39 protein-coding genes and 1 tRNA gene (2 of these 40 running past the window's edge) are annotated in these 57,671 nt (G+C 60.6%); 7 read left to right on the top strand and 33 right to left on the bottom strand.

Annotation, left to right across the window (positions count from 1 at the left end):
• On the top strand, positions 1–1,220 hold the 3' portion of the coding sequence (locus BM400_RS08080; RefSeq protein WP_089838306.1) for a phosphoenolpyruvate carboxykinase (GTP). The gene continues 610 nt to the left of window position 1, outside the view; only the last 1,220 of its 1,830 coding nucleotides appear in the window; the start codon falls outside the window, past its left edge; it ends in the stop codon at positions 1,218–1,220.
• Between the two features lie 551 nt (positions 1,221–1,771).
• The gene (locus BM400_RS08075; RefSeq protein WP_089838304.1) at positions 1,772–2,965 is read left to right on the top strand and encodes an MFS transporter; all 1,194 of its coding nucleotides are present in this window, start codon (positions 1,772–1,774) and stop codon (positions 2,963–2,965) included.
• Between the two features lie 204 nt (positions 2,966–3,169).
• Here the strand turns inward: BM400_RS08075 and BM400_RS08070 are convergent, their stop codons facing one another.
• The 3 genes from BM400_RS08070 to BM400_RS08060 are packed head-to-tail and all read right to left on the bottom strand — an operon-like array spanning position 3,170 to position 7,696.
• The gene (locus tag BM400_RS08070) at positions 3,170–4,312 is read right to left on the bottom strand and encodes an MFS transporter (protein WP_141223848.1); all 1,143 of its coding nucleotides are present in this window, start codon (positions 4,310–4,312) and stop codon (positions 3,170–3,172) included.
• The gene (locus BM400_RS08065) at positions 4,299–6,662 is read right to left on the bottom strand and encodes a glycoside hydrolase family 31 protein (protein ID WP_089838300.1); all 2,364 of its coding nucleotides are present in this window, start codon (positions 6,660–6,662) and stop codon (positions 4,299–4,301) included. Before BM400_RS08065 ends, BM400_RS08070 begins: the two co-directional genes overlap by 14 nt.
• Positions 6,659–7,696: a LacI family DNA-binding transcriptional regulator gene (locus BM400_RS08060; protein WP_089838298.1), complete on the bottom strand. Its 1,038-nt coding sequence runs from the start codon at positions 7,694–7,696 to the stop codon at positions 6,659–6,661. Before BM400_RS08060 ends, BM400_RS08065 begins: the two co-directional genes overlap by 4 nt.
• A gap of 254 nt (positions 7,697–7,950) precedes the next feature.
• On the opposite strand from BM400_RS08060, the gene BM400_RS08055 reads away from it, so the two are divergent.
• Positions 7,951–11,220, top strand: a complete 3,270-nt coding sequence (locus BM400_RS08055; protein WP_089838296.1) for a TonB-dependent receptor — start codon at positions 7,951–7,953, stop codon at positions 11,218–11,220.
• Positions 11,221–11,686: 466 nt separating this feature from the next.
• Here BM400_RS08055 and BM400_RS08050 read toward each other — a convergent pair whose 3' ends face one another.
• Positions 11,687–12,952 carry a hypothetical protein gene (locus BM400_RS08050; RefSeq protein WP_141223847.1) on the bottom strand — a complete coding sequence of 422 codons (1,266 nt, stop codon included), beginning with the start codon at positions 12,950–12,952 and terminating at the stop codon, positions 11,687–11,689.
• Positions 12,953–13,264: 312 nt separating this feature from the next.
• On the opposite strand from BM400_RS08050, the gene BM400_RS08045 reads away from it, so the two are divergent.
• The 3 genes from BM400_RS08045 to BM400_RS08035 all read left to right on the top strand — a co-directional run bounded on the left by BM400_RS08045 (position 13,265) and on the right by BM400_RS08035 (position 19,227).
• Positions 13,265–16,828, top strand: coding sequence for a TonB-dependent receptor (locus tag BM400_RS08045; RefSeq protein ID WP_089838292.1), 3,564 nt, complete (start codon positions 13,265–13,267; stop codon positions 16,826–16,828).
• A gap of 148 nt (positions 16,829–16,976) precedes the next feature.
• Positions 16,977–18,140: an alginate lyase family protein gene (locus BM400_RS08040; protein ID WP_089838291.1), complete on the top strand. Its 1,164-nt coding sequence runs from the start codon at positions 16,977–16,979 to the stop codon at positions 18,138–18,140.
• 46 nt (positions 18,141–18,186) lie between these two features.
• Positions 18,187–19,227 carry an alginate lyase family protein gene (locus tag BM400_RS08035; RefSeq protein ID WP_089838289.1) on the top strand — a complete coding sequence of 347 codons (1,041 nt, stop codon included), beginning with the start codon at positions 18,187–18,189 and terminating at the stop codon, positions 19,225–19,227.
• 81 nt (positions 19,228–19,308) lie between these two features.
• Here the strand turns inward: BM400_RS08035 and BM400_RS08030 are convergent, their stop codons facing one another.
• From BM400_RS08030 to BM400_RS07970, 14 genes are all read right to left on the bottom strand, one after another.
• Positions 19,309–20,187, bottom strand: coding sequence for a sugar phosphate isomerase/epimerase family protein (locus BM400_RS08030; protein ID WP_141223846.1), 879 nt, complete (start codon positions 20,185–20,187; stop codon positions 19,309–19,311).
• Positions 20,188–20,379: 192 nt separating this feature from the next.
• Entirely contained in the window at positions 20,380–21,954 is a 1,575-nt protein-coding gene (locus BM400_RS08025) for a GMC oxidoreductase (protein WP_089838284.1), read from the bottom strand.
• A gap of 11 nt (positions 21,955–21,965) precedes the next feature.
• Positions 21,966–22,661, bottom strand: coding sequence for a gluconate 2-dehydrogenase subunit 3 family protein (locus tag BM400_RS08020; RefSeq protein WP_175528925.1), 696 nt, complete (start codon positions 22,659–22,661; stop codon positions 21,966–21,968).
• 87 nt (positions 22,662–22,748) lie between these two features.
• A complete protein-coding gene (locus tag BM400_RS08015; RefSeq protein WP_089838280.1) occupies positions 22,749–24,401 on the bottom strand; it encodes a sialate O-acetylesterase in 1,653 nt (550 codons plus the stop codon).
• Between the two features lie 167 nt (positions 24,402–24,568).
• A complete protein-coding gene (locus BM400_RS08010) occupies positions 24,569–26,839 on the bottom strand; it encodes a GH92 family glycosyl hydrolase (RefSeq protein WP_089838278.1) in 2,271 nt (756 codons plus the stop codon).
• Between the two features lie 30 nt (positions 26,840–26,869).
• Positions 26,870–28,000 carry a phosphatidylinositol-specific phospholipase C1-like protein gene (locus BM400_RS08005; protein WP_089838276.1) on the bottom strand — a complete coding sequence of 377 codons (1,131 nt, stop codon included), beginning with the start codon at positions 27,998–28,000 and terminating at the stop codon, positions 26,870–26,872.
• Between the two features lie 2 nt (positions 28,001–28,002).
• The gene (locus tag BM400_RS08000; RefSeq protein ID WP_217644091.1) at positions 28,003–28,950 is read right to left on the bottom strand and encodes a metallophosphoesterase family protein; all 948 of its coding nucleotides are present in this window, start codon (positions 28,948–28,950) and stop codon (positions 28,003–28,005) included.
• Between the two features lie 76 nt (positions 28,951–29,026).
• Entirely contained in the window at positions 29,027–32,452 is a 3,426-nt protein-coding gene (locus BM400_RS07995) for a TonB-dependent receptor (RefSeq protein WP_245781749.1), read from the bottom strand.
• Positions 32,453–32,933: 481 nt separating this feature from the next.
• Positions 32,934–33,941, bottom strand: a complete 1,008-nt coding sequence (locus BM400_RS07990) for a LacI family DNA-binding transcriptional regulator (protein ID WP_089841615.1) — start codon at positions 33,939–33,941, stop codon at positions 32,934–32,936.
• A 156-nt stretch (positions 33,942–34,097) separates the two neighbouring features.
• A complete protein-coding gene (locus tag BM400_RS07985) occupies positions 34,098–35,387 on the bottom strand; it encodes a GRP family sugar transporter (RefSeq protein ID WP_089838274.1) in 1,290 nt (429 codons plus the stop codon).
• Between the two features lie 159 nt (positions 35,388–35,546).
• Positions 35,547–35,651, bottom strand: coding sequence for a translocated intimin receptor Tir (locus tag BM400_RS22275; protein WP_217644090.1), 105 nt, complete (start codon positions 35,649–35,651; stop codon positions 35,547–35,549).
• Positions 35,652–35,713: 62 nt separating this feature from the next.
• Positions 35,714–38,194 (bottom strand): sensor histidine kinase, encoded by a 2,481-nt coding sequence (locus tag BM400_RS07980; protein WP_089838272.1) that lies wholly within the window; start codon positions 38,192–38,194, stop codon positions 35,714–35,716.
• A 105-nt stretch (positions 38,195–38,299) separates the two neighbouring features.
• Positions 38,300–39,754: an L-arabinose isomerase gene (gene araA / locus BM400_RS07975; protein WP_089838270.1), complete on the bottom strand. Its 1,455-nt coding sequence runs from the start codon at positions 39,752–39,754 to the stop codon at positions 38,300–38,302.
• Positions 39,755–39,890: 136 nt separating this feature from the next.
• Positions 39,891–41,213, bottom strand: a complete 1,323-nt coding sequence (locus tag BM400_RS07970; protein WP_175528924.1) for a hypothetical protein — start codon at positions 41,211–41,213, stop codon at positions 39,891–39,893.
• A 436-nt stretch (positions 41,214–41,649) separates the two neighbouring features.
• Here BM400_RS07970 and BM400_RS07965 point away from each other — a divergent pair, with 436 nt between their 5' ends.
• Positions 41,650–42,726 carry a LacI family DNA-binding transcriptional regulator gene (locus tag BM400_RS07965; RefSeq protein ID WP_089838266.1) on the top strand — a complete coding sequence of 359 codons (1,077 nt, stop codon included), beginning with the start codon at positions 41,650–41,652 and terminating at the stop codon, positions 42,724–42,726.
• 83 nt (positions 42,727–42,809) lie between these two features.
• Here BM400_RS07965 and BM400_RS07960 read toward each other — a convergent pair whose 3' ends face one another.
• From BM400_RS07960 to BM400_RS07890, 15 genes are all read right to left on the bottom strand, one after another.
• A complete protein-coding gene (locus tag BM400_RS07960; protein ID WP_089838264.1) occupies positions 42,810–44,921 on the bottom strand; it encodes a VWA domain-containing protein in 2,112 nt (703 codons plus the stop codon).
• Entirely contained in the window at positions 44,921–47,926 is a 3,006-nt protein-coding gene (locus BM400_RS07955) for a TonB-dependent receptor (protein WP_089841613.1), read from the bottom strand. Before BM400_RS07955 ends, BM400_RS07960 begins: the two co-directional genes overlap by 1 nt.
• Positions 47,927–47,951: 25 nt before the next feature.
• Positions 47,952–48,812 (bottom strand): TIGR03435 family protein, encoded by an 861-nt coding sequence (locus BM400_RS07950; RefSeq protein ID WP_089838262.1) that lies wholly within the window; start codon positions 48,810–48,812, stop codon positions 47,952–47,954.
• 95 nt (positions 48,813–48,907) lie between these two features.
• Positions 48,908–50,050, bottom strand: a complete 1,143-nt coding sequence (locus tag BM400_RS07945; RefSeq protein WP_089838260.1) for a TIGR03435 family protein — start codon at positions 50,048–50,050, stop codon at positions 48,908–48,910.
• A 272-nt stretch (positions 50,051–50,322) separates the two neighbouring features.
• Positions 50,323–50,724, bottom strand: coding sequence for a hypothetical protein (locus BM400_RS07940; RefSeq protein WP_089838258.1), 402 nt, complete (start codon positions 50,722–50,724; stop codon positions 50,323–50,325).
• A 48-nt stretch (positions 50,725–50,772) separates the two neighbouring features.
• Positions 50,773–51,144 (bottom strand): hypothetical protein, encoded by a 372-nt coding sequence (locus BM400_RS07935; protein ID WP_089838256.1) that lies wholly within the window; start codon positions 51,142–51,144, stop codon positions 50,773–50,775.
• A 241-nt stretch (positions 51,145–51,385) separates the two neighbouring features.
• Positions 51,386–51,859 (bottom strand): 50S ribosomal protein L9, encoded by a 474-nt coding sequence (rplI, locus tag BM400_RS07930; protein ID WP_089838255.1) that lies wholly within the window; start codon positions 51,857–51,859, stop codon positions 51,386–51,388.
• Between the two features lie 79 nt (positions 51,860–51,938).
• Positions 51,939–52,328 (bottom strand): 30S ribosomal protein S18, encoded by a 390-nt coding sequence (rpsR, locus tag BM400_RS22915; protein WP_089838252.1) that lies wholly within the window; start codon positions 52,326–52,328, stop codon positions 51,939–51,941.
• Between the two features lie 148 nt (positions 52,329–52,476).
• The gene (rpsF, locus tag BM400_RS07920; protein ID WP_089838250.1) at positions 52,477–52,947 is read right to left on the bottom strand and encodes a 30S ribosomal protein S6; all 471 of its coding nucleotides are present in this window, start codon (positions 52,945–52,947) and stop codon (positions 52,477–52,479) included.
• A gap of 84 nt (positions 52,948–53,031) precedes the next feature.
• Positions 53,032–53,658: an aminoacyl-tRNA hydrolase gene (gene pth, locus BM400_RS07915; RefSeq protein WP_089838247.1), complete on the bottom strand. Its 627-nt coding sequence runs from the start codon at positions 53,656–53,658 to the stop codon at positions 53,032–53,034.
• An 11-nt stretch (positions 53,659–53,669) separates the two neighbouring features.
• Positions 53,670–54,341: a 50S ribosomal protein L25 gene (locus tag BM400_RS07910; protein ID WP_089838244.1), complete on the bottom strand. Its 672-nt coding sequence runs from the start codon at positions 54,339–54,341 to the stop codon at positions 53,670–53,672.
• 88 nt (positions 54,342–54,429) lie between these two features.
• Positions 54,430–55,680 (bottom strand): ribose-phosphate diphosphokinase, encoded by a 1,251-nt coding sequence (locus BM400_RS07905; protein WP_425432389.1) that lies wholly within the window; start codon positions 55,678–55,680, stop codon positions 54,430–54,432.
• A gap of 230 nt (positions 55,681–55,910) precedes the next feature.
• Positions 55,911–55,984 (bottom strand) — tRNA-Gln (locus BM400_RS07900).
• A gap of 32 nt (positions 55,985–56,016) precedes the next feature.
• On the bottom strand, positions 56,017–57,093 hold the full coding sequence (locus BM400_RS07895) for a 4-(cytidine 5'-diphospho)-2-C-methyl-D-erythritol kinase (protein ID WP_089838239.1): 1,077 nt from the start codon (positions 57,091–57,093) through the stop codon (positions 56,017–56,019).
• Positions 57,094–57,350: 257 nt separating this feature from the next.
• Positions 57,351–57,671, bottom strand: the end of a protein-coding gene (locus BM400_RS07890; protein ID WP_245781748.1) for an energy transducer TonB. 627 nt of this gene lie beyond the right edge of the window; the window shows 321 of its 948 coding nt (coding positions 628–948); its start codon lies off the right edge, out of view — the gene reads right to left on this strand; its stop codon occupies positions 57,351–57,353.

The raw sequence follows: 57,671 nt of genomic DNA, 5'->3' as shown, positions 1-57,671 counted from the left end.
ACATCGTCCACTTCCCGGAGACGCGTGAGATCTGGAGCTACGGATCCGGCTACGGCGGCAACGCGCTCCTGGGCAAGAAGTGCTTCGCCCTCCGCATCGCCTCCAACATCGCTCGCGACGAGGGCTGGATGGCAGAGCACATGCTCATCGTCGGCGTCGAATCCCCCACGCACGAAAAGACCTACGTCGCCGCCGCCTTCCCCTCCGCATGCGGCAAGACCAACTTCGCCATGATGATTCCGCCCGCCGGCTTCGAGGGCTGGAAGGTCTGGACCGTCGGCGACGACATCGCCTGGATCAAGCCCGACGCTACCGGCCAGCTTCGCGCCATCAACCCAGAGGCAGGCTTCTTCGGAGTCGCCCCCGGAACCTCCGCCAAGACCAACCCCAACGCCATGGCGACACTCGCCAAGAACACCATCTTCACCAACGTGGCTCTCACCCCGGAGGGAGGCGTCTGGTGGGAGGGCATGACCGACACCCCGCCTGCGCTCTGCCTCGACTGGCGCGGCGAAACCTGGACCCCCGAGATTGGCAAGATCACCGGACGCCCCGCCGCCCATCCCAACGGACGCTTCACCGCTCCCGCCAGCCAGTGCCCCACCATGGACGAGGCCTGGGAGGCACCCGACGGCGTGCCCATCTCGGCCTTCATCTTCGGCGGACGCCGCCCCACCACCATGCCCCTCGTCTACCAGGCCTTCAACTGGTCGTCCGGCGTCTACATCGGCGCCACCATGGGCTCGGAGACCACCGCCGCCGCCGGCGGAGCGCTCGGCAAGGTGCGCCGCGACCCCATGGCCATGCTTCCCTTCTGCGGATATCACATGGGCGACTACTTCCGTCACTGGCTCCGCATGCAGCGCGACCTCACCGCCACCCCCCGCGTCTTCCACGTCAACTGGTTCCGCAAGGACGCCGAGGGCAAGTTCCTCTGGCCCGGCTACTCCGAGAACATGCGTGTGCTGAAGTGGATCGTCGATCGCGTCCGCGGCCGCGCCCTCGGCAAGGAGACGCCCATCGGCTGGACCCCGCACTTCGACGACATCAACTGGAAGGGCCTCGAATTCCCCCGCGCCACCTTCGAGACGCTCCAGACCGTCGACCGTGCGCAGTGGAAGCAGGAGGTCATGGGCCATGAAGAGCTCTTCCTCGCCCTCCACGATCACCTCCCCGCAGAGATGATCTACGAGCGCGAACTGCTCATCTGCCGCCTCTAAACCCACAGGCATGACGACGCCTCCAGAAGGAAACGGCGTCATGCCTGCTTAAAGGGCACGGCCGTGACGGTTCCAAAGCGCCCCGAAACCGTCACGGCCCCTGTCCATTACCTTCGGGAAGAACCTGCAAAGGACGCATCGCAGCCAAATCCGCTCTCCCAGGAACCCGCTAAACCCAATAAAACAATCAATTTCGCTCCTTTTGAATACGCCAAAATCCGTTTTGGGAACGCCGGATTCTTTCCCCGGCAGGGGTTGACTTGGTGTAGGTGGGAGCGTAGAGTCATGTTCAGGGCTAGGCTCCCTTCGGGTTGAGCCAGTCTTAACGAAGTCCACCCACTTCGTTGCTTTACCGGAATACCCACGCATCAGCCCCCACCGCGCTGCGTGGGTTTCCTTTTTAAGCCGGCATTTCCTCGGCTTTCTCCGGCCCTCTTCCTAGCCACCCGTCAAACGATATATGGTTATCGCGACGAGCCACTCTCGCCTTCCAGTTGACCGAACAGGTCCCCGGAACGCCTGTGCCGGTCGAAGCACCTCAAGGACGGACGATGAACTTTTCGATGCAAGCGCGTTTGAGCGCCATGATGTTTCTGGAGTACTTAATCTGGGGGGCCTGGTACGTAACGCTCAGCACATGGCTCAGCCGTGGACTCCATCTCTCCGGCCAGCAGATCGGCTGGGCCGCCGGCACCACCGCACTTGGAGCCATCTTCGCCCCGTTCTTCGTCGGCCTCGTCGCCGATAAGCTCTTCGCCACCCAGAAGATTCTCGCCGCGCTCCATCTCGGCGGATCCATCCTCCTCTACGCTGCCTCACGCCAGGTCGACTTCGCGCCCCTCTACGGCCTCCTCATCCTCTATTGCTTCTGCTTCATGCCGACCCTCGCACTCACCAACTCGCTCGCCTTCCGCCAGATGACCGACCCCAAGAAGGAGTTCGGCCCCATCCGCGTCCTCGGCACCGCTGGCTGGATCGTCGCCGGCGTCACCATCGGCTCGCTCAAGCTCGAAGCCACGGCCATCCCCATGCAGATCGCCGGCGCCGCCTCCGCGCTCATGGCTCTCTACTGCCTCACCCTGCCCAGCACGCCGCCTCTCGGTGCCGGAGGCAAGCTCTCCTTCTCCAGCATCTTCCCCAAGGAAGCCTGGCTCATCTTCACCGAGAAGTCGACCGCCGTCTTCGCCCTTGCCTCCCTGCTCATCTGCATCCCGCTGCAGTTCTACTACGCCTTCACCAACCTCTTCCTCAATGAAAAAGGCGTCGTCAACGCGGCGGGCAAGATGGCCTTCGGCCAGGGCTCCGAGCTCTTCTTCATGATCCTCATCCCCTTCTTCTTCCGCCGTCTCGGCGTCAAGTACATGCTCGGCGTCGGCATGGCGGCATGGGTCGTGCGTTACCTCTGCTTCGCCTACGGAGCCCCCACCGGCGCGATGCCTCTCTTTTGGACCGGCATCCTGCTCCACGGTGTCTGCTACGACTTCTTCTTCGTCACCGGCCAGATCTACATCGACCGCAAGGCCGCTCCCGCCCTCCGCGCCGCAGCGCAGGGCACCATCACCCTCATCACCTATGGCCTGGGCATGTTCATCGGATCCTGGGTCTCCGGCCGCGTCGTCGACGCCTACGCCACGAGTGGCGGCCATAACTGGAACGCCATCTGGATCTTCGCCGCGTCCCTCTCCGGAGCAGTCCTGCTCCTCTTCCTGGCCGTCTTCTCCGACAAGGAAGCCGAAACCGCCTAGTCGACATCCACCGGATCGTCGTTGCCTTTTGCAGTTGCCGTTGCCTCTTGCAGTTGCGGTTGCGGTTGCGGTTGCCCCTTTGGTTGTCATCCCGAAGGGGATCTGCTTCTTCGTTTGCTTTTGTTCATGAGCCTTGTCCGGGCTAAGCCCGGACAAGGGCAACCACATCAAAGTCACCCAGGATCATCAAGCACCAACGCAACACTACCCAGCCCCACCCTCCATCCTCTTCAACTGCAACGAAACCACCGGCACCAGCGCCAGCATCGCGATCCCCGCCGCGGTGGGCACCAGCATCCCCACCCGCAGCGACCCCGCCCGTGCGGAAACCGCCCCGGTGATCAAAGGAAACACCGTCCCACCCAACCCCGCCATCACGAAGATCATGTTCCCCGCGATACGAGGCAGCACGGCAGCCATCAGCAACGGATAGACAGGCCCCACTCCAAACCCGATCAGGCCCGCGGCAACCAACAGCATCGCCGGCCCACCGCTCAGAGCCAGCACACAGCATCCCGCAGCGGCAATCGCGACATCCGCACGCAGAAGCGTCCGCTCATGCAGTTTTGTAACTGCTTTTGTTGCATGAAGGGCACGGCCGGCCAGCAGGCCCAGCCAGAACACCGAAGCCGCCGCGACAGGGGCTTCGAAGCCCTGGCGCAGCCGTTCGGCATACGTCGCGATCCACGCCCCCGTAGAACTCTCGAGGCCGATCGCCAGCAGCGTCAGCAAAGCAACTGTAACCGGCAGCCGCATGCCACCCGCACGCAGCGTCTTTCCCCGCGATTCGATGATGGGCATCTTGCCCACCTCGACCAGGACAGTCCAAACCAGAAACACAACGAAGACCACCCCAAGCCCGGTCAGCAGCGTCCGCGCGCCACGGAACCGCAGCGCCGCATTGGCCAGCGACGGACAGGCGAACGCGCCCAGGGCCCAGATGAGGTTCAGCCGGTTCATCTCCCGCACCCTGCTCTTCGTGCATCGCGCGGAGCGCAACAGGCTGATCGAAGTCATCGCGATCCCCAGCCCAAGCCCATAGAAAAACGCAACCGGAAACACCATCCAGCCCGCCGCAAACGCCAGCCCCACACACGCCGGAGCCGTGATTGCCAGCCCTCGAGCCACCGACGAAGCCGGCCTGCCACGGCTCACCAGCGCACCCACCGACGACCCAAGAAAGATCATCAGGAACAGAAATCCGGCACGCCCATCCGTCAGTTGCCACCGCACCGCCAGCGCCGGCAGGGTCGCGCCCAGCAGAGCTGTGGCGAAACCCGTCATGGCGAACGCCGCATACAGCACCACGCTCGAGGCGCGCGGCCAGCCTCCATCAGCGTCTCTCACGGATAACCCTGATCTCCGCCGCCGAGCCCGCAGGCAGCTCCGCCCCCGTACGCGCCAGAGCCTTCTTCGCCTCCGACCAGTGCAGATGCGTCAACTGCGACGCCCCCTGCTCATAGGCATACGTTGTGCCATCGTCGCGATAAAGCGTAAAGTCCGCATCCGCTCCCGGATACACCTCCAGCACCGCAATCGTCTGCTCTTCGTTCGTACTCTCCACAGGGCTTCCCAGAGGAAGGATCGATCCCGCCCGCACAAAGACCGGCAGCGTATCGATCGGAGCATCGACCGCAATCGTCTGCCCACCGCTGTACTTCTTCTTCGTCCAGAAGTTGTACCAGTCCGCACCCGCGGGCAGATACACCTCCCGCGTCGTCATGCCCTGCTCCACCACCGGAGCAACCAGCAGCGCGGGCCCAAACATATACTCATCGCCAATATCCGCCACCTTCGGATCCGCGCCAAAGTCCATGAACAGCCCACGCATAAACGGAGCGCCCGTCCTATGGCTCATGTACCCAAGCGAATACAAATACGGCATCAACTGATAACGCAGCCGCAGATACTTCTCCAGGATCGGCTCAGCCTGCTTGCCATACGACCAAACCTCGTTCTGTGTGCGGCTTCCATGCGAGCGGAAGTTCGGCTGAAACGCACCATACTCGAACCACCGCGTATACAGCTCCGGATAGTCTTCGTAGTGCCCGATCACATCCCGCGCATCCGACCCATCCAACAGCGCCGGACGGTCCGGCGTATGCTGCTCCGGCAGATACTGCCACCCACCGATATCCGTACTCCAGTACGGCATCCCCGACGCAACGAAATTGATCCCCGTCGGCACCTGCCTCTTCAACGTATCCCAGTTCCCATTGATGTCCGACGACCAGAAGATCGTCCCGTTATGCTGCGCCCCAAGATAAGAGTCCCTAGCCAGAATCAGCGCACGCGTCTTCAGATCCTTGCGAAACCCGTTATAAATCGAAGCCGTATGAAACAGCGGATACACATTGAAGAACTGCGTCCCGGGCCCCACATGAAAGTAGCTTCCATTCGGCGGCAGATCCGGCTCCGTCTCATCCGCCCAGAACGAGTCGAAACCCTTCGCCACGTAGTTGTCCCTGATCACATCCCAGTACCACTTCGCCGCATCCGGGTTGGTCGTATCGATGTCCGCGCCCGCCCGGTCATACGGCAGCCCATTGGTCGGCGTGCCGTCCGCAAGCTGCTCGAACCACCCATTCTTCTTCACCGTCGCATAGTAGCGATCCTCCGGAATGAACCGCGGCCACACGCTGATCATCGTATGGAAGTTCATCGCATGCAGCTTCGCGTTCATTCCCGCCGGATCGGGCCACTTCGCCGGATCCATATCCATCTCACCCATCTTCGTATAGTGGAACCAGTCGATCACCAACACATCCGCAGGCAGATGCCGGTCGCGATACCCCTGCGCCACCGCCATCAACTCCTCCTGCGTCGAGTACCGCTGCTTGCACTGGATATACCCATACGCCGACTTCGGCAGCATCGGCGTGTCGCCCGTCAGCAGCCTGTATCCCTCGTAGATCTCGTCATAGGTCTTGCCAGCGATCACAAAGAAACTAACCCTCTGCCCAACATCGGACGTCCACCGCGTCACATCGTTGAACCCAAACGCCACCGTCGTCTTCGAAGGATTGTCCCACAACAACCCATACCCTTTATTTGTAACGACAAAAGGCACACATACACTCTGCCCTGCCGGAGCGTCGTAGTCATGCGCACACCGCACCACATGCCCGCGACGATCCAGGTATCCTTCCTGATTCTGTCCCAGTCCATACGTATGCTCATCCTTCGGCGAAACAAACGTAGCGCCCACCTGGTAGAACGGAGCGTCGCCCGCCCGCCGGTCGTTCAACACACCCGCATTCCCATCCTTGTGGTTCGGCACCGACATCTGCCACCCAGCCATCTTCACCAGCGTCGCGCCCTCAGGCGTCTTGATCGAAAGCCCCACACCCGGCGTCGACCCATTGAAGAACTTCGCGATATCCGCCCGCGTTCCCGTCGGCGGCTGCCCTCCGCTCTGCGGAGACACCGTCACCACCATCCGCGCCGACCGCAGCACATCCCCGCCAGCGCCGCTCTCCCGCGTCCATCCCTCCGCCAGCGGCTTGGCCGTAATCCCATATCCAGGCGCCCCAACGGCATCGGCACGCAACAGACTCAGCGTCACCCGCACCACATTCGGAGCATACGGCTCGACCATCACCGTCGCTTCCCTGCGCTCCAGAATCATGCTCTGCCCAAACGCAACCGGCACGATCGCCGCCAACAAGAGCACTCGACACACACGCATCACAATCATCCACTCACCTCGCGCGTAGACTCCCGCGCCATCAACTCCGGATCGAAATGAATCGCATCCGCATATTCTTCGTTCGGGTTCTGAATCCGTTTGATCAACAACTGCGCCGCGATCTCGCCCATCTGTCGCAGCGGCTGACGCACCGTAGTCAGACTCGGCAGATGATACGCCGCCACGGCAATGTCGTCGAAACCCACCACCGAGATGTCGCCCGGGCACGAGAGCCCCGCATCCGCAATCGCCCGGATCGCCCCCAGCGCAGCCGTATCGTTGAAGCAGAATAACGCCGTGAAATCCCGCCGGCGGCTCAACAAATCCCGCGTCGGCCCGTACCCCAGCTCCGGCAACCAGGAGTTCGCTTCAAGATAAATACACAGCTCCGGATCCACCTCGATCCCAATCTCCTGCGCGCGTCCCATCGTGCTCTCCCATCTGGACTGCGAATCCGACACATGCCTCTGCCCTCGCATGAACGCGATGCGCCTGTGCCCCAGATCGTACAAATGCTTTAACGCCAGCATCGCCGACCGGTCGTGGTTCAGCAGAATGTTCGTCACACCCTGCATCTTCTTATGCCCGGAGATCGATACCACCGGCACATTCACCGCCTGGTGCAGCTCCGTATTCACCAGCAGAAGCCCATCGACGAAACGATTCAGCAACAACTTTGGATACTCATCGATCAGGTCCGGCTGCCACTGGTGGCTCACCACAAAATGCAGATACCCCGCCTGCAGCAACGAACTCTCCACCGCGTTCATGAGAATCGTGAAGTACCCTTCGCTCAACTCCGGCACAATCACGCCGATCGTAAACGTCTGCCGCGTTCGCAGCGATCGAGCCAGGCTGTTCGGCCTGTAGTTCAGCTCCTTCGCCGCCTCCAGCACCCGCGCCCGCGTAGCCTTCGCAATCGTCCGCACATGCGGCGCATTGTTCACCACCAGCGAAACCGTTGCAGGCGACAGCTTCAGATACTCCGCAAGCTGCTTCAGGCTGATCGGCGCGGAGTACGGCTTTCGCAAAGGCTCATCCATAACAGCATCCTTTGTATCACTGCCGTCTCCCACGGGTTAGCGGTAACTAAGGCTGGATTACTGATATCCCAGGAACGATTTTTATGACTGAAATTTCACATTTAAGTTGACGCCACCATGGCTGACCGATAGCTTTAGACCAATCACCCGTTTCTCATCTTTACCAGTCGTCTACCCTACCCGCGCCCAGTGGGTCGACGGCTATTTGCGTCTTGAAAACACCCGAGATTTGAAGCCCAGGAGCCTCAAGCTATATGACCCTTTTCCGGAAACGCTATCTCGCCCTAGCCTTCGCTCTCCTCTTCTCCGTGCACGCCTTTGCGCAGACATTCCGCGGCACCCTCTCCGGAACAGTCGTCGACGCTCAGGGTGCCGTTGTCGCCGGGGCTTCTGTCCAGCTCAGTAATCCGGCCAGCAGTCTCGCACTCAACGCCGTCTCCGGCAAGAGCGGCGACTTCAACTTCCCGGAACTCCCGGTCGGCACCTACAACCTCAGCGTGACCGCTCCCGGCTTTGAAACCAACAAGCTCAACAACATCGACATCGCCGTCTCCGTCGTTCGCAATATCAAGATCGAGCTCCGCGTCGGTTCGCAGGCTGAGGTCGTCGAAGTCAAAGCAAACGGCGTCCAGACTGACACCACATCCGCCGCGCTCATCACCGTCATCGACTCCAAGTCCGTGCAGGAGATGCCGATGAACGGACGTAACTTCACCCAGATGATCAAGTTCACGCCGGGCGTCAACATCTCCAGCTCCGTCAACGGATCCCGCACCGCCAGCATCAACTACCAGGTAGACGGCGTCGACAACGTCGATGCCTACCTCGGCATCGTGGCCTCCAATCAGGGCGGCATCCAGTCCGTCGCCGGCGGCCTCATCCCCATCGAAGCCATCGACCAGTTCTCCATGCAGTCCGGCGGCGAAGCCGATCAGGGCCGCAACGCCGGCGCCAACTCCAACATGGTGCTCAAGTCCGGGACCAACTCCATCCACGGCGACGTCTTCTACTTCGATCGCAACGAGTTCTTCGCGTCCATCTCGCCCGTAGCCGCCATCGGCTCGCGGAAGCCCCTCATCCGCAACCACCAGGGTGGTTTCACCCTCGGCGGCCCCATCTGGAAAGATCACACCTTTCTCTTCCTCGCCGGTGAAATTCAGGTGGCCAAGGCCAACGTCGCCCTCACCGACACCGTTCTCTCCGACGCATGGCTCGCCCAGGCAAAGTCCTTCATGACCGACCCAGTCGTCTCCGCCGGAGCACCCGTTGCGGTCAACCCCGTCAGCCAGGGCCTCTACAACGTTCTCTTCCCGGCCGACTCCAAGACCGGGCCCGCAACCACGAACAACTACTTCGCCAACGGCCCCTCCAACTACAACAGCTTCAACGGCGTCATCAAGCTCGATCACAAGTTCTCGGATAAGTACTCCATCTCCATTCACTACATCGGCACCACCGGCAAGCAGACCGCGCCCACCGGATCCGACTACGCCGAGTACTTCCAGACCGCGCCCATGCACATCCACAACGCATCGATCGTGCAGACCTCGGTCTTCACCCCCAACCTGCTCAACATCATCACCTTCGGCACCAACTACTTCAAGCAGACCTTCAACGACGCCAACCAGAACTTCAATCCCGCAGCCACGGCCGGCCTCAACCTCGGCCTCACCGGCATCATCGCCGCCGGCGCGCCCACCATCACCGTCAACGGCTTCGACATCACCGGCGCCACGCAGCCCTCGGGACGCACCGACGTCACCGGCCACGTCACCGACAACCTCCACTGGACGCTCGGCCGCCACGCCCTCAAGTTCGGTGGCGAGTTCCGCCGCGCCAACGTCGATCTCATCTACTTCTCCAACGCGCGCGGTTCCTTCACCTTCGACGGAACCCGCGGCCCCTGGGACACCGCGGCCGGAGCCCTCACCCCCGCTGCCACCGCGTACTGCAAGAATGCCGGCCTCGCCGCCACCTGCAGCCAGCTGAGCTACATCGCCGACTTCCTCGCCGGCACTCCCACCAATGCCAACGGTGCCAAGCTCCTCCAGGGCAACGCCGAACGCATCTTCCTGCTCGACACCGAAGACATGTGGGCGCAGGACGACTTCAAGGCCACCTCCAAACTCACCCTCAACCTCGGTGTACGCTACACCATCCCGGGCGTGGTGCATGATGCCGCGAACGATCTCTACAGCTTCGTCCCCGGCTCCACGCCAAGCTTCAAGCTCCCGCTCTACAACAACTACTATGGCTCCTTCGGACCGCGCTTCGGCTTTGCCTACTCGCCGTTTGAGAACAACACCACCGTCATCCGTGGTTCCTATGGGCTCTTCTACGACGTCCCCGGCATGAGCTCCATGGTCTCCGGAACCACCACCAACGGTGGCGACTCCTACACCCAGAACAACCCCGCCGGCCCCAACGCCGCCGTCACCTACATCGCCTCCAACGTCACCTTCCAGACCGGCATCAACCCCTTCATCGGAGCCAACCCGCCGCAACTCGGGGCCTTCGGTGTTACCCCCAACATCAAGACCCCCTACGCCGAGACCTACAGCCTCGGAGTGGAACAGCAGATCTCCCGCTCCACCCTGCTCACGGTCGGGTACGTCGGCACCGCTGGTCATCGCCTCCTGGGCCTGATCGATCTCAACCAGCCCGTCGCCAACGGCACCTCCACCGCCAGCGCCCGTCCTTATCCGCAGCTCACCTTCCCCGGCCAGTCCATCACCACCGGCAAGTCGCTGGCCGGCATCAACCAGCTTGGCAACATCTCCGACTCCAACTTCAACTCGTTGCAGGTCGTCGTCAAGCAGGCTCCCTGGCACGGTATCGTCACGACCTTCAACTACACCTGGGCCCACTCCCTCGATGATGGCTCCTCCACCACCACCCCGATGAACAGCTACAACGTCCATCAGGACTATGGCAACAGCACCTTCGATACCCGCAACACCGTCACCGGCTTCGCCTACTACGATGTGCCGCAGCTCTTCCACGCATTCCCGCGCATCAGCAAGGGATGGCAGGCCAACGCGCTCTACACCTTCTCCGGCGGCACGCCCATCAGCCCTCTTGTCTCGACCGACAACAGCGCCACCAAGCAGCTCAAGGACCGTCCCAACTACTCCGGCGTCAGCCCTCTGGCTGGCCGTACGGTGATCACTGCTTCGAACGGCACCCGCCAGTATCAGTACCTCACCAACGCCAACGCATCCTTCGCAGTTCCAACCCCCGGCACCTACGGAAACCTCAAGCGCGACAACTTCTACGGCCCCGGCTTCGGCGCCGTCGACTTCTCGCTCTTCAAGCACACGCCCATCACCGAGCGGGTCATGAGCGAGTTCCGCGTCGAGTGCTTCAACATCGCCAACCAGGCCAACCTCGCCAACCCGTCCGTCTCGAACATCAACTCGAGCACCTTCGGTCGCATCACCAACACCCGCAACGGTGCCGGCGCTCCCGGCCTCGGATACGGCGAACCCCGCAACGTGCAGTTCGCCCTGAAGCTGCAGTTCTAACCCACCCCTCACCAAAGGCCCCCTGGTCCCGGCTTCACCGGCGATCGGGGGGCCTTTCTCTTTGACTCAACCGCCAAAATTCCCGAAGCCAAATGCCGGTACCTTCCATCGCCATCCCAATGGCCACGATATCCATCCATAAACCCACGTTTTACAGTCCAAAAGTGTCATGGTGAAACATGGGGAAATCCGCTCCACCACCGCATAAACCCCATAGAAGACCATACATACCGCCCAACGCATGAACTCTGCCCCGAACTAGCAGGCGTGCCCTTCCACCAGGTGCGGATAAGGATGAACTATCGCATTCAGCTTGGCCGAAGGCGTCTTCATCACCTCCAGAAAAGCCGTCTGGAAGCTCGCCAGAATGAGGCTTAACGCAGGTAAAACGGCGTTTGACTCAGAAAAGTTGGAAGGCTTTTCCGGTGTTGTGCCCCCACCCGGGCACCGTGTCCACCGTAAATCTCTACCAGACGTAAACATTCTGGATGGAAGGCTCACCCGTTCGCCCGCCGATCACACTGGCCTTCAGCACCACCTCGATGTTTCCATTTGCCAGCTTGTTGCCGCCGATCTTCTGCTGCAGCATCCGCATCGACTCCTCGCTGGTAGCAAACTGCGTCGCGGCTTCGGTGCCATTACGACCCAACCCCGCCAGCACCAGCACTATGCTCCCGGTCGTGGTGTCGCGAAACCGCGCCACAATCGCATAGTCGTCCGAGTTCCCGTAGCTCGAGCTCGAACCTCGATCCCTGGACAGCAGCTCTTCCGGGTGCTCCCGGTCGACAATCTGGAAGTTTGGCCGTTCCGAAAAATGAAAACGCAACGGGTTCAACAGTCGCGTCGACCACACATTGTTGTAGGCGCCGAACAACACAATCGGCCGGTCGCGCATGTCCGTCAACGGAGTCGCTGAAGCGGCCTGCACCTTATACGTCAGGCCGCCCCGCTCCATAATCCCGCTCACCCGCGAAACGCTGGAGACAATCTGGATGGAAACAAAGGGGTAATCGATATCCTTGCCCGCCGTCTCCGTTCCCGAGTAGTTGTTGTTCGCAAACACATTCGCGCCGGAGCAGAGCAGCGCCTCCTTGTGACCCTGAAACATCGGAGCCCAAAACGCATCGAGCGGCGTGCTCCGATGAGTGACAAACCTCCAACCAAACCCCGCGATCGCCAGTAAAACAACCATCACGGCAGCCAACAGCCATGGGATCCGGCGATTCTGCCCACCCGCGCGGGTCAGCGCCGGTTCCCGGACGGGTCCGACCGGCTCAACCGCCAGCGACGGCGAGATCACCGTCCTCACCCGCACGATTGGCGCAGCTGTCACGGCCTCGGCGGCGGCCTCCTCCGGTGTCTCCCGATGGAACTCCGGCACATACGATCCAGCCGGCAGCGAGATCTGCACGCCATCGCCCGGTTCATGGTCGTGATAGTAGAGCGAAAGCCGCTTGCGCACCTCGCCCGCCGTATAGCGCACCACCGTATCGGCGTTTGTGTCGTAGTCGGGAGGCCTCTGAAACACCTCGATGCCAAGTGTTCTCTCCTTCAACTCCTCCGCGCGACCCATCAGGGTCTTCTCCACCACAAAGCGCAGCAACGCCGGATAGCGCTTGCTGTTGCAGAACTGCTGGCTGGCCAGCACCCTCTCCAGTTCTAGACGCACCGCATCGCAGTCCGCTGAACTGACTGGCCGCCATGCCTCGAGAGGTGCGCTTTTAAGAATCATCCTGATCGCCGGATCATACCGGTTGCCGAGTCGCTCCCGCAAGAAGCAGTTTGTAACAAAGGTTTAGAATCCCCATCTCCATGATTTCAATTCACTTATTTTCACTCCCCAGAGACAAACGGTGAGTCACTTGCGAGTCGTGTCATGGGAAGCCGATGGTTGCGCTGCTTCAGAAAAGTTCCCCAGCCAGTCGCGCATGCTTCCCGGCACTGCCACGTCCTGGCGGGAATTTGGACGTTTTGCACACCGAGGCAGCGCCCACACACGAGCGATTCGCCCAGAACAAACGCTTTACCCAACTGAGGAGACCAGATGAACCAGTACCTCGCTCCACCCAAGCTCTTCCACACCCCCTGGCGGCTCCTGCTCGCCTTCCTGCTCCTGACTCTTCCCGCGGCGGCCCAGCTCTCCACCGCAACGTTGTCCGGCATCGTGTCCGACGCCACCGGAGCTGTCGTTCCGAACGCCAGCATCACGCTCGTTCAGACCGACACCAACTTCACCCGGAAGAGCGTCTCCAAGAGCGACGGCTCCTACCGCGAGGAGTTTCTCCCCGTCGGGCCGTACAAGATGACCGTCGCCGCGCCGGGCTTCAAGACGCTGGAGCGTTCCGGCATCGTGCTGGCCGTCATGCAGAACGCCGAGCTGGCTCTCACCCTCCAGGTCGGCGGATCGTCCGAGAGCATCAGCGTGACGGCCGACGTTCCTCTGGTGAACCTCGGCAGCTCCACCCTCGGCGATACCGTCTCCAACCTCGAGATCGACAACCTGCCGCTCGTCAACCGGAACGTCGACCGTCTGCTCCAGCTCGTGCCCGGCGTGCAGAACGTCCAGACCGTCAACAATCTCGGCTACCAGGAGATCAAGGTCCTGGTCAACGGTTCCACCGACGGCTTCGTGGGCCAGGTCTCCTACTACCTCGACGGCGGTCTCAACATGACCGGTCTCCGCAACTCGGGCAACCAGGTTCCGAACCCGGATGCCGTCAGCCAGTTCAACGTCGTCACCAATAACTACAGCGCACAACTCGGCCGTTACTCCTCCGCCGTCGTCAGCGTCGTCACCAAGAGCGGAACCAACAGCTTCCACGGCTCGGCCTTCGAGTTCTTCCGCGATCGTAACTTCAACGCCATCGGCCATAACAGCGGTGTCGGCGCGACCAAGAACCCCTACAACCAGCATCGCTTCGGCGCCACCATCGGCGGCCCAATCCGCCACAACAAGGACTTCTTTTTCGGCAGCTACGGCGGCTACCGCTCCATCACATATGCCAACCACAGTGGCAGCCTGCCCAGCGACGCGCAGTTGACCGGAGACTTCTCGGAGAATCTGCCCACCCCGGCCGAACAGGCAAGCTGCACCACGGCTCCCAGCGCGGCGGCCAATACCGCCGTTCACTTCCTGGTCTGCCACCCGACCACCGCCTCACCCACCCTCGGCGCCGGAACACCCACGCTGACCCCCTATGCCAACAACAAGCTGCCCGCAGTCGATGTCACCGCAGTCAACATCATCAAGTTCCTGAAGGCGAATCTCGGCCCCCAACAGCCCAACGTCCCCACGGACACCCGCTACACCTATCGCACCCGATCGCCGACGCCGGAACAGAACGAAGAGTACCTGATCAAGACCGACCACCAGCTTCTTCCGGCGCACCACCTCACCCTCAGCTACTTCCTCCTCAACTACAAGATCCGCACCGATCTCGGCGGCTTTACCCAGGCATGGTCGTACTCCAACTACGCCAACAAGCAGCAGAACGCCAACATCAGCGAGGTCTGGACCGTCAGCCCTCGCACCGTCAACCAGTTCTGGGTCAACTACACCCGCCAGAATGGCGGACGCGTCCCTGTCTCCGGCGATCCCAGCAAGAGAACCCTTGCGGACTTCGGCTCCGACTTCGGCGTCGTCGGCACGCCCTCGCTGGGACAGATCGCCGTCGGCGGCGTGGAGGGCTTCACCCTCTCGCAGGCCATCACCGGACCCAAAGCCGGAACGAACCTCTACAACGTCCGCGACGTGCTCAGCACCACCCGCGGCCACCATTCCCTCTACCTCGGAGGCGAAATCGGCCTGGAGAAGGACTTCCAGCTCACCTCGCTGAACAACTATGGCGTCTTCAGCTTCAACTCGACCAACGGCCCCACGGGAGCACGCACCACCAACGCGCTCTCCGACTTCCTCGCCGGCATTCCCGCCAGCATGGGACAGGACACCGGTCTCTACGCCAACGCCAACTACTTCAACTACGCCGGCTTTGCCCAGGATGACTGGCGCATTCTGCCCAACCTCACCCTGAACATCGGCGTCCGCTACGACGTGCAGCTTGCTCCGACCGATCCGCAGTCGATGCAGACCAACTTCACCCCGGGTGCCCAGTCGCACGCGTTCGGAACCGTCAACATCATCGGCAAGACCGGACCCCAGCTCGCTCCCGTCGGCCTGCTCTTCCCCGGCGACCCTGGCGTGCCCAGAGGTGGTGTCTTCACGCCGCTCAACCACGTCTCGCCTCGCTTCGGGTTCGCCTACGATCCCTACGGCACAGGCAAGACCGTATTCCACGGCGCGGCTGGTCTCTTCTTCGGCGGCATCTCCGGCAATGAGTGGGAGTTCCCTTCGAACTTCGCGCCCTACGCCGTCCGCAACACCTACAGCAAGGTCGTTTCGCTCACCCATCCCTACCAGGGCGATCCCACCGAGTTCCCGACCGGCTCCAACCCCTATCCCGGCCTCAGCTTCAACCGCGCCAATAACACCGCTACCTTCCTGCCGCTGAACCAGATCGTAGCCTTCGACCCCAACTATCGCTGGCCGTACTCCATCCAGACAAACTTCGGCATTCAGCAGCAGTTTGGCCGCAGCACTGCGCTCAGCATCTACTACGTTGGCTCGTTCAACCGCAAAACACCGCTGTATAACGACATCAACGGTCCCCAGTTCAACATCACCGCCGCCGGAACCAGCGGGCCAAGCTGCGCCGACACCACCAAAGCCTGCGGCTACGCCAACAACAGCGGCACGGTCAACAATCGCCGTCCTCTCAACTCTCAGTACGGCCTCTCGGCCGCGAACCCCGCCTACTCCAACGTATTCATCATCAAGTCCAACCAGAACTCCAACTACCACGGCCTGCAGGTCACGGTTGAGCAGCGTCTCACCCACCATGTCAGCGCCAAGGGCTACTACTCCTGGAGCAAGACCCTCCAGAGCAACACCCTGGACAGCACCAGCGGCCTCAATGGAACGTTCGTCGATGCCAACTATCCACAGCTCGAGTACCACCAGAGATCGGACCAGGACCGCCGTCACATGATGACGATGTCCTTCCTCTGGAAGCTCGACTACTTCGACCGGACCCCGCACATCGTCCGTTACATCCTCGGCAACTGGAGGCTCAACGGAATCTGGACGGCAAACAGCGGTCAGCCGTTCACCGTGACCACCGGCACCGACAACTACTTCTCCGGCCTGGGCAACAACCGCCCCAGCCTCATCCCCGGCACCACGCCGAAACTGATCGACAACGGCCGCTCGCGCGTCGCCATGATGAACCAGTGGTTCGACACGTCGGTCTACTGCCGTCCTGGCATCGACACCGGTTGCCCCGGGCTTGGTCCTCTGGGCCTGCTCGGAAACACCCGTCCCGCAACCCTCAGCAACCCTGGCTATCGGAACGTCGATGCCTCGGCTATCAAGGACTTCGACATCCACGACGCGCTCAAGTTCGAGCTGCGCACGGAAGTCTCCAACGTCTTCAACCTCGTCAACCTCGGCTCACCGACCGCCAGCATCAGCTCCGGCCTCAACTTCGGCAAGATCTCCGGAAGTGGCGGCAGCCAGCGCATCATCCAGGTGGGCGGACGGATCCTCTTCTAACGACGTTCCACCCTGCCGGCCCACCCGGGCCGGCAGTTGTTGTTCGCATCACTGCCCTCACCAGGTCTCCGGAAAGAAGGCACACGGAGACCTGGACTTTTTACCTCCCGCGGCGCATCGTTGCTTCAACTTCCTCTGGAGAAACGCCATGGACCGCAGACAGTTCTGTACCTCCGGGCTCGCCACCGCAAGCTTCGCCGTGGCTCCCTTCTCCAGCTTCGCGGCCTCCGGTCTCGATCTGGCCCGGCTCGATCTGGCCCGGATCGAACGGCCCCGTGTCCTTCGGCTTGCCAACGCATCCCTGAGCGAGCAGCCCATCACCGTCACGGCCTCTCACTCCGACCGCAGCCCCGGCGGCCCGCACGACTACTTCTCCGAAGGCGACTATTGGTGGCCGAACCCCGCCGACCCGGACGGTCCCTACATCCAGCGTGACGGCCAGTCCAACCCCGCCAACTTCAACGACCATCGCCTTGCGCTCATCCGCCTCTCGCTCCAGATGCCGGCCCTCACCGCCGCCTGGAAGATCACCGGACAGAAACGCTATGCCGCCAAGGCCGCCGACCATCTCCGCGCCTGGTTCATCACGCCCGCTACCCGGATGAATCCGAATCTCCAGTACGCGCAGGCGATCCACAAGATTTCCACCGGTCGCAACTTCGGCATCATCGACACGCTGCACCTCATCGAGGTCGCCCGCGCCGTCACGATCCTCAAGCCCGCCCTTCCCCCCGCCGAGTACGAAGCCACCCTCGCCTGGTTCAGCGAGTACCTCACCTGGCTCACCACCTCGCAGTTCGGCCAACTGGAGCGCGACACCAAAAACAACCACGCCGTCACCTGGCTCCTGCAGGCCGCCGAGTTCGCCCACCTCACCGGCAACATCGCCGTCACCGAAGACTGCCGCACGCGCCTCACGACCATCCTCATCCCCAACCAGATCGCCCCCGATGGCAGCCTGCCACAGGAGCTCGCCCGCACCAAGCCCTACAGCTACGCCCTCTTCTGTCTCGACGCCTTCGCCACCTGCGCCCAGGTTCTTTCCGCCCCATCCGACAACACCCTCTGGACCAGCATCGGCCCCGCCATCGCCTTCATGACACCCTTCATCCGCAACAAAACCACCTGGCCCTACAAACACGACATCGAACACTGGGAGGAGTTCCCCGTGCGGCAGCCCAGTCTTCTCTTCGGTGGCCTTGCCCTCCACCAACCCGCCTGGATCGCCCTCTGGAAGACCCTCGACCCCGACCCCACGTCGCCCGAGGTCATCCGCAACTTCCCCATCCGCCAGCCCATTCTCTGGGTCTAAGACACGCAACGGCGCATCAACCGCCAAAGACATCCCCGGAGCCCAGATGATCCGCACCCTCAGCACCCTTGCCCTCTGCCTCTCTGCACTCGCCCCAGCAAACGCTTCCCCACTCCTTTCGCCGTGGGACGCCGACCCCATCGCCCTCACCAACGCCGCTTATACCTGTCCGGCGATCCCCGCGATCGCTCGCGATCTCACTACCGACGGCTTCTACCGCCTCGACGATCCAACCCACTCCATCATCGATCCCGTACGTGAAGCCGCGTATAAAGCCTCCGCCGACCCGGTCAAAAAGGCCGGAGCCATCATCGTTGCCGCCGCCGACGCCTACCGCACAACCGGCTCTCGCGCCGCCGCCCAATGTGTCGTCGACCGCACCTTCTCCATGGCGCAGGCCCAATCGCTCACCGGCAAGATGTCCTCGAATCAGGCCTACTACGTGCAGGGCTGGATCGCGGGAGCCATCGCCATCGCCTACCTCAAGGTCCGCGCCACCCACCTGGAAACGCCGGAACAAAACGACCTGATCGGCAAGTGGCTGATCAGCGTCAACAACCAGACCACCGCCTACTACGACCGCGACCACAAGAGCGGCGATGCCCAGAACAACCACTACTACTGGGCCGGAATCCAGTCCACCGCCATTGGCACCGTCGCCAACGACAGGCACGCCTTCGACTGGGGCATCCACACCTACAAGACCGGAGTCGGCCAGATCCGCCCCGACGGCACCCTCCCCCGCGAGATGGAGCGCGGCACCCGCGCCCTCCACTATCACCTTTACGCGCTCGCTCCCCTCGTCCTGCTCGCCGAGTTCGGTGAAGCCAACGGCGACGATCTCTACGCGCTCGACCAGGGAGCCATCCACAAGCTCGTGAAGATCTCCGTCGCTGGCATGGTCGACCCTGCCTTCTTCGCCAAGACTACAGGCATCCAGCAGGAGCACGCCGCCACACCGTCAGGCGACCAGATCGGCTGGGCGCCTCCCTACCAGCGCCGCTTTCCCAACCCCACCCTGGCCCGCTTCATCGCCAACGCCCCCAGCCTCAGCGTCCCCTACCTGGGTGGTCTCCCGCCCAAATAAAGAAAGAGGCTTAAGACAATCCCTTGTCTTAAGCCTCTTTTTCCGCTCTGTTCGCCTCTTCCCTACAGTCCTTTGCTCGTTCTAAAGCTTGCGAAGATAAGCCGCATCCACCTTCAGCGACTCCTTCCACGGCATATCGAACGCCTCCTGCTCCACGAAGGCATGCTTGATGTGCTGGGTCTTCTTTGCCTGCACGAACACCGGCTTGTAGTCCGTGCTGCCCTGACCAAGCTCCGTCACCTTCGCCTCCTCACGCGCCTCCGGCGAAGGATTCGGCGGCAGCTTGAAGTCCTTCACATGCACCATCGAAAACCGGTACGGATACGCCTTCATCAGGTCGGCCGGGTTCCTGCCCGCCACAAACGCCCAACCGCAATCGAGTTCGAACGTCACCTTCTTCGGATCGGTCAAACGCAGAAGCTCGAAGTAAGGAATCTTACCCTCGGTCTCGGCAAACTCACCCGTATGGTTGTGATACCCGAATGTGATCCCCAACTTGGCCAGCTTCTCGCCGAAGAGGTTGAACTGCTCTGCGTTATAGTGCCAGTCGTCCAGCGTGATCGGTCCCTTCACACTCGGATCGCGCCGTCCCGGCCCGGGACAGATCATATTCGTCACCCCGCACTCCTTATCGAAGGCCACCGTCTCGTCGAAGCGATCCTTGAAGTCTCCAAAACCACGGTGCGCGCTCACACACTTCAATCCGGCCTTATCGAGCGCCGCACGAATCTCCTTCGCGGACTTCTTGGGCAGCGCAGCCGACTCCACCTCGGTGTAGCCCGCCTCGGCCACGCCCGCGAGCGTCCCCTCGAAGTCCTGCGCCATCTCCTTGCGGACGGAGTAAAGCTGAATCCCCAGAGGGAGGCCAAGCGGATTCGCAAACGCCATCCGCCCGCCCAGCCCAAACGCCGCCACGGCTCCTGCTGTGGTCCCGATAAACCGTCTGCGTGAAATCGTCATAGTGCTCCTTTTCTAAAAACTCTAAGCGCCCTGCGCGGGCAGCGGTCGCTTCGTGACGTAAACGCCCGTCTGGCCGCGACGATCTCGTGCGAGCATCCCATTGGTCGCCAACAAAACCTCATTCTCGACCAACGGGAGAGCCACGCGAAGCAGTGACCGTCCGCGCGCAGCGGGCCCGTCCGGCAGAACGTACTAAACGTTGCCCTTCTTCATCTCGCCCGCAAGATACTCCGAAGCACGCATCGACAAAGCAAGAATTGTCATCGTCGGATTCTGCCAGCCTGCACTCGTAAACACCGACGCATCCACCAGGAACAGGTTCTTATGATCGTGGCTCTGTCCCCACTTGTTCACCACACTCTTCTTCGGATCGTCGCCCATGCGGCAGGTTCCGACCTCGTGAATGCTGTACCCGGGAGGATTCGGCACCGGATTCTTCGCCAGCACCTCGAAGCCCGCGGCCTCGGCGATCGCGGCGCCGGTCTCCGCGCAGTCCTTCGACATATTGATCTCGTTCTCCCCGTAGTGCGTCTCGATATGCAGCACCGGGATTCCCCACGCATCGACCTTCTCCTTGTTGATGCGCACATGATTCTCGTACCGTCCGAGAACCTCGCCCATCATCGTCATATGAAAGCCGCTGCCATAGTACTCGTCCATCTTGGACTGCAGCTCCTTGCCATACGCCTTGAAGTTGCGCGCATCGAGCCCGCCCGTTGAGCTCGTCACATTCATCGCGTAGCCGCGCAGGAAGCCATCGGCCTTGGTCTTAATGTTGCGGAATCGAGGCACAATCGCGCCGCCGCCCACCAGCCCGTTCTTCGCGTGCTTGCCGCCACGCGCCTCCGGCACCGAGCACACCACGCCCGGACCATAGATCTGGTCCATCAGATAGCGCCCAACCAGACCGCTCGAGTTCGCCATGCCTGAGTTCAGCAGAAGTCGCGTCGTCTCGAGCGTTCCAGCCGCGACCACAATCACACGCGCCTTCACATGCAGCTCCCGGCCCGTCAGACGGTCGACGAAGTGAACACCGTTCGGCTGCCCCGTCGTCTTGTCCCGCGTGATCTCACGCACCACGGCATTCGCAATCGAGGTCAGCTTGCCCGTCTTCTCCGCATCCGGCAGCAGCAGGTTCACCGAGCTCGCAAGACCGTCGCGCCCATTCGCGCGCCTCTGCTTGCAGATCTGCATGTCGTACGCCTGACCGGCCTTGCCAAAACGCAGCATCGCCTCCGACCACGGGCTCTTGTCCAGCACGAAGTTGCCATCCGGCATCTGCGGCGGACCATCCAGCGCACCCTCCACCTGGAAGATCTCCTCCACGCGCGAGTAGAACGGCGACAGCGTCGCTTCATCGATCGGCCAGTCCTCACCAAAGCCATCGTGCGACTTGCCCTTCAGCTCATAGTTGCTCAGCCGGAACGACTGCCTCGACCAGAACAAAGATCGCCCGCCAAACAGCCGCACGCGCACCCAGTTGTAGGGATTCGCCGGATCGAAGGTATACGGAACCTCCTGCTCGTCCACCCACACATGCTCGTTGAAGCCGTTCGACTGGAACACATGCTCCAGCTTGCCGGGCTGCTTGAACCCGCGATACGGCAGCTCATACGCAGGCTTCGGCTGCGCGTCGCGGCCCACATCGGCCACCGGACCGGCATTCAGCATCAGGCATGAAATGCCCTGCTCCGTCAGGATCTTCGCGGCCATACCGCCCGCGTGACCCGACCCAATAATCAGCACATCGAAGATCTCGTTTGTCATAGTCTCTGCTTCTATCGCGGGTAAGAGGGCATGGGGTGTGCGGCCTTGGGAACCGCCTGCACATGCGGCTGCACATGCGCCGAAGCAGCGCTGACGCCACGCAGATCCGGTTCAATCGCATACCAATACAGCCCGCCCGGAGCCTTCCCTCCGGAGGCGACGCTCCAGGCAGCCGAGTTCACCGTGGCTGTGCGAATCTCATCATGCGCAATGTTGATGAAGTCCGCATGCGACTCCGTGGGCGGATGATCGCTCATCCAGGTCCGCAGCCAGGGCTTCAGCAACTCATCGGCCTGCTCGTCGCTCAGCTTTGCGAACGGCGTCTTGAACTTCTTCACCGCCTCCGCATCGAGCCAGCCGAGACCGCCCGTGTAAAGCTTCTTCCGCGCATCGGGCGACTTGCCGATGAAGAAATCGAAGAACGCCGGAGCCTCCGCTTCGATCGCGCCCGGCTTGCCGTCGAACGAAGGCACAAGCACCTCGCTCAACCTGGTCAAGGTAGCCATCTGCGCACTGGTAAAGAACTTCAGCTCGCCGTCCGCCACTGCATCCGCAACGACGACATGCGGCACAGGCGTCTGTGGATTCAGCCCCTGCGTCCACGGTGTGGGCGCAGGCAAAGGCAACTGCGCGCCCTTCTGCGCAAACAGCAGCCGCGGAACCGCAACAACCGCCAGCACAGCCCGGACAAAGTCACGACGCAACATACTCGACTCCTTGTTTCCCATGGAACGGATTACGCATAAAACTTACACCACCGGCATTTCCATCGTCCACCAGACAAACGATGGTCTCTACTTCTCCCAGTCATCCGTCCGAAACGGCGATGCCGGAAGCTGTTCCTTGTTGTACAGATTGGCCACGGGAGGCGCGTCCCATCCGTACCGAACCGCCACCGGATGCGTCACATCCGCGCTCGTCACCACCACGTCGTTGCCAACGATCTGCGCCATCGCCTTGTGCCAGATCTTGTCGTCGCCCGCAACCGTAAAGCCCACCAGCACATCGTCCGGAGCCTCGACGACATCCTTACCGCTCACCGGCCTCTTCACAATCGCCAGACCGCCGCCCACGCTGTCGAACGACAGCCGCACCGACGCGCCCTCCACCTTCATCGACGTGTACACCGGCCCCGAGTACACCAGCTTCTTGCCATACGCCACATGCTCCGCGGCCAGCGCCAGTCGGTCGCCGACGATCTCCTTGAACGGCGGATGAATATCCTTATAGGTCCCGACATCGGTAATCACCGCCATGCCCGTATGCGGTACCGAGAGCGTCTTCGACTGCGCCTCGCGCAACATGCCCCACTGCGCGTTGAAGTCCGCAAGCTGCACGAACAGGAACGGAAAATCGCCCTCGCCCCACTTCTCCCGCCAGCTCTTGATCATCAGCGGAAAGAGCGTCCGATACGCCACCGCGCGCCCTGCATTGGACTCACCCTGGTACCAGATCGCGCCCTTGATGCCATACGGAATAATCGGTGCCAGCATCGCGTTGTAGAGCGCCGTCGCATGGTTCGGCCCACCCGTCGGGTCCGGCATCTGCGGCTCCGGCACAAGCGCCGGACGCACCGGCAGCGGCTCCCCAACCGGCGTCGCGTCTACCCGCGCCTGCCACGCCTTCAGCGCCGCGTCATTGCCCGGCTTCACATCCGCCAGCCACGCCGCATGCTTCTCCTTGTAATCTGCAATGGACTGCGGAAGCGATGTCATCGCAGCATCGTAACCGGCTAGCAGCTTGGCATGATTCGCCGCGACATCCGCCAGCAAAGGCTCCTTCTGCAAGTCGTCATACGGCGTCCACGCCTCGGCCGGCGTGCCTCCCCAGCTCGTATGGATCAGCCCCACCGGCATTCCCGTGAACTTCTGAATATCCCGCCCGAAGAAGTAAGCCACCGCCGAAAATCCATTCCACACGCCGTATCCCAGCGACTCCGGCGTACATACCCACCACTTGCCCACACCCTCCGTCTTGATCGGCCCAATATCGCTCATCGGATACGCCGCCGTAGCCCGCGGCACGGTGAACAAACGAATCATCGGCTGGTTCCCCGACGCCAGCGCCGCCGCGCTCGAGCTCGAGCCCTTCACACCAAACTCCATATTCGATTGCCCCGACGCCACCCACACATCGCCGATCAGCACATCGGTAAACGTCAGCTCGTTCGTGCCCTTCACCAGCAGCGTCGTCGCCGCGGTGCTCGCCTTCTCGGCCTTCAGATCGACGCGCCACTTGCCCGCTGCGTCCGCCTTCGTCTTCTTCGTGTCCTTGCCCAGCGTCACCGTCACGGCCTCGCCCGGAGCCGCCATGCCCCACACCGGAATCGTCTTCCCGCCCTGCAGTACCATGTGATCGCCGAAGATCGCCGGCATCTTCACCTCGGCCGCTGCACTCAGCACGCCCATCGAAAAAAGACCTGCCGCCACCAGACAAAGACGATTCATCACGCCGCTCCCTCTCGATACAAACTGTTCGGTATGCGGGTTCGGCCAGGGCTGGAAACGCTTCCGTCCCGCCCCAACAGCTTAGTGGGAAAATCTGCTTTTGAACAGCACCTTAAAAACGAAGCGGCCCGCACCGCCATCCAGGCAGTGCGGGCCGCTGTGCGTGGCTACGCCTTCGCCGGTGCGTCGCCCAGTTGGAAGACCAGCGTACCGCCCTGCGCCAACTGCGCATGCGCAATCTGCAACCCCGCATGCGAAGCTCCATTCCACGTCACGCCATGGAGATACATCGACTTCGCCGACTCCCGCTTCGCCTCGACGACGAGCTTCTTGCCCTCGCCCACCGAAACCGAAACCTTGTCGAACAGCGGCGTGCCGAAGTCGTACATCGCACTCACCGGATCCACCGCATACAGCCCCAGCGCACTCATGCAGAACCACGCCGACATCTGTCCGCAGTCCTCATTGCCCGCCATGCCATCCGGCTTGTTGTCGTACTGCGTCTCCAGCAGGCTCCGAATCCGCGACTGCGTCTTCTCCGGCGCGCCCGCGTAGTTGTACATGTACGCAATGTGATGGCTCGGCTCATTGCCGTGCGCATACTGCCCCACCATGCCCGCGACATCGGGTGGCATATCGGGCGGCAGGTCCGAGCTCTGGTTGAACAGCGCATCCAGCTTCTCGATGAACTTCTCGTTGCCGCCCATCGTCTCGATCAGCAGAGGGATGTTGTGCTGCACCAGGAACGTCGTCTGCCAGGCATTGGCCTCGGTATAGTCGCGCTTGCCCGAGATGTTGATGCTCTTCGGATTGAACGGATGACCCGCCCAGTGTCCATCCGCATATCGCGGACGGATGAAGCCCGTCTCCTTGTCGTACAGGTTGACGAAATTCTTCGACTGCTTCATCAGCAGCTCGTAGTCCGCCGTCTCACCCGCAGCCTTGGCCAACGCAGCCACGGCACGATCGTCGTAGGCATAGTCCATCGTCTTCGAGCCCGACTCATCTTCCGTATCGCAAGGCACATACCCATACTTCCGGTATTCGCCCAGACCGCGATAGTCGTCGCTCAGCGCACGCTTCTTGAACGGTTCATAAGCGGCCTTCACATCGATGCCCTGGAAGCCCTTCGCCACCGCCTCCGCAACCACCGGCGCCGAGTGGTATCCATCCATGCACAGCGTCTCCGCACCCTGCAGCGGCCAGATCGGCACACCCTGGGGGCTCTCGTTTGCCATGCGGATCAGGCAGTTCACCAGCGCCGGCACCCGCTCCGACATCATCAGCGTATACATCGGATGCAGCGCGCGATAGGTATCCCACAACGAGAACGTGCTGAAGTTATGCTCGCCCTTCGCCATCTGGTGGACCTTGTCGTCCATCCCGCGATACTTGCCGTCGACATCGTCGAACAGCGTCGGCGCCACCATCATGTGGTACAGCCCCGTGTAATAGATCTCCAGGTACTTCTCGTCCCCACCGGCGATATCCACACGCGTCAAAGCCTTCTGCCACATCGCATGGGCCGCGGCACGTGTGCCGTTGAAATCCCATCCCGGAGCCTCAGCCGCAAGGTTCGCCTTCGCGCCGTCGATGCTCACACCGGAGATCCCGGTCTTCACCAGGATCGTCTCCTTCTCCGTCGTCTTGTAGTGAATGACCGCGCGCAAAGCCTTGCCCTTCACCACCTTCGACCCGTCGTCCACCAGCACGCCATCGTCGTAGAAGTCGACCGACGTAAACGGCTTCGAGAACTTCATCGCGAAGTGAATCTGCCGCCCCTTGCCCCACACGTCCATGCAACGTGCGCCAACTATGGAATCGTTTCCAACAACGGTCAGCGAAGCCCAGCGGACGGGGTCCTTCTGGTGCGGATCCGTATGCATCATGTCCAGCAGGAACACGCTCTTGTCCGACTTCGGAAACGTGTAACGATGCATCCCGGTGCGCTCGGTCGCCGTCAGCTCCGCCGTCACCTTCGAGTCCTTCAGGAACACCTTGTAGTAGCCCGGAACCGCAACCTCATCCGCATGCGAAAACTTCGACCGGTAGCTGGTCTTCGCGTCCACACCCGCCTTCGGATCGAACTTGAAGTCGTCCGTCGCCGGCATCAGCAGCACATCCAGCATGTCGATGCAGCCCGTACCGCTCAGGTGAGTGTGGCTGAAACCCAGAATCGAATCGTCGTTGTAGTGATACCCCGAACAGTGATCCCAATCGCTCGCGCCTGTATCCGGGCTCAACTGCACCGCGCCAAACGGCACCGTGGCCCCGGGAAAGGTGTGTCCGTGCCCACCAGTGCCGATCGCCAGCTTCACCCACTTCGTATGATCCGCAGCGCCTTCACTCTTCGCAACCGGCAGTGCAAACGCACTCCGCGCATACACCGCCGCCGCACCAGCCGACAGCGCTCCAACAAACGTCCTTCTCGATACCATCGAAGCTCCTCACAAACACTTTCTAACGAATCATCTTACCGGTTCCAGCAAGTGGTCGTCGCACCCCTTCGGCGCAATCAAAGGATTGCAGCGCCCCGCAAGCCCATCCGGAAGCTTCACGACGTATGGCGTCCACGGCGAAGGCTCCGACCCGGGATAATCCGTGCTGATGATCTGCGCACCCGTGCTCAGCGAGAGATCGCGTCGCGACGTGTCGTTGGTGCGTGCCGCCTCCGTGCCTTCATCCGTACGCGTCCGCACCAGATAGCCCTGTTTCACCAGGCCGTTGATGCGCTCGGCCGAACCGTTGTTCTCCTCCGTAAACGCCGCATCCGGAAGACCCGGCTCCGCATTCGTAAACAGAATCCGCCCCTTCAACGAAGGATGCCCATCCGTATAGATCCCCTCGACCTTCCTCTGGTCCATCAGGAAGATCACCTTGCCACGCGTCTTCTCGAGCGTCGGCCAGCCCTTCTTCGTGATCGCCGCGTTCAACGTAGCCGCACGCCCACGAACATCGTCCGGAGTTACGATCTCGTCCTTCGGAAACACCGAAAGAATCTCCGCATCAAGCGCATCGAAGACCTCCTTCGTAAACGGCTCGGTCTTCACCGCCTCCGGCATCTCCTTCATCTCGCCTTCCTTCGTCTCGATCAAGAGAAACAGCGGAAGATGCTGCGGATGCGCCTTCGACCACGTCCGCACCTGCGTCAGGCACACCACGAACGTATGGCACACACTGCGCTGGTCGATGTCCTGCATATGCATTACCTTGAAGCCGGGCTTGTCCAGTTCATGATTCGGATCCAGTTCAGGATCCGCAGGCAGCCCATCCTTCGCCACCATCGCCGTAATCTTCGGATGCGCATACTTACCACCCTTCGCATCGGCAAAGACATCGATCTCAAGCTGCCGCACACCGCCATCGAGCTGGTCCGCCAGCGGAGCATGCTTATAATCCAGCGCGTGCAGCGCCTTCGCCGCGTGCGCCTCCATCCACTTCCGCTCGCTCGGCGCAAAGCCCGCATGGTAGCTGTTGTGCGAGCCGATCACCTGAATCTCGTTCACCTTCACATGCTTGTCCTGCTCGGCCATCGTGCCCTGTGCCATGGCTGTACCCGTAGCCGCCAGCGCCAACATCATCGTCGCAATCCGTGTCATCGTTATCCCCTCACCTTGTAAGGCTTGCTGTAGTGCGTCGACCAATCGACCAGGTCCTGGTTCATCCAGCGAATCTTCTGCTTCTTCGCATCGGCCTCAAACAACATATACGCATTCTCGTCATACCGTGTAGCACCGGAGACGTAGTGCTGCGGCCCATAGGTGTGCGCGAAGTCCACCCACTTGTGCCAGTGCCCGGCAATCACCACCTGGATCGTCTCCTGATGCTTCTTCAGCAGCGGATGCAGCCCATAGTCGCTCACCTCCACATCCCGCACAATCCACAGCGGATAGTGAATGAACACCACCGTGGGCTTCTTGTCTTCCAGCAGCCCTTCAAACCAGTTCAGTTGCTGCTCCCCAAGCGAGCCATAGGTCTTGTTGAACTCGGGGGAGCTCTTGTCCCACGTAGCGCCCATGAAGTTGTTCAGGTGGACAAACCGAAAGCCCTTATAGTCCACCGACGAGTACGGCTTGGCCTTCAGCTTCTCCGCGAACAGCCGATGCGACATCTCCCGCGACACCCGCGGTACATCGTAGTCGTGGTTGCCGAAGCCCAGGTGAACCGGCGCATTGAAACCATCGAACATCTCCTTCGCAATGTCGATACGCGTCTTGTTCTTGAAGTAGAAGTCGTAGTCCACCGAAGGATAGTTATGGAAGCAATCGCCCACCACGAACACCTGCTCCATCTTCGGCTCCAGCGAGTTGATCAGCGTCCTCGCCGAAGTCAACCTGTCAGCCGTCAGCAGAATGCTTGTATTGTCCTCGACGCCATTCTCCGTACCCTTCACATAGAACTCATCGATGATGTGCGGATCCGCCACCACCGCAAAGTGAAACCTCTCCGCGCTGGCCGGTGCCGCCATCGCGCTCCACGCCCTCGCGGTCGCAGCGGCCGCGACCGTCTGCGCTCCCAACATCCCAAACCTGCGTCGATCGATCTTCATACTCACATGTGTCCTTAAGAAAATACAGGCGGCACGTTCCCGAAAGAGACGTGCCGCCTGGATGCATTGGTCTTGGTTAGAAGATGATCTTTCCAGCCAGTTGAAGCTGCCGTGCCGGGAAGTTCGACGTGACGGAACCGAACGTGCTCGAACCGAAGGTCGTGGCCGGTGCGGAATAGTTGGTCTTGTTGAGGACGTTGAAGGCTTCGGCGCGGAACTCGAAGAACGAGTGCTCGTTCCAGAGCTGGAGCTGCTTATGCATACCGAAGTCCGTATCGTAGTACGAATCGGCGCGCAGAGCATTCCGCGACAGATTGCCCATGCCATTCGTCGCGCCGGATGCGACGGTCGGGATGGCGAACGCTGCCGAGTTGAGCGTGCCATTCAGAGCGGTGTTGGTCTTCACGCGGTTGGCCTTGACCTGCAGAGGCTGGCCGGCGACCCGGTTCGGACGATAGTTGAGGTAGCTGCTCGTGAACAGTCCCGAAGAGGTCGAGAGTGAGTAGAGGATGTTCATCGGCTGGCCGCTGGTCACCGTGTTGATGAGCGTAGCCTGCCATCCGCCAAGCAGGGCATTGGTGATGTAGTTCGTATTCGCACCAAAACGGCGGCCACGTCCGAAGGGCAGGTCATAGACCACCGACAGCGTGTCGTTCAACGGCTGATCGTAGCCCGAAGGGCCACGGCCCGCGTTGGGCTGGTAGTAGTCGACGCGCGCGGTATCGCCAACAGCATTTTCAAGGTTGCTGCCGCCGATGTCGTACGCGCGGCTCCAGGTGAAGGAGTTCACGACATACAGACCCATCTTCATGCGGCGCTCCACACGGAATTGCAGGGCGTCGTAGTTCGAGGTTCCGATGCCATACGCAATCTCGATCTGTCCGAAGTTCGTGACCGGACGGCGAGCGGCGTAGGAAGCGCAACCCGTAGCCAGGATGCAGGGCGTGGCCTGGTTGTAATCAGCCAGGGTCGAGAGATGCGTTCCCTTGTTGCCCACGTAGCTCAGGTCCAGAATCCAACCGCCGGCCTGCTGCTGGATGCCGGCAAAGTAGTTCTGCACATAGCCCACGGGCGTGTTCTTCGGGATGTAGCGCGTGACAACGTTCAGCGGATTGAAGAAGGCCGGCGTCGTCAACACATTCGAATAGCCCTGCTGCGTCTGGCGGAAGCATGTGCTCTGCGCCTGCGTATCGCTGGTGCACAGCGTGGCTGCCGTCGGATTCGTCTGCGTGATGCTGGCGTTCACGACATTGGGGCCGTTGTAGGTGAGGTTGTTCTCGCCACCCATACGATTCCACTGCGTGTACACCATGCCGTAGCCTCCACGGAAGACCGTGTTGTGCGTCGGCTGATAGCTGATTCCGAAGCGCGGCGCCAGGTTGTTCATCTGGGTGTTGACGAGAGCGCGGTTGTAGATGCTGCCGTTCGAAGCCTGAATCAGGCTGTTCGTGGTCGGGTCGAAGTTGGCCAGCTTGTTGTTCGCCTCGAACTGCGGCGACACGATCTCGTAACGCACACCGGCGTTGACAGTGACGTTCGAGAGAGGCTTCCAGTCGTCCTGCAGATACATGAAGTTGTAGCGCTGACGCAGGTTCACCACCGCATAGTTGGTGATCGAATACGTGTTGCGATTGCCGAAGTAGAAGTCGGCAAGGTTCTGCGCCTGCTGCAACTGCGTGCTCAGCGAAGGATTGCTGCCGGTAGTCGTGGTGTTAGCCGGGCTGCCGTTGGCTGCAAACTGCCCGGCATAGCTGTCCGAGCCATAGCTGGGGTTGAAGTCGTTGACCTGCGTATGCACGATCTGGAGCTCGTAACCCGCCTTGATGCTGTTCGCGCCATGGATCCAGGTGTAGTTGAACTTCGGGTTATAGATGGTCGGGTTCTGGAACTGGGGGTTGGAGTTCTGTGCGCCAAGCTGCGTAAAGCCCGTGATCGCCTGCGTATTCAGATCGCGCGTTGCCGCAACCGGAAGACCATCCGTGATGCCGTTCTCTGTCAGCAGCGACGTATTGCCATAGCCGATGGGAGTCTTACCGCCCTTGTTGACCGAATAGCCGAAGCGAACATCGAAGAGCTGGTTGGGACGGAAGGCATAGGTGACACCAGCCGCGACATCCCGGTTGGTGATGGCGACGTTACCGTTCGAATTGCCGCCGGCGCGTCCAGGGATGCCTGGAGGATCGAAGATGTAACCCGCATGCTGGCTGTAACGGCCAAAGATCGTCAGCTTCTGGCTGAAAGTATGGTCGACGCGCACGTCGCCCTTGTCATCGTTGATGATGCCGCGTGGCGTATAGGAGTAGTTGTTCGAAAGACCGGCTGCGGTATTCGCAGGCAGAGCAGCGATCACGGCGCGCGCAAACGGCGTCATGTCGGCAAGCGGAATCTGACCGGTGTACGTCTTGCCGGTAACGGGATTCCGCAGCGGAATCGCATTCGCGGCCGACGACGTATCGTCATTCAGATAAAACATACCATTCCGCTGGTTGACCGAAGGCAGCGTGGAGGTCGTGTTCGTGTTGTTGAAGATCTGGCGCACGCCCTCATAATCCATGAAGACGAAGGTGTGTCCCTTCCAGATCGGCCCGCCAAAGGTACCGCCGAACTGGTTCCGGATGAACTTCGGATTGCCGCCGGTCGGCAGGAAGGGCCCGATCGCGTTCAGCTTCGTGTTGCGCAAATAGTCCCAGGCGCGACCATGGAACTGGTTCGTTCCGCGACGGATGGCGACGTTGATCACCGCACCCGGTGTACGGCCATACTCCGCCGAGTAGTTGTTCGTCTCGACGCGGAACTCTTCAACCGCATCGGGCGAAGGTGGAATATTCTCGTTGGCAAAGCCCTGGTTCGACGTACCGTAGTTGTTGTTGTCCAGACCGTCCAGCAGGAAGTTGTTGAACGCCGAGCGCTGTCCGTTCACGTTGAACGAAGCTTCACGGCTCGATGTGGTCTGGTTCTGGAGGGTCGACTTGCGCACACCCGGAGCGAGCAGCACCAGATCCGCATACGAGCGGCCGTTCAAAGGAAGATTTTCGACTTCGCGCGTGCCAACCACCAGACCGCGCGAGCTAGTCTCTGTCTCCAACAGGGACGGTGCAGCCGAGACCGTGACGACCTCGCTCACCGAACCCGACTTGAGGACAAGGTCGACACGCTGACGTGCGTTCGTCGTCACCGTAAAGACCGCAGTCTTCGTACCTTCAAAGCCAGATGCCTGGGACTCCACCTGATACTGGCCAATCTGCACGCTCGGAAACTCAAAGCGGCCTTCGCGGTCCGTCGTGACCTTCTGGACAATCGTCGTCCCAACGTTCGTAAGCGTTACCGATGCACCCGGAACCGAGGCGCCAGAGGTGTCCTTCACGTAACCAAGCACCGAAGCGCTCTCGAACTGTGCATGCGCGCTCAGCGCCGGCAGCAGGAGCAAAAGGCTCAAAACCAAGGGGACCCATCCCCGAAACATCGCGCGCAGGCTGCCCGCGGTCCATCGTTTGCTTTGCATTGCGTTCATTCTCCGTCCTTCACTCGGTAACCCGCTCCAGGGATCGAAACCCTGTTCAGCGGAAAATAATGGCCATCCCGGTTGCGCCGAGAACAGTACGCACCCACCAGTACCTCCGTCAAGCAAAAACACGTTTCGGAAGCGCTAACGTAACTTTGCAGGTGACGTTCTGCTGCCCCTGCGTCACGCTGGGGCTGCTCTTTCTCCACGACCGGGAAAACTCACAAGGGGAAGGCGGTGGGGAGAAAAAGCCCAAAAACGTACCTGTGGGCCGTGATATCCAGCCTCGCAGCCCCGGATGTATGGCCGTTGAATAGAGTGTTACAGTTCTGTAAACATGGCCCATCCCCATGGAAAGAAAGCGCGCAAAGCCCACCCCGGCTTGCGCTTCCCGCTGGCCGCGAACACAGCATAGTTATCGATAACGCAAACGGCGGACACCAACTCCGCGCCATGCCAGGGCTGCCCCGCAAGGCAAAATCTACCCTCCCGTAGACCGCCGGACCACCAGCATCGGCTCCAGCAGCACGCTCCGCGGAGCTTGCTCCGGCTTCGCCGAAAGCTCCAGCGCCAGCTCCCCAGCCACCCGCCCAAGCTCCGGTGTCCCATGCTCAATCGAGCTCAGCGGCACCTTCAGGTACTTCGCATACCGGAAGTTTCCGCACCCAATCACCGCCACATCCTCCGGAACCCGCAACCCGGCCTCCAGCACCGCCTCGATCGCGCCCACAGCCGTCAGATCGTTGTAGCAGAACACCGCATCCGGCCTCGGCTCCAGCTTCAGCAGGTCCTGCATCGCCGAATGCCCTACCGAGTCGCCCGTCTCCTCCACCCGGTCCCGCACCGCGATATAGCCCTCGGGAATCGGCAGACGAGCATCCGCCATCGCATTTTTGAAACCCCGCAGACGATCGAGCGACGGGCTCGTATTCTTCCCGCCGATATGCGCGATCCGCTTCCGTCCCAGCCCAATCAGGTGCTCCGTCGCCATCTCCCCCACGCGCACATCGTTCGATCCCACAAAGTGCGCATTCAGGTGCGCGAAGTTGCGATCGAACAGAATATACGGCGTCTTCTGGTCGCCCAGGTCATAAAAATTCCGCAGGCTCGCCTGGCACGACGCAATCATCAGCACATCGACGCCGCGCCGCAGCAGCGCACGAATTTCATTCTGCTCAATCTCCGCATCTTCTTCCGACGAAGCCAGAATCAAAGCCACATTCGCCGTCCGCAGCGTTCCGCTCAACGACTTCGCAAACTCCGCGAAAAACGGATGCACCAGGTCCGGAACCACCAGTCCAACGGTATACGTCCGTCCGCTCGCCAACCCCCGCGCCATCATATTCGGCTGGTAGTTCAGCTCTTTCATCCGCTTCAACACGCGCTTCCGCGTCTCCGCGCTCACGTCGGTGTTCCCGCGCAGTACCTTCGAAACCGTCACCACGGACACATTCAAGTCGCGGGCAATATCTTTCAGTCGAACAGCCATCTGCGCTCCCAATGCACTCTACAACCAAGCCTACGATCTTCCAGCCCAAAAGGTCTCAGACACTTCCCTTCTCGACCAACGAATGAGCCACGCGAAGCCGCCAAAAAACGCGTGAGCGCCCGCCCCGCGCGCAGCGGGACCATCCGGCAGGACGCCTTAAGAAAACCGCGTCCTGCGATACAAGCTCCATCCGCCGGCCACCAGGCTCACCACCAGCGCGACTCCCAGCACGGCAACCCAGCGCATATCCATCGCCAGTTGCGGGACCTTCGCACCGATGCCAAGCCAGATAAACACTCCAGTGGCCGCAGCGACGATCGCATAGTCCCACCACCGCCGCTTCTCGCTGCGGTCGCCAAACTCCTCACCGGCCATCGACAGCACGGTCCGGTTATAGTCCAGCCCATACCGCTCGCACTCCCGCAGCAGCGCCTCATTGGTCGACGAGTTCTCTTTCGCATCCGCCACGGCCGTCGAAATTGCATACGCACCAACGATCATGATCGCCGACCCGCCAATCACCAGGAACTTATGCATCCGGTCCGCCGTCGCCAGCTCTCCAAACACCAGCGCTCCCCACGCCAATCCCCAGAGCTGGTTCGTATTCGAAAGCGGAATCCCGCGCCCAATCCCCAGGTACTTCGCCGCGAACTGCTGGAACAGATCCCCGATCACCCACACAAACCCGCCCAGGAACAGCCAGAACAGCACCCCGCGCGCATGGGCCACCTCGGCGATCAGCGCATGCGCTCCCCCGCCCAGCAGCGCACCCAGCGAGAACACCATCACCAGCTCGCCCACCGTAAACGCCGTCACAAACGACAGCGGATTCATCCCGCTGATATAGGCCTTGCGATACGGCACATACATCGTGCCCCACATAAAGCTCGCACCGATAGCCGCCAGAATCCCCCGCACAGCATGTTGCGAAGCCGCACCGCCGCCATGCAGCGTGCTGAACCCAAGCATGATCGCCGCCGCCACAATCGCCAGCCCACCCACCACCACCTTGGTGACGGTCTTGGTGCTCGCTCCCTTCAGTTCATTGAACAGCACCCTGCCCCACAGCAGACCGATCAACGAGTTCGCATTCCACATCGGGAACGCCACCGCCAGTCCCACATCGCGAATCGCAAACACCGTCAGCGTATTGGCCACCGCCCACAGCGCCCCCGCCAGCAAAGCCCAGACGATCAAGTGCTTCTTCGCCATTAGGTCGGCGAAGACATAGCTCGTGCCCTTCAGCAGCGTAGGAAACGTCCACCGCGCAGTAAACACACCCGCCACCATGCACAGCGAAACCGCAAAGGGCGACAGCCCCACATTCACCAGCTTCGTAGGAGCCTCCGCAGCCCCCAGCCAGACACCCGCCGTCAACCCGCAGATCACACCCAGTCCATGCAGCGACAAACCGTCCTTCGCCGCCGCCTGCTTCTCCATCGCCATGCTCTCCTCCAAACGTACCCAAACGATTGACTGATCAAAACGCCGTTCTTGCTCTTGCCGTTGCAATTGTCCCTTTGGTTGTTATCCCCGAAGGAGATCTGCTTCTACTCTTGTCTCTTTTTCCCGCTCTTCCCGCCTTTTCCCCACAATCTTTCGCCTTTAGTGCAAAGCCACCAAAAGCCCGATCCCAAACAGCAGGACCACGAACGGAATCAGGAAGTGACTATCCGTCACCACGCACTTCACACGCTGCATCAAACTCATCGCGAACACTCATTTCGTTATCGGTAACGTGAAATAGACGCTATCGACGCCACCCAACTCTGTCAAGCAACCAGCGGAACCCGCAGCCGCACCACCGTACCGCTCTCCGCGGAACTTTCAATCTCCAGCCGCCCCCCAATCCTCTCCGCCCGCTCCCTCATCCCCACCAGCCCGAACCGTCCGCTCGCGACCTGCTCCGGTGCAAACCCGGCTCCATCGTCCCGCACCGCCAGCGTAAGCTCAACCGGCTGGTACCGCAGATCCACCACCACCAGCCCCGCCCGCGCATGCCTGACAGCATTGGTCACCGCCTCCTGCGCCACCCGCATCACCTCACGTTCCAGCTCCGGCTCCAGAGCCCGGTACGTCCCACCCACCGCCAGCTCCACTCTCACCGACTCCGTCTTCAGCCGGTCCACCATCGACCGCATCCTCTCCGGCAACCCTCCATCCACCGCACCCGACCGCAACTCCCAGATGCTCTGCCGCGCATCCGCCAGCCCCTCCCGCACCAGAGCCTTCGTCTCGTCCACCTGCTTCTTCGCCCCCTCGACATGCCCCTGCGCCAGCATCATCCCCGTCACCTCCAGTTGCAGCGAGATCCCCACAAACCCCTGCGCCAGCGTGTCATGCACCTCCCGCGCCATCCGGTTTCTCTCCGCCAGAATCGCATCGAACCGCACCCGCAGCGCCCGCACCCGCAGCCAATACCCCAGCCCCACCAAGCCACCCACCACCAACACCATCAGCCCTAAAAACCACCACGTCCGATAGAACCGCGGCTTCACACGAAACGCCACCACCGCACTCTCTCCCCAAACTCCATCCGCCCCCGCAGCCTGCACCAGGAACCGGTACCGTCCTGCCCCCAGGTTCGTATAGAAAGCGCTCCGCCGCCCCCCCGCCTCCACCCACCCCTTGTCGAACCCCTCCAGCATGTACCGGTAACGCACCCGCGAAGGTGCCGCAAAGCTCAACCCCGCATACTCGAACGCAAACCGCATATGCCCCGGCGGAATCACCTCCCCGCCCACCCACAACGCATCATCGACCGTAAACCGCTCCACCACCGCCGGCACCGGAACCCGCCCCCGCAGCCCCGCCGGATCAACCACCGCCAGCCCCTTCCGCGTCCCCAGCCAAACCGTCCCATCCACCGCCTTCCAAGCCGCCGGATGCCCCGGCCCCGCCATCTCCTCACTCGGCAGCCCATCCCCCGTCCCATAGGACACAGCGCCAAATCGACCCGTGCCCTGCTCCGCAACCCGCATCACACCCCTGCTCCCCGTCAGCCAGAGGCCGCCCCGGTCGTCCTCCACCAGGTCGTCCACCTCCCCCGGCAAAACCCCCTCAAACCGCTCCCCCGCCAACCGGCTCAACCCACCATCCTTCGTCCCCACCCACAACGACCCATCCTTCCGCTCCACCAGCGAAGTCACCACGCTCCCCACCAGCCCATCCTTCGCGCCGTAAGCCGTCACCTTCCCATTCCGCAGCCTCGCCACACCGTCCAGCGTGCCCACCCAAAGATCCCCGCCCCGCATCCGCACCATCGCCCCAATCAAATCGCTCGGCAGCCCCGCCACCGACGTCAGCCGCCCACCCTCCCGATGCACCAGACCCCGCCGCGTCCCAATCCAGAGCGTCCCATCCCGGTCCGCATACAGCGACCGCACAAAGTCATCCGGCAGCCCATCCGCCGACGTCATCGCCTCCACCTTGCCGCCCTTCAGCAGATGATTCAACCCATCCGGCGTCCCCACCCACAGCGACCCATCCCGATCCGCCGCCAGCGAAAGCACCACATCGCTCAAAAGCCCATCCTTCGCCGTAAGGTGCTTCCCTCCGACCCGAAACAACCCATCCCCCCGCGTCCCCGCCCACATCCCCCCATCCGCCCCCTGCGTCACGGCGGTCACAGCCTTCCCCAACAACTCCCCCCGAAACACCTGCGGCCGTAACACATGCAGCCCACCGGTATCCGTCCCCGCCCAGATATCCCCTTCGCGATCCTCAAACAGAGACAGCACCGAAGCATCCCCAATCGCCGCGACCTTGCCCTCCGGCGAGTAGAGCCCCCGATCCATCCCCACCCAAAACCCGCCCCGCGCATCCCGCAGCGTAGCCTGCACCCGCCCCGCAGGAATCCCCTTCGGTTTCCCCAGCCCAACCGGCAAGGTCACGTCAGGCTCCGCAGCCTTACGAAACACCCCGTCCTCATACTTCACCCACCCATCCGCACTGCCCACCAGCAACGCCCCATCCTTGTCCACCACCAGACTCGAAAGATCGTCGCTCGTAAACGCCGGCGTATTCTCCCGGTTGAACACCGCGAACCCCACCCCGTCGAACCGGGCCAGCCCCCCTTCCGTAGCGACCCAGAGGAACCCGTCCCGCCCCTGCACCACCGCATGGACGCTGTTCTGCGGCAACCCATTCTCGGTCGTCCAAACCTCATGCGCCCAGGGCCTGCCCTGCCCCCGCGCCACCGCGATCAGCAGTAGAAGGAGCAACGGCCATCGAACCAAACGCAGAAGTCTCATCGCTCCTGCATCCTATTCGATGGCCGCCTAAAACGTACATCCGCCACAAAGCCGGGTGCCCCACATCTCGCGTTTGAGATGTGGGTTCGTCCCCGCCTCAATTCCCTACCGAAGCCGCGACCGAAACTCCCGCAGCTTCGTGTCGTTATCAATGACCAGCAACTCCACCCCCGCCATCTCCGCAAAGTCCTCCAGATGCTCCGTCGTCAAAGCCTGCGAGAACCCCGAGTGATGCGCTCCACCCGCATAGATCCACGCCGCCGCCCCAACCTTCAAGTTCGGCCGCGGAACCCAGATCGCCCGAGCCACCGGCAGCTTGGGCAGCGGCTCCTCCGGCAACATCACATCGACTTCGTTCACCACCAGCCGGAACCCACTCCCCATCTCCACCATCGAAGCCATCACCGCCGGTCCCGCCGGAGCCGTAAACACCAGCCTCACCGGATCCGCCTTCCCGCCAATCCCCAGCGCATGCACCTCCAGGCTTGGCTTCGCATTCGCAATCGACGGACAGATCTCCAACATATGCGACCCCAGCACCTTCGGCGTCCCCGCAAAGTCGTAGGTATAGTCCTCCATAAACGAGGTCCCGCCCGTCATCCCCTGCGCCATCACCTTCATCACCCGCACCAGCGCCGCGATCTTCCAGTCGCCTTCCCCGGCAAACCCATACCCATCCGCCATCAGCCTCTGGACGGCAATTCCCGGCAACTGCTCCAGCCCATACAGATCCTGGAACGTATCCGTAAACGCCCCAAAACCGCCCTCCACCAGAAACGCTCTGAGCCCCAGCTCGATCTTCGCCGCGGTAAAGATCGAGTCCGCCCGGTCATGCTCCGGCCGAATCGTATACGTATCCCGATACTCCTCGACCAGCGCGTTCACCTCGGCATCCGAGAACGCATTCATCCTCGCCACCAGGTCGCCCACGCCATACCCATTCACGCTGTACCCCAGCGCCGCCTCGGCCGACACCTTATTGCCCTCGGTCACCGCGACCTCGCGCATATTGTCGCCAAACCGCACCACCTTCAGGTTCCGCGACTCATGCCACCCCGCCGCCGCCCGCGTCCACGCCGCGATCTCGCTCACGGTCGCCGCATCCTGCCAGAACCCGACGACAACCTTCCGCCGCAGTTTCAGCCGAGCTGTAATGAACCCAAACTCCCGATCCCCATGCGCCGCCTGGTTCAGGTTCATGAAGTCCATATCGATCGTCGCGTACGGCAGCGCCTTGTTGAACTGCGTATGCAGATGCAGAAACGGCTTATCCAGCGAGTTCAGCCCCGCGATCCACATCTTCGCCGGCGAAAACGTATGCATCCAGAACACCAGCCCGATGCAGGCGGTCGAAGCATTCGCCTCCCGCACCACCCCGCGCACCTCGTCGGTCGTCGTGACGATGGGCTTGAACACGATCTTCACCGGAATCGTTTTTTCCGCCGCCAGCGACTCCGCAATCACCCGCGCATTCGCGCTCACCTGCGCCAGCGCCTCCGGCCCATACAGATGCTGACTCCCCGCCACAAACCACACTTCCAACGAATCGAGATTGACCAAGACAAATCACCCCAAGAAAACGTTTTCACATCCAGCCCAAACATATAATCCCACTTCCCACCATGTCAATCCAGACATCGGAAAACGCAACACCGCGCCGACGCCACACTTCAGGCGCAACCTGGAAGGACCACCCTTAGTCAACCGGGACCAACCCCCCATGCCGGATGGATTGGATCGCGTCAATCGTAGAGTTCGTGAAAGGGAAGGCGTTTCCGGGCAGCGTGTTCATCAGGCGGTATTCGGTCGCCATATTGAGAGCGGTGAACAATAGGACCGCTCTCAGGAACGCAGGCGACCACTTCACATTCGGTGAAAACCGGAGCAAGACAAGGAAGAGCAAGGCCGCATTCAAACAAACCAAAGCGTTCCACCTGCTGTTATCAAGACCAAGAAAGTTCATGAACACAGGAGACGCCACTGCCACCGCAGCAACGAAGCTGGCATATCCGCTTCTGCTGACAGGGAGCAGCGAGGCCAGTAGTTTGCGAATCCCCAGCCACAACAGAATTGCCGTGGGGCCGAACACGAACAGACTCACGATGAAATTGAAGCCCCACCGGTGATCGTGGAGAATAACCCCTTGCATCAAAATCAGATTGTCCTTGCCTGATCGCGACAGAACCTTGAAAAACTCACCATAAAGCGGAAAGTCGGAACGCGCAGCCAGCACCTGCTGAATTTCCCGAACATGAACAGCAGACAGCGAACTCTCCAGCGAGGTTCTCAAAGTAATCGCAGCAGCAAGAAGAGCAATTGAGCCGCCACCGATCCATGCAGAGTTCCGCTCCTTAGGCCTTTCCGTGAGCAGCCCATCCATGAGGAAGGTAAAGAGGATCGTCGGCAGAAACACGATGAAGAACATCTCGTGCAGGAGTGGGGCAAGGAGACACAAAGGGAGGGCTGCGTAGAAACGCATCCTGGTTTTTCGAATGGACACAAGGAGGATGGTCAGGAGGGCGAGAAGGATGTCCATATACCCCACGAGGTCCGTAAGGTAGGTCACGGAGTAACTGGAGACGAACAGAATGACGAGGGCGGCCGAGCCTGTGTTAGAAAAAAACCGGCTCCGAAAGGCCAACAAGCCGAAGCTTAGAAAAAGAACACCCAACAGCAGAAAGGAGAGCACAACAAACCGCGCATAGTGCTCTAAATGGAACCAATGCGCCACCGTAGCTCCGAACAGCCCCCTCTTGACAAAGCCAAAGTGGTAGTCGATCAGAGCTTGCGTGGCAGCCCAATCGCTCGGGCGATGGAGACCTTTGAGAATACTCACGATTCCGCACAACAGAAAAGCCAACACCAGGAACAACGGCTCTTTCTCGAAGACTGAAAATACTGTGTGTCTCTTGTCCACTACGTTTGAGTCCTGCATGACCTTCCCTTCGCGCGCAATGTTGTAGCGGCCACTCTGATCTCCCACAATCCACAACCGCGGAACCCGTTTCGTCGAATTCAATCGCAAGAGTTGGAGGTACGCAGGTAGCGCAGAGTCAAATGTCCGAACGCTTTGAAAGAGTGCCAGTCGATTGTAGCGCAGCAACTTAGGACTGCCAGTCGATCCAACACTTCGGCGGTGCGATGATCGACCAAAAACATACCACTTCCCCAAAACACCGCTTTCTGTCCACGTTTTCCACACTTTGGCCCACGTTCTGTCCACAAAAACGCGCACAAAACCTCCTGGTGAAACATTGGGAAATTCGCGTCACCGCCCCATAACCCTTTAGATCATCACGATACGGCCAATGCACAAGGATGGTGCAAGACATACCACTTTTTGAGCCATGAGGTCGGACCAATCCACCACAAACCCAGCCTTCTAAGCCCTAAGCCCTGCCCTCCATAAGCCTTAGCCCTGCATTTGCGATAATGATCCCCTGAGGATCACCCCGTTGAAATCCGAACCCAAGCGCGACCCCAAGCGCAAGATCGACATCCACTACGTAGCCGCACACGCCGGAGTCTCCATCGCCACCGTCTCACGGGCGCTCAACCGCGTCCCTACCGTAGATCCCGCCCTCGCCGAGCGCGTCTGGAAGTCCGTCGCCGAGCTCAACTACCTCCCCAACACCCAGGCCCGAGCCCTCGTCAGCGGCAAATCCAAGCTCCTCGGACTCATCGTCTCCGAGATCACCAACCCCTTCTTTCCCGAATTGATTCAAGAGTTTGAGCGCGTCGCCGTCGAGCGCGGCTACGAGATCCTCATCGCCTCCACCTCCCACGACCCCGCAAAAATGGAGGTCGTAGCCCGCCGCATGCTCGAGCGCAAAGTCGACGGCGTCGCCATCATGACCTTCGGCTTCGGCGAGACCTTCATCGAGCGCTTCGCCGCCATCGATATCCCCTCGATCTTCATCGACTCCCCCTCAAAACAGCCCCGCAGCTCCACCCTCAGCGTCGACTACCGCGAAGGCCTCTACGAGGCCGTCCAGCACCTCGCCGTCCTCGGCCACCGCAAAATCGGCTTCATCACAGGGCCTTTGCATCTCGTCTCCGCGCAGGCCCGTAGGACCGCCTTCCTCGACTGCCTCAAATCCTCCGGGCTCCCCGCGGAAAAGAGCTGGATCATCGAAGGCGACCACACCCTCGACGGCGGACGCGACGCCATGAACAAGATCCTCGCGCTCAACCACTGGCCCACCGCCATCATGTGCTCGAACGACATGACCGCCATCGGCGTCCAGCACGCACTCTTCGAGGCTAAGCTCAGGGTTCCAGAGGACTTCTCCCTGATCGGCTTCGACAACATCCATCTCGCCGAATACACCATCCCGCCCCTCACCACCATCCGCATGTCCTGCAAGGACCTCGCCCAGAAAGCCGTCCGAAGCCTCCTCTCCCACCTCCAGCCCGACGGCCGTCCGGAAACGGAGGCAGTGATCCCAACCCGCCTCATCGTCCGTCAGACCACAGGCGCCCCAAAAGCCAGTGAAACAACCGCCAAACCGGCGAAGAAGAAGGCACGCTAGGGGTACGAGTCTTACTACCCTGCGATCCAGGCCAATGCAACTCGAGGTCGCCACGCAGTGTGCCGAGACGTGGCGCGATGCCGTTATGGTACGACCATTAACGGCCCCTGCCAGAATGCACCCTTCGCTCCCTCAGGATCAACCACAGTCACCTGGCAGTCGTACTTGCCCGGAGGCACCTGATCGAGCCCGATCGTGAAGTCCAGAGGAATGATCTGCAGACGTCCGCTCACCGTGGCCGTAGCCTCTATCGGCTTCGTCTCGAACACCTTCTTGCCATCCTGATAGAAGGTGACGTAGGCAACCAGAGGGGTGGGCGTTGTTACGTTCTGCTCGTAGGCCTGCAGGTAGACATACAGATTGCGACCCTGGCTGAACACACGCGTCACGCTCGGAATCATCTTCCGACCGTTCTGCACCAGAGGGTCGACCGCCTCCTGCTTCGCCTTATCCTTGTCCTTCGAGGCGTTGAACAAGGCATCCTTCGAAGCGATCAACTGGCTGCTCAAGACCACTGAGCTCGTCGCGATCTTCTTGTCTTCCTTGTTCAGGTTGGGAATCACAAACGTGGACTGATAGGTCCCGATGCGGCCCGTTTCATCGTCTCGTGCAAGGAACTTGATGGTGTACTTGCCGGGAAGAAGCGTGAAGCCTGTGTCGTATTCGACCGGTCTCTTCGCGAGTTCCTGCGCCGTCGCATCGCTCAGTTTGATATCCACCTTGTCGTAGATATTCGAGACCGTCGTGCCGCCGAAGTTGTCCTTGATCTCGCCGATGAAGTCGATGACCGTATGATCAGCGCCACCCTTCTTTGCCAACGCCAGTTCACGTCCCGGAATCTTCACCACGATGGGCACGAAGTACTCGGCGCGATTCAACTGAAAGTAGTTGATCTCCATCGCGATGGTGAGTTCGGTGATGGGATCGTTCAGCATCAGGGCATCTTCAAGCTGACGTTCCTTATCGACCGCCGTAAACTTCGCGAAGACCTTACCCGCGTAGTATCCCTGGCGATAGTCGACCTTGTCGGCACGCGCATCGGCGATCGTCAGCTTGATCTTGCGGAAGCGTCCATCGGGATTTGTGTTCGTGGTGTAGTAGCCGACGATGTAGTAGCTCGTGACAGCCTCCTGCGCGTTCACGATGCCACGGCCGAGATCGTTGTTGTCGAACAGGGCCTTGCCGCCCGTGTCGCCTGCGAGCGCATAGAGCGTGTCCTGCGACTGTTGGAAGTTCGAACTCACCGCGGCAGCGGCGGCGCCGGAGTACATGCCTGCGTTCCCCGGCGAGCCCTTGGTAGCATCGCCCAGGGGGGCCTGCGCCACGAGGCCACGCGCGTCGATTGGCCAGAATGAGACGCCAGCGCGAATAGCCGCGTCGATAGTGGCGTGCAGTTGTGCCTGGTTATTCATGCCGTTCAGACGCATACCGCTTGCAAAATAGATGAGCGACTTCTTCTCATTCAGGCTGCCAAGCATCTTGGCGGCAGTCTGTAACGCGGAAAGTTGCCTATCCGTATTGAAGATGTTGAACTCGCTCGAGTCCTGTCCGAACGCGGCACCCGCATCGGAATTGCTTGCGTCCCCGGGATCTTCGTCCTGTCCCTGGCCTTCGCCGACAGCCAGTGTCTCGACGACGCTCAACAGACGGTTCCGATCGCTGGTGAAATCGGCGAGTACATCCACCGATCCGCCTGCGTAACGCAGGATCGCCAGTTGATCTGCACTAGACATTTGCGTGCGGATGAACTTCTGCGCGGCCAGCAAGGCCCGCAGTTGATCTGCAGGAGGCATCGCCGACATATCGAAATACAACGCCAGCAGCCGCCGGTCCTTGTATTTCGTTGTACCCGGGGCTTCGGTCGCGATCTGCGACTTCGCGAGCTGCCGGTAGATCTTGACCTCCTCGGTACCCTTCGCAGGGGAAGGCATCGGTACGGGTCCTGGAAGTTCCTGGAACTCCGCAAACTTGATCGTCTGCGGTGTGCCGTCTTCGGTGATCGCGAAGTCCTTCGCCGTCAAGCCGGTCACAGGCTTGCCGCTCTTGTCCTTCACCGTTACCGTCTCGACGACGAGCTGGGACTTCACACTCATCGTGTAGGTGGTCGCGCCTTCGGATGACTTATTCTGTCCGATCTGCTGCCCCATGATCGGCAGTGTCAACCCAAACGTGATCGCTATCAGCACGCGTCTCATCAGAACCTCACCCGGACTGTAGTTTGCAGGCTTCGCATTCCGTTCGTTGACGAAGGTGCTCCAAACTGCGAGTTCGTCTGCGTCACCGGCGTTCCAGCCGCCGCTGTCTGCTGGCTGAACAGAAGGAGCGTGTTGTATGCCGTATATGTAACGTGATTCAGCACATTCGTTGCGTCGACCCGCGCGTCCAGATTGAACCGGTGATTCAACCGGAACGTTCGCGAGGCCGAGGCGTTCATGGTGAACTGACTCGGACCTGTAATCGAGTTCCTGCCAGCCGTCCCAAACCGACCGGCAACCGGGGCCGTGTAAGCCGACGCGTTCAGGAAGTATCCGGGCGAGGACTGATAGAGTGCGACTCCCGTGACGTCGGGCCGCAGATTGCCTGTGTGTCCCGTGCCCGGCAGCGCAAGGCCGTAGATAGGCGTCTCCGGCAAGCCGCTGCCTACACTCAACGTCGTCTGCACCGTCCACTCCTTATAGGCCGCACCACGCCAGCCATTCATCAACGAGTGACCGCCGATTCCCATGCCCGTCGTGTACTGCAAGGTTGCATTCACCAGATGTCTCTGATCGAAGGTCGATCGCGATCGCTCTGCACGGAGATTGCGCCAGTCCTGGGCATAGGCCACGTTGCTCGCTGACGTCGTCGTCGCACCGGGAGTGACCGGTCCCTGGCCACCGAGTGCAGCATCGTTATCGACCGACTTCGAGTAGGTGTATTGCACCGAAGCCGTAAGCCCGTTGTGCAGTCTGCGCCGTAGCTGTGCCTGTCCCTGTTCGCGTGTCGAATTTCCATTCGAGGTCAGGTAGGCAAAGCCGACAGGAGCGCCCGTTGCGACGCCGCCAAGCGCGTAGGTGTTGGGGAAGAACTCCTGATTGCCGCGTGTGCCCTTGATCCCGAGGTAGCTGAGCGTTCCCTGCAGCGATCCCGGCAGATCCTTCTGCGCGGAGACATTCCATGTCTGCGCGTAGCCAACGCGGAAGTTGGGATCGACCGCGAAGAGATCCGCTGTCGTCGTCGAGCACGCGTTGAATCCATTCGCCAGCGTCAAGGGGCAGGCAGCGGAGTTCTGTACGCTCAAGCTCTTCGCAAACGGCGCCTGCTGCGCCAACTGCAGGGCTGCCGATTGATACACCGACGTGTCGGCGTAGATGCCATAGCCCGCGTGCACGACGAGGGACGATCCTGGGATAGGCCTCCACGAGAGACCGACGCGCGGCTGCACATGCGTCTTATCCGGTTTCACCAGCGAGTTGGGCAGTTGTTGGCCAGTCAGCGGTCCAAGAGGCGTACCGGCGACCACAGGCGTTACCGCTGCGAATCCCGGGGTGATGTCGAGATTCACCAGCCTGTTCTTGAGCTCCGTGATCGGGGCACCATACTCCCAGCGCAGGCCGACGTTCAGCGTGAACTGAGGGCTGACGCGCCAGTCGTCCGAGACGTAGGCATCATAGACAGACTCGCGGAGATACTTGTCTGCATTGCCGGTGCTGAGCGCACTGGTGTAGGGTATGCCGATCAGGAAGTCCGCGAGGTCCGAGCCCGTCGTCGCGCCTGAAAAAGCAAAGGAGCCGCGCGCGTTCTGCTGCTGCAGATAGTTGAATTCCTGGCGCCTGAAGTCGATGCCGAAGGAAAGATTGTGTCCGCGATGTGACCACTGTGCCGAGGGAGAGATCGCCTCTGTGCGATTGCGGTTGAATGATGCCTGCGCGTCGGAGAGGCCGTAGATGCCGCTCGAGAACGAGATCGAGGGCGGGCCCCAGTTCATTGCGTCCTGGTTGTTGCCATGGATGCCCGCGACACCGGAGACGTTCAACCGATTCTCCCAGTAGGGAGTGCTTCGTGTCGAAAGGCGGCTGAACTTATATCCGAGAGTGGTTCCAAGCCGCGGGCTGAAGCGGTGCGACCAGTTGACGCTGGAGGTCAGTCCAAGTGCCTGGTTGGTATCGATAAAGGCAAAGAGATTCGGCGAGGTCGTCTTTGTCTTCTGGAATGCAAAGTCGCCAAATACGTTGTCTTTCCTTCCGATTTGCTTGTTAAGGCGGGTTTGTAATGAATCCTGTTGCGTATCGGTGACGATGGGCGTCTGGTAGTTGTAGCGGGCATCCCCCACGAGGTTCGGCAGCGGATAGTACTGCAACAAGGAAGCGGCCTGAGCGCTCACCGGCACGATGCCCGTGGGATAGCCCGTCAATACGATGGGCTTGCCGGACGCGTCGACCACATGCGTGAAGTCCCCCGTTCTCGCTGCTGCATCCGGCACCAGTGCCGGAAGGATCGAAGCATCGTGATCCCGCGCAATGCTGTAGGCCACGAAGAAGTTCGGGCCATTGCGCAGCACATGGGGAATCTTGATCGGGCCGCCAAACGTGAACACCCCGGTAAAGCGGTTGTAGCTCACCTTCGATACCGGCGCGCCACTCAGCGCGTAGGGCTGCGCGTTCAGTGCCGAGTTGTCGAACGTGAATCCCGCACCACCGTTGTAGAGACTCTTGCCGCCATTGCGGCGGTTGCCGAACTGCGGTGCCAGCGTGTATTTCGAGGTAGCGGCGTTGTTCACGCTTCCGTTGATCAAGAGCCCTTCCGCGGCCTGCTGCTTGATATCGTCCGCCGTCTCCGGACCTGCCGCGGGGACGCCCTTGAACTGCGGAACCGGAGTAATGATGCCTGCCCCCGGCTTCAACGCGCTGCGTATCTGCGCGAGCGTCAACAGCTTCATCTCAAATGCTGCCATCGGGCCACCAGGCGCGATAACAACATCCATCTTCTGCGTCTCGAAGCACATCATGTCGATGGTGATCGTCCAACGCCCGTCAGGCAGATCGCCAAAGGCATACACGCCACGCATGTCGGTGATGGCAACCACTTTCTTGTTGCCCTGCGAGGCCGTGACCACGGCCCCGGGTACGGGCAGTCCGCCAAACGTCACCGCGCCGCGATACTCTGAGGCCAGCGCAGCCCGCGTGACTGCCAGCCATGCCAAGGCGCATAGCAGCAGCATCCAGAAGTTCTTTCGCAATGTCCACTCAGTCTTCAGAAGGCTTCTCCACATGGTCGACGATCAGCGTCTCCACCATGCCTTTGCTTGCATCCAGCCGCAATCCCAACTGCTCCTGCACAGCCGTAAAAATCGACTCACCGTTCTCTTCGGTACTGCCGGCGGGAGCGTCGTCGGGCGTCCACTTCAACTCGAAGTCATAGTTTTCCTTCAAGCCTGTCTTGTCTACAACCGTTCTCTGAGTAAGGCTTGAGAGCGCTCTCGTCATGTTCTCAATCGGGATGCCTTGGCCGGTCATCGTGCCGCGGCCCATCCTCATCATGCCGCCGTTACCTTTGCCGTCTGGTCCCTTTATCCCATTCGCGTAGGTATCGTCCGGCTTGGCCTCCTTCATCTTCAGCCCGCTCTTCGCCACAACCAGATCGTACGTTGGCCACTCTCTCTTCTCGCGATGCACGACCACCTTGAAACGCTCAGCCACGATCGACTGAACGATTTGTATGCGGTCCTTGGGTTCCATCTTCTTCAACGCAGGAAGGTCCTCTTCAGCCACCTTCGCCTTCACATCGAACCTGTCCGAGTCTGACCACTTCGGCAGGCCGACAATCAACTCCGAATTGATCTGAAACGCAGTCGACATAAGCATATGCAGGGATACGTTCTCCGCCGCAAAGCCATCCGGTGTAACCATGATCCGCATACCACCCGAGCCCGAAGTATTCGGCTTCACCGAGATCACGTCGTAGCTCAACCTCTCTGCAGAAGCGTCCTGCGCCCATGCGGCGGGCGAGATCGCCAGCATAGTTCCCATCACGATCTTCCGAGCCAGACCATTCCTCATCATCGAGACGGACCTCTGCGAAAACCGGCACTCCAACAGGAGGAGCACCGATCCTCATCCACAACATTTCTGCTTAATTCAGCTATAAGACAAAGCACCCTGCCGCGCGGTTAGCACTCATCCGCGATTAAGTTTGAAGAAGGCTAGTCCTCTGAAGGCTTCTCCACGTGATCGACCACAAGTACCTCCACCGGCGCCTTCGACGGCTCCAGCTTCAATCCGAGCTGATCCTGGAATGCGGTGAACAGCGATGGCGGGATCTCCGCCCCGGCCGGAGGTGGAGGCAGCTTGGAAGCGATGCCACCCATCATCGAATCGTCCGGCATAAACGTAATGTCGAAGTCATACTTTGCGGTGAGTCCGGTCTGGTCGGACATCGGGCGATCGAGCATCGTCTGCTCCATCGCTTCGCCGAGTTCGTGCATGGAAGCATCCCGTGCTGTAAAGACGAGGCCACCCTGAGCGCCGGGATGGAAGTTCAGCGTGTGGCCCGTAGCGCTGCTCTCATCGCTTACCTTGAGCTTCGATCCAGTCTTGCCTACCGTCAGCGCAAAGACCGAGAGTTCCTTCTTGTCACGATGGAATGTCAGCTTGAAGCGGTCCGCGAGCAATGCCTGGATCATGATCTTCAACTGATCGTAGGTTGGCTGGCCCTCCACGTCGGGTTCACCGGAGATATCGTACTTCTGCGTGTCGGCCCAGGCGGGTGCGTTAAGAACCTGCTTCACCTGAACCTTATAAGCGAATTCGATCAGGTCCATGATGGAGGTGTTGATCGTCTGCACCCTCCGTCCGCGGATACCGAAGCCCTTGCCCATCTGCTCCGGTTTTGAGAGTTTGATCGTCGCCACTTCAAACGCGGGCTTGGCATCCTTCGCCATGGGTGGCAGCTTCGCAGGAGGCTCGGGAATCACCCAGGCGGTCTCCTTCGTGGCCCTTGCAAAATTCAGCGGGAAGTCCTTGCCTGCCTGCGTGTAGGTTCCGTTGAGCGTGTTGCCGTCAGAGCCCAGCTTCCCGTTATACGTCGCACCCAGCGTCAACACGTCGAACTTGATCGTGGAACCATCCACCTTGACGGAGCTTCCGGGAAAAGGCTGTGGCGTCTGATCGATGCTGTACATCGTCGCCTTCCACACGGTCTTGTCGTCGTTCACGATCTTCACCACGATCCGTAGGTCCTTGCCGGCCTTCAGTGTTCCCTGCCAGTCGCCGGCCATGCTCTGCGCCCGCAACGAACCTGTCAACAATGTGGTGCATGCGATCATCCACAGTACGATCTTCTTCATCGAAGAAATCTCCTTGAAACTGGCTAAGCCTGAGGTCTGAAACGGGGGAATCGATCCCAGTGTAGACGCTGCAGGTCCAATATAGATAGCTACATAGGTAGCCATTTTCTCTTTTTATCGTCACTCGCTTTCCTACATACAACGCAGAAAGCACTCATTTCGTTCCACCCGAAACGAAACTTCTTTTCTCAGACCCTCTTACCCACAAACGCAACGATACCCGGTCCGCCAGAAGGCGAACCGGGCATCGATTCGAATCCGCTCAATTTCAGTTACTTAGCAGCAACGGTGGGATTCGGCTTTCCGACCATGCGCACAGCCTTGTCGACGATCACATACAGCAACTGATCGTGGTCCAGCTTGGCCTGCGTCTTGATGTAGTTGCCCATGCGCCGTCCGGCTGCGGCATCGTCGGGAAGGGTGAGACCGCGCTTCGACGCAGAGATACCGGCAAGTTGCTGGACGATGTCGAAGAACGCATCCTCATTCTTTCCACTGAGCAACCATGCATCGTGGACGGATGCCGTCACAACTTGATCCACGGGGTACGTCTTCGCAGAACCCGTCGCCTGCGAGACACCCTTGGGAGCGATATTGTCCTGGGCTCCTGCCGGCAAGGTAACAGCGGGAGCAACCATCAGTAAACCTGCTACAACAAGCGTTCGTACGTTCATCGGAAAGATCCTTTCAAAGTGATATATCTCTCAAAGCGTGCGGATCGCCTAGCGTCCGTAGTAGCGGTCGCGCTGGTTGTTTTGGTGTTGCTTGCCGAGGATGGCGCCTATACCCGCGCCCGCAGCACCACCGATCAACGCGCCCTTTGCGCCGCCTCCGAAAACCGCGCCGAGCGCCGCACCGCCTGCGCCGCCGATGAGTGCGCCCTTGCCGGGGCCAATGCCACCCTGACGCTGCTGGTAATAACGGTCATCGTATCCATTTCCATACCGACGGTCATGACCGTAATAGTCTCCACGACGTCCACCATCGCGCACACCGCCATAGAACTGTCCGTGGTCGCGGCGATCACCATATTGAGCAAGTCCAGGAAGAGTCGTTGCAAGAAGCAGGGGTAAGGCAAGCCATCTTTTCGTCATAAGAACTCCTTATTGCTGGCACAACTGCCGGCGCACCACAAAGCAATGCGCCCACACTTTCAATAAGATGGCCTCGCTTCACAATAGGATGGCCATACGGAAACCGCGTTCCCGTTGCATGCATCCGCTTTCATCCATAACCGTGACTTCACTCCAGGCCACCACCAGGACGCCCACCGCGCAACGTAAAAAGGGCGCCTACCGAAATCTCGGCAGACGCCCTCTTCACTTCCCAACAGAATTATTCAGCGACGGTTGCAGCAGCTACGGGACGATCGCCATTCACGGTGACCTTGACGTGCGCGGTCACATCGCGGAACAGCTTGACCGGCACATGGAACTCACCGATCGTCTTCAGCGGCTCTTCGAGCGCGATCTTGCGACGATCGATCTCGTAGCCCTGTGCCTCGAGCGCCGCAGCGATATCGCCCGACGTGACCGAACCGAAGAGGTGGTCGTTGTCGCCCACCTTCCGCTCGAACGAGAGCTCAACCTTGGACAGCTCGACAGCCTGGAGCTCGGCCGCAGCCTTCTCCTTCACTGCCTTGCGAGCAGCCGAGTTCTTCATCTGCTCGATGACTGCTTTGTTCGCCGCGGTCGCTTCGATCGCCAGCTTGCCAGGCAGCAGGTAATTGCGTCCATAGCCATTGGCCACCTTTACGACATCGCCGCGGTGTCCAAGCTTATTGACGTCTTCTTTCAGAATTACTTCCATGACAATTCTCCGTGTCTCATCCCGCGAAGGGATAGAAGAGCGCTCCGTCTCACGAAGCGCTCGCTATGTGTCTCAGCAGTTAGAAGCGCGCCGCGAACGGGAGCAGGGCGATGTTACGAGCCTGCTTGATCGCCTGCGTGAGCTTGCGCTGGAAGTGGGTCGAGGTTCCCGTGAGGCGGCGCGGAATGATCTTGCCGCGCTCGGACACGAAGCCCTGGAGCAGGCGCACGTCGCGGTAGCTGATCTTGTCGATCTTCTCCACCGTGAACTTGCAGACCTTCTTGCGGCGAAAGAACTTGCGTCCGCCAGGACCACCGGGACCAGCAGGACGTCCGCCGGGACCGCCAGGGCCTCCGGGACCACCCGCGGGGCGGGGTCCACGCGAAGCAAACGCGGGACGCGGAGTGCTGGTTGCTGCTGCCGCCGGCTCGCTCGCCGGGGCCGATACTTCATTCGTCTCGTCAGCCATGTTTCTATTCCTCTCAGTACGTTGTGGCTTTACCCCGCTCCAGACACGCCTTGGTGTCTCTGGACATCGCATACAAGACAAGCGATGGAAGCGAAGTGCAGCGTGGTACAGCTAACCCAACAGAGACCGGGTGATCCCGGTCAAAGCACTAAACTGCGGCAGGCTCTTCCGAAGTAGCAACCGGCTCGGCAACGGCGACCGGCTCAGCAGCGGGCGTCTCGGTGGCTTCCGCAACCGGAGCAGCCACAGGGGCGGCAACGGGAGTCTGCGGCAGAGCCGAGCGCTTGACCTTGCTGTCACGCAGGGCCTTGATCTTCGCCAGGCGCTTGTCTTCCTCATCCGTGCGGACGGTGATGAACTTGATGACCTGCTCGGTCACACGCAGACGACGCTCCAGCTCGGCTACCTGGTTGCCTTCGATGGCGACCATGAACAGAACATAGAAACCATCGTTGAACTTGCGAACGGTGTAAGCGAGGCGACGACGCCCCATCTTCTCCACACCCTTCACTTCGCCGCCACCGGTCGTCACATAACCCGAGAACGTCTCGATCAGCTTGTCCAGGTCCGCTTCTTCAACGTCCGGCCGGACGATGAACATAATCTCGTAAGTACGCATTGCTCTCACTACTTTCTGCGAGGTTTTGCCTCGCACCATCTCGACGGGTGTTCTGCCGAGTGGCTTGGAAGAATTACTGCGTCATCATTCCGCTGGCTTAGCCTTCCCAGGAACATCCTTGGGAGGATCCGGCCTGCGGTTGAACTCATTCATTGCGGCGCTGATGCCCTTCTCCAGCACCACCTCCACCGCGTTCCGCACGCGATCGAGTACTTCGTCGAGCACCATCAGCTCCTGCTTGCGCATGGGAGCCAGCAAGTAATCCTTGCCGCCCGACTTCCTGCCATCCGGTAACGCCGGTTTCCCGACGCCGATCCGAATCCGTGTCCACTCTTCCGTCTTCAGGGTCGCGGAGATCGACTTCACCCCGTTATGCCCATTCGCCGACCCACGCTGGAAGATCTTGAACGTCCCCAGCTCGAAGGCCAACTCGTCGTAAAGAAGGATGACATCGGAAGCAATGTCTTCAATCCCGCATTCCTGAATCAGTTGGGCTACCGAAAGCCCACTCAAATTCATGAAGGTCTCAGGCTTGGCCAGCAGAACCTCCTGCCCGCCCAGCCGTGTCCTTGCCGTGAGCGCCCGGCAGCGCCGGTTCGCAATGACCACACCGCAGTCTTCCGCGATACGGTCCACAGCTAGAAATCCGGCGTTATGCGGCGTGAACTGATACTCGAGCCCAGGATTCCCCAGTCCAACAATCAGTTTCACGCCGCTCAGCCTTACTTCTTCTTCGCGTCGGCAGCCGGAGCAGCAGCAGCGTCCGTCTTACCCTTCTTCGCAACTTCCGGCTCGGTCGTGCCAACCGCGGCAACCACTTCCTCTTCCTTCATCAGGACGACGTGCGCCACGACAGCCTTCTCTTCGCCGAGGAACTTGATCGAACCCGAGTGAGGCAGATCCGAGATGTGGATCACGCCGTTCAGCTCAAGATTCGAAACATCGACGTCGAGGTGGCTCGGGATGTCGTTCGGTAGGCAAGCAAGCTCAACCTCACGCAGAACCTGCTCCAGAACGCCACCCTGCGTCTTCACGCCAACGGGGGTACCAACAAGCGTGACGGGAACCGACACGGTCATCAGCTTGTCCATCGCGATGCGCTTGAGATCGATGTGCAGGAGCTTGCCCTTGATAGGCTCGTTCTGCCAGTCCACGATCATCGCCTTGCCACCGGTCTGGCCCGTGATGTCGAGATCGAAGATGGTGTTGTGACCGGACTCGGAGTGCAGAATCTTCGTCACGGCGCGGGGATCGACGGTGACTGCCACGGGAGGCTGACCGGCACCGTAGACGACGGCCGGAATCAGGCCCGACATGCGAACGCGACGTGCAAAACCCTTGTTGAACTTGCCCTCACGGGGCGTTGCGACCAAACCTGCTACTGAACCTGCCATACGTCACTTATCCTTTCGGGCACGGAGTTGAACCGCTCCCTTTCTGCGCATCGTTGCCGTTTCAAAACAAACTACGCACCCCATACCGTTAGGTAAATAGGGTGCTGACGCTCGTCTCCATATGGATGCTCTCAATGGCGCGGCCAAGAAGACCCGCAATCGAAAGCACCTTGATCTTTTCCAACCGCTGCGCCTCTTCGCGCAGTGGAATGGTATTCGTCACGACCAACTGCTTCAGCCGTGATGCCGCAATGCGATCGATCGCCGGTCCACTCAGCACCGGGTGCGATGCGCACGCGTAAACCTCTGTCGCGCCCTGTTCCAGCAGCGCATCGACCGTCTTCACCAGCGTTCCCGCCGTGTCGATCATGTCGTCCAGGATCAGACACGTCCGGCCGCGTACTTCGCCGATCACGTTCATCACCTCGGAAACATTCATATCCGTCCGGCGCTTATCCACAATCGCCAGAGGCGCTTCAAGCTTCTTGGCGAAGAATCTCGCCCGCTCTACACCGCCCGCGTCGGGCGAAACCACTGTAAGATTCGGAAGCTTCATATCACGGAAGTGACCCACCAGCACCGGACTGGCAAACAGATGGTCGACCGGAATATTGAAGAAGCCCTGAATCTGTGCTGCATGCAGATCTACCAGCAAAGCACGGTTCGCCCCGGCACTCGTGAGAAGATCCGCCACCAACTTCGACGTAATCGCCACCCTGGGGCGGTCTTTACGATCCTGCCGGGCATACCCGTAGTACGGAATCACGACCGTAATGCGACCGGCCGAGGCCCGCTTGAGCGCGTCCATCATGATCAGTAACTCGACCAGATGCTGGTCGACCGGAAAGCAGGTCGGCTGCACCAAAAAAACGTCCGCTCCGCGAACGTTCTCGAGCAACTGAAAATGGACCTCGCCATCGGAGAAGCGCTGCAGCTTTGTTTCGCCCAGCGGAACCCCGACAAACTTGCAAATCTCCTCGGCCAGCGGCTTGTTGGCCGAGCCCGAGAAGATCTTGAAGCGTCTATCTTCGCTCAGCCGGCCGGAGCGTTTTTTCTCCGTGCCTGGCTTTGCCGTCCCTGCCGTTCCGCCTTGTTGCGGCGGGCCGACTTGGGCCTGATATCCCGATTGCGCCACGAAGGTAGCTGGCTGCTGGGCAGATGTTGAGCCCGTTACTGTCTCACTTACCTGCCCCGCGTTTTGGGGAAGAACCGCAGTCGTGTCTTGTTCGTTCACGCTTGAAACCTCCAGGCTGGTTGACCTTGATGAGTTCCTACTGCCTAACTGCTTACCGTCACCCTTGTTTTGGTGCCGTTGCTGCTCGTCGAATGCTGAATCCAATTGCTTGAAACCAATCTACGAAAAGTACATGTAAGACGTGTTGCTGGTTCTTCTTTTCTCTTCTTCGATCCTGTTGGGCTCGTTTCGCCCGGATCTCAAAAATCAAACTCACACGGCACATTGTTGCCGGCTAAAGTTCCCTGACTTGCCTATCGGCACTCTTGGCCGATTCCTTCACGCCTGTTCGGGCGGTTTGTCGATACCATCTGGGCTTCGTACGACCGACGTCTTGGCTGGGCGACTAGGATTCGAACCTAGATAAAGTGCTCCAAAGGCACTCGACTTACCATTAGTCGATCGCCCAGTACATCTCCAGGATAGCGAATCCCGAAGAAGTTACTCTGCGACCATTCTCCCCCAGTACTCCGCTCGTGGCAAGGTCTCGGTTGTGAGAGCCTTCACCCCGGAGGACTGAAGTCGTTGTTGAGCTGCTTGCGCCGCCGCCGTGGACTCGTAAAGTCCAAACAGGGCCGAACCCGATCCGGAGAGAGCAGCGTACAACGCCGGCACTTCCGTTTCAGTACCCATCAATTGACGCTTGATCTCACGCAAGGAGGGATGCTGCGAGAAGACGACCTCTTCAAAGTCGTTCTCGATCCCGGTGCGGACAAGCTCGAGAAGGGTATTCTCGGCCAGACCGTTCGCCATGCCATCCAGCGTTTTCTCAAGGAGGGGGTTGCGAACGATACCGGTGGAACCTGGCATGCTCCCTAAAGTGGAAGCGTAGACGCGGCTCAACTCACTTAGAGTATCGCGGACCGGAGGGAAAGTCAATAAGGGGTCGATCACCTCGCTCCACCCCGCAGTCTCCTCCTGCACATCGGCAGCCGCCGCCAACCCCGCCGCGTAGCGCGCGTCCCACTCTCGGAAGGCCGCCGGCGTTGAAACCCCCACGGACGGAATCGCCACGACACAAACCGTCGCCGGAAAATCAGGAGCCATCTCCACGATCTCCCCACGCCCTGTGCCCAGCACCGCTCCGCCGATCAGAAACAACGGCACATCCGACCCCACCTCCGCGGCCAGCGCCATGCGCTCCGCCTGAGGCAGCGCCTCGCCCAGCTCGGTCTCGAGCGCGATCAGCGCCGCCGCGGCGTTTGCCGACCCTGCCCCCATACCACCCTGAATTGGGAGTCGCTTGTCGATATGGATCGTCACCTCGGCGGCGACGCCCATCCGGTGCAGAGCGCCCTCGACCATTCTCCAGGCCGTATTGCGCGCATCGCAGGGCACTCGGCGATCGTTGCTGGTCAGCGTCAGCCCCGAACCTCCACGCTGTGCCGTAACCGTCACCAGATCATGCAGATCAAGCGTCTGGTAGAGCGTCACCAGACCATGAAACCCGTCCTCCCGCACCGGACCAATTGCCAGCCCAAGATTTACCTTCGCATACGACCGAACCCGTGTAGACATAACGAGCATTCTACCCGTCCGGTCAGCAACAAAAGAGTGTGGGGAAAAGCGGGAAACAGAGACAAAGACAAGAGCACTGTTTCTTCCTCCCGCTCGACGGAGCTCGCCCGAATCCTCTCTAGATCTCCACGACCCCGAGCGAAAGACAACCGAGCATTTAAGATTTCCAAATTGAGTGGACGCGGTAAGGTTCTACATCTTTGCTGTTGTTTCTTTTCCCGCTTTTTCCGCCTTTTCCCCACAATCTCTTGCCCGCTCTAGAAGATCGCGAAGTTCACATCCACGTTCATCTCCACCGTCACCGGCTTACCGTCTTTCATCGCCGGCTTGAAACGGTACTGCTTCACCGCCGCCATCGCTTTCTCATCGAGCCCCATTCCGATCCCCCGAATCACCCGCACATGCGAAGCGCGGCCATTCTGGTCGACCCACAGGTACACCAGCACGTTGCCCGAGACCTTCGCCTTCCGGGCCTCTTCGGAGAACTCCGGGTCAGGCATGAAGGTCGGTACCGGCGCGCTGACCCCGCCGCCAATCCGCATCGCTCCACCCCCGATGTTGCCCTCCGAACCAGCTCC

Origin of the sequence: Granulicella pectinivorans (assembly GCF_900114625.1) — a bacterium.
GTDB lineage: Bacteria > Acidobacteriota > Terriglobia > Terriglobales > Acidobacteriaceae > Edaphobacter > Edaphobacter pectinivorans.
This window is presented reverse-complemented; position numbering and strand designations above follow the sequence as displayed.

Excerpts from the sequence above, each read along its gene's own strand:
- BM400_RS08075 (WP_089838304.1), top strand. The coding sequence starts at position 1,772 with ATGAACTTTTCGATGCAAGCGCGTTTGAGCGCCATGATGTTTCTGGAG.
- BM400_RS08065 (WP_089838300.1), bottom strand. The coding sequence starts at position 6,662 with ATGATTGTGATGCGTGTGTGTCGAGTGCTCTTGTTGGCGGCGATCGTG.
- BM400_RS08060 (WP_089838298.1), bottom strand. The coding sequence starts at position 7,696 with ATGGATGAGCCTTTGCGAAAGCCGTACTCCGCGCCGATCAGCCTGAAG.
- BM400_RS08055 (WP_089838296.1), top strand. The coding sequence starts at position 7,951 with ATGACCCTTTTCCGGAAACGCTATCTCGCCCTAGCCTTCGCTCTCCTC.
- BM400_RS08050 (WP_141223847.1), bottom strand. The coding sequence starts at position 12,952 with ATGATTCTTAAAAGCGCACCTCTCGAGGCATGGCGGCCAGTCAGTTCA.
- BM400_RS08045 (WP_089838292.1), top strand. The coding sequence starts at position 13,265 with ATGAACCAGTACCTCGCTCCACCCAAGCTCTTCCACACCCCCTGGCGG.
- BM400_RS08040 (WP_089838291.1), top strand. The coding sequence starts at position 16,977 with ATGGACCGCAGACAGTTCTGTACCTCCGGGCTCGCCACCGCAAGCTTC.
- BM400_RS08035 (WP_089838289.1), top strand. The coding sequence starts at position 18,187 with ATGATCCGCACCCTCAGCACCCTTGCCCTCTGCCTCTCTGCACTCGCC.
- BM400_RS08030 (WP_141223846.1), bottom strand. The coding sequence starts at position 20,187 with ATGACGATTTCACGCAGACGGTTTATCGGGACCACAGCAGGAGCCGTG.
- BM400_RS08025 (WP_089838284.1), bottom strand. The coding sequence starts at position 21,954 with ATGACAAACGAGATCTTCGATGTGCTGATTATTGGGTCGGGTCACGCG.
- BM400_RS08020 (WP_175528925.1), bottom strand. The coding sequence starts at position 22,661 with ATGTTGCGTCGTGACTTTGTCCGGGCTGTGCTGGCGGTTGTTGCGGTT.
- BM400_RS08015 (WP_089838280.1), bottom strand. The coding sequence starts at position 24,401 with ATGAATCGTCTTTGTCTGGTGGCGGCAGGTCTTTTTTCGATGGGCGTG.
- BM400_RS08010 (WP_089838278.1), bottom strand. The coding sequence starts at position 26,839 with ATGGTATCGAGAAGGACGTTTGTTGGAGCGCTGTCGGCTGGTGCGGCG.
- BM400_RS08005 (WP_089838276.1), bottom strand. The coding sequence starts at position 28,000 with ATGACACGGATTGCGACGATGATGTTGGCGCTGGCGGCTACGGGTACA.
- BM400_RS08000 (WP_217644091.1), bottom strand. The coding sequence starts at position 28,950 with ATGAAGATCGATCGACGCAGGTTTGGGATGTTGGGAGCGCAGACGGTC.
- BM400_RS07995 (WP_245781749.1), bottom strand. The coding sequence starts at position 32,452 with ATGCAAAGCAAACGATGGACCGCGGGCAGCCTGCGCGCGATGTTTCGG.
- BM400_RS07990 (WP_089841615.1), bottom strand. The coding sequence starts at position 33,941 with ATGGCTGTTCGACTGAAAGATATTGCCCGCGACTTGAATGTGTCCGTG.
- BM400_RS07985 (WP_089838274.1), bottom strand. The coding sequence starts at position 35,387 with ATGGCGATGGAGAAGCAGGCGGCGGCGAAGGACGGTTTGTCGCTGCAT.
- BM400_RS22275 (WP_217644090.1), bottom strand. The coding sequence starts at position 35,651 with ATGAGTTTGATGCAGCGTGTGAAGTGCGTGGTGACGGATAGTCACTTC.
- BM400_RS07980 (WP_089838272.1), bottom strand. The coding sequence starts at position 38,194 with ATGAGACTTCTGCGTTTGGTTCGATGGCCGTTGCTCCTTCTACTGCTG.
- BM400_RS07960 (WP_089838264.1), bottom strand. The coding sequence starts at position 44,921 with ATGAGACGCGTGCTGATAGCGATCACGTTTGGGTTGACACTGCCGATC.
- BM400_RS07955 (WP_089841613.1), bottom strand. The coding sequence starts at position 47,926 with ATGCTGCTGCTATGCGCCTTGGCATGGCTGGCAGTCACGCGGGCTGCG.
- BM400_RS07945 (WP_089838260.1), bottom strand. The coding sequence starts at position 50,050 with ATGAAGAAGATCGTACTGTGGATGATCGCATGCACCACATTGTTGACA.
- BM400_RS07940 (WP_089838258.1), bottom strand. The coding sequence starts at position 50,724 with ATGAACGTACGAACGCTTGTTGTAGCAGGTTTACTGATGGTTGCTCCC.
- BM400_RS07935 (WP_089838256.1), bottom strand. The coding sequence starts at position 51,144 with ATGACGAAAAGATGGCTTGCCTTACCCCTGCTTCTTGCAACGACTCTT.
- rplI (WP_089838255.1), bottom strand. The coding sequence starts at position 51,859 with ATGGAAGTAATTCTGAAAGAAGACGTCAATAAGCTTGGACACCGCGGC.
- rpsR (WP_089838252.1), bottom strand. The coding sequence starts at position 52,328 with ATGGCTGACGAGACGAATGAAGTATCGGCCCCGGCGAGCGAGCCGGCG.
- rpsF (WP_089838250.1), bottom strand. The coding sequence starts at position 52,947 with ATGCGTACTTACGAGATTATGTTCATCGTCCGGCCGGACGTTGAAGAA.
- BM400_RS07910 (WP_089838244.1), bottom strand. The coding sequence starts at position 54,341 with ATGGCAGGTTCAGTAGCAGGTTTGGTCGCAACGCCCCGTGAGGGCAAG.
- BM400_RS07895 (WP_089838239.1), bottom strand. The coding sequence starts at position 57,093 with ATGTCTACACGGGTTCGGTCGTATGCGAAGGTAAATCTTGGGCTGGCA.